We start from the raw sequence: 56,689 nt of genomic DNA, 5'->3' as shown, positions 1-56,689 counted from the left end.
CGCGGCAGCGCCCAATTCAGACGGGTGCGCGGCAGCGCCCAATTCAGACGGGTGCGCGGCAGCGCCCAATTCAGACGGGTGCGCGGCAGCGCCCAATTCAGACGGGTGCGCGGCAGCGCCCAATTCAGACGGGTGCGCGGCAGCGCCCAATTCAGACGCATGCGCGGCAGCGCCCAATTCGAACAAGTGCGCGGCAGCGCCCAATTCAGACGAGCGCGCGGCTGCGCTCGACGCCAGGCCTGCGTGTCCGTCCCCCCGCGATGCGCCCCGAGGCCCCGCGGGCGCCCCAGCGGCGCCGCGACGGGTTTCGGCCCGCCCCGCTTCGCGGTAAAGGGGGGCGATCACGACCCGGGCCGCCCCTCACCTCGCGCGGCCCTTGCCCCGGGGAAAGCGCCCATGACCCACCATTTCGCGCATCGCCACCTGCTCGGGATCGAGGGGCTGGGCCCGCTCGACGTCACCGCGGTGCTGGACCTCGCGGACGAGTACGTCCTGCAGAACCGCCGCCGGGACAAGAAATCCTCGGTGCTGCGGGGCCTCACCCAGATCAACCTGTTCTTCGAGAACTCGACCCGCACCCAGGCGTCGTTCGAACTGGCGGGCAAGCGGCTCGGCGCCGACGTGATGAACATGTCGGTCAAGACCAGCTCCATCGCCAAGGGCGAGACGCTGCTGGACACGGCCGCGACGCTCAACGCCATGCACCCGGACCTGATCGTGGTGCGCCACCAGCATTCGGGCGCGGTGAAGCTCTTGTCGGAAAAAGTCGACGCCTCGGTCATCAACGCCGGCGACGGGCGGCATGAGCACCCGACGCAGGCGCTCCTCGACGCGCTGACCATCCGCCGCGCCAAGGGGCGGCTGCACCGCCTCACCGTCGCCATCTGCGGCGACGTCGCCCACAGCCGCGTGGCGCGCTCCAACATGATCCTGCTGGGGTTGATGGAGGCGCGGGTGCGCGTCATCGCCCCGCCGACGCTCCTTCCCCCGGACATCGACAAATACGGCGTCGAGGTGTTCCACGACATGGAGGAGGGGCTGAAGGGCGCCGACGTGGTGATGATGCTGCGCCTTCAGCAGGAGCGGATGGACGGCGCGTTCCTTCCCTCCCGCCGCGAGTATTTCCACCGCTTCGGCCTCGACCACCAGAAGCTGGCCCATGCGAAGGACGACGCCATCGTCATGCACCCGGGCCCGATGAACCGGGGGGTGGAGATCGACAGCCTGGTCGCCGACGACCTCGCCCGCTCGGTGATCGCCGAGCAGGTGGAGATGGGCGTCGCCGCCCGCATGGCGGTGATGGACCTGCTGGCGCGCAACATCCCGGCGGAGGACGCGGGGTGAGCGGCGACGGGGTCCCCGCCGCGGCGCGGGAAGCGGGCGATCCCCCGCGCTCGGCCGCCGAGGCGGAGGATCTGCGCCTGTTCCGGGCCTGGACGGCGCCGGGCGAGACGATCCTGTGGACCGGCCGCGCCGCCGAGGGCGCGCCGCTCCGGTCGCCGGTGGTGCTCGGGGCCTGCGTCGCCGGCGGGGCGGTGTGCGCCTTCGGTCTCGCGTCCATGGCCGGGCTGGTCGGCGATGCGCCGGGCGTCGGCGCGCTCCTCGCGCTCGGCGGCGCGACGACCGCCTGGGCCGCCTGGACCGCGGGCCGCGCCGCGCTGGCCGCGGCCCGCTATGCGGTGACCGACCGGCAGGCGCTGGCCTGGAACGGGCGCGCGCTGCGCGGCTGGCCGCTGCGCCCGGGCCTTATCCGCCGCGTGCGGCCCGACGCGGTGGTCTTCGCGCCCCATCCCGACGCGGCGCGCTTCGAGGGGGGCGACCGGATCCTGGACCTGCACGCGCTTCCGGGCTTCGTCGGCCTCGCCGATCCCTCCGCCGTTCTCTCCATCCTGGCGCAGGCGGGCGTGCGGCCCCCCGGCCCGCCCGCCGCGCCCGCCGCCCCTGACCATGCCGAACTTGCCGGAGACCGGACATGAGCCTTCTGCTGAAAAACGCCCTGCTGGTCGACCCCGAGGCGGGGACCGAGACCCTCGGGGACCTGCGCGTCGAAAACGGCCTCATCGCCGACCCGGACGGCCCGGCGGCGCAGGTGATCGACTGCGGCGGCAAGGCGCTCGCCCCCGGCATCATCGACATGAACGTCTTCATCGGCGAGCCGGGCTTCCGCCACCGCGAAAGCTACCGCACCGGCGGGCTGGCCGCCGCGGCAGGCGGCGTCACCACGATCATCGCCCAGCCGATGACCGACCCGGTGATCGACGACCCGGCGGTGGTGGAATCCATCCGCCGCCGCGCGGATGAAATCTGCCCCGTCAATGTCCGCGTCATGGGCGCCCTCACCGGCGGCCTCGAAGGCAAGACCATGTCCGAGATGGGCTTCCTGCAGGACGCCGGCGCGGTCGCCTTCACCGACGGGCCGACCCCGGTCGCCAACCCCGTGGTGTTCCGCCGCTGCCTGTCCTACGCCGCCTCCATCGGCGCGCTGGTGGTGCATCACCCGCAGGAGCCGACCCTGTCGAAGGCCGGCTGCGCCACGGAAGGCTTCTTCGCCACCAAGCTCGGCCTGCCCGGCGTGCCCCCGGCGGCGGAGCGGATCATGCTGGAGCGCGACCTCGCCCTCGTGGAGATCACCGGCGCCCGCTACCATGCCGACCAGGTCTCCACCGCCGAAGGCGTCGAGCGCATCCGCGCCGCCAAGGCGCGCGGCCTGAAGGTCTCCGCCTCCGCCTCGATTCACCACCTGACGCTCAACGAATTCGACATCGGGGAGTGGCGGACCTTCTTCAAGTTCGACCCGCCGCTCCGCTCGGAAGACGACCGCATGGCGCTGGTCGAGGGCGTGGCCGAGGGGGTGATCGACGTGATCACCTCGGCCCACATGCCGCAGGACGAGGAAACCAAGCGCGTCCCGTTCGAGATCGCCGCCCGCGGCGCCATCGGGCTGGAGACGCTGCTCTCGGCCGCGATGCAGCTGCGCGCCGCGGGGGCGCTGGACCTCGCGGCGCTGTTCGCGCGCCTCTCGCTCGCGCCCGCGCGGCTGCTGGGGCTGCCCGGCGGGCGGCTGTCCGTCGGCGCCCCCGCGGACCTGGTGCTGTTCGACCCGAACGCGCCCTTCGTGATGGACCGGTTCGGGCTCGAATCCCGCTCCAAGAACACCCCCTATGACGGGCGGCGGATGGAGGGCCGGGTGCTGCGCACCTTCGTGGCGGGGCGCGAGGTCTACGCCCGCGAAGGGGCCCCGGCATGATGCCCGAATGGCTCCGCGCCCTGATGGGCGAGACCGCCGCGCCGGGGCTGGACGAGGCCGCGCCCTGGCTGATCGGCGCCTGCCTGCTGGGTTACCTCCTGGGCTCGATCCCCTTCGGCGTGCTGGTCACGCGGCTGGCGGGGCTGGGGGACCTGCGGTCCATCGGCTCGGGCAATATCGGCGCGACCAACGTGCTGCGGACGGGGTCCAAGAAGGCGGCGGCGGCGGTGTTGCTGCTCGACGGGCTGAAGGGCGTCGCGGCGGTGCTGATCGCGGGCGCGCTGGCGGGCCGCGACGCGGCGGCGCTGGCGGCGCTGTTCGCGGTGCTGGGGCATTGCTTCCCGGTCTGGCTGCGGTTCCGCGGCGGCAAGGGGGTCGCCACCGCGCTCGGCGTGCTGCTGGCGCTGGCGCCGCTGGCGGGGGTCGGCGCGTGCCTGCTGTGGCTCGCCATGGCCTTCGCCTTCCGCATCTCGTCGCTCTCGGCCCTCGTCGCCATCGCGCTGACCCCGGCGCTGGTCTACGCCGTCGGCCGCCCCGAGGCGGTCATTCCCATCGCCATCGCCGCCGCGGTGGTCTTCGCCCGCCACCATGCCAATATCGCGCGCCTGCTGGCGGGGACCGAGCCGAAGATCGGCAAGAAGGGCTGAGCGGCGCCCATGCAAGGGAATGGGGTCTCTTTAACCCCTGTTTAACCCCGCTGGGGGCAGATGGAGGTCGGTTAACCAATTCGGGGCCCGGCCGCCATGCAGATGACCCTCGACATTCACGCCCGATCCGTCGAACCCGCGCCCGTCACGGCGCTGGAGGCGCTCGACTATGTGCGCCTGGCGCGCAGCCGCAATGTCGGACCGGCGAGCTTCCGGCGCCTGCTGGCCCGGTTCGGCACGCCTGCCAAGGCGCTCGAGGCGCTGCCGCGCCTCGCCGCCGGGGGCGGGCTGAAGAATTACCGCCTGTGCTCGGAAGAAGACGCGGCGCTGGAGGTCGAGGCGGCGCTGAACGTGGGCGCGGCGATGCTGGCGCAGGGCAGGGCGGGCTACCCGGCCGCGCTCTCTCACATCCCCGACGCGCCGCCCTTCATCTGGGCCCGCGGGCGCACGGAGCTGGCGGCCAAGTCCGGCGTCGCGGTGATCGGCGGGCGCAACGCCTCGGCCCTCGGGCTGCGCATGGCGCGGGAAATGGCCCATGGCCTCGGCGACGCGGGCTGGGTCACGGTCTCGGGCCTTGCGCGCGGGGTGGACGCGGCGGCGCATGAAGGCGCGCTCGACGCCCAAGCGGGCACCATCGCCGTGGTGGCGGGCGGCGTCGACATCGCCTACCCGCCCGAGAACGCCGACCTGATGGCGCGCATCGGCGAGGAAGGCCTTATCCTCTCCGAGGCGCCGATGGGCCTGCACCCGCAGGGACGCCATTTCCCGCGGCGCAATCGAATCGTCTCCGGCCTCTCGCGCGCCGTGGTGGTGATCGAGGCGGCCGAGCGCTCCGGCTCCCTCATCACCGCCAGTTTCGCGCTCGAGCAGGGGCGCGAGGTGATGGCCGTGCCCGGCGCCCCGATGGACCCGCGCGCGGCGGGCGGCAACGCCCTGATCCGCGAGGGGGCGCCCCTGGTGCGCGGGCATGAGGACGTGATCGAGGCGCTGGAGCAGGGGCTGCGCCCGGCCCGCTCGGTCGGAACCGGGCGGCCCGACGGGATGGCCGAGGCGGCGGCGCTGTTCCGCCCCCGGGCGGGTGGCGCGGATGCGGCCCTGCGCCGCGACGTGGCCGAACTCCTGGGCCTCGCCCCGGTCGAGGAGGACGAGCTCGCGCGCCTCACCGGCGCCGATCTCGCGGCCCTCTCGGACGCGCTGCTGGAACTCGAACTCGCCGGGCGGCTCGACCGCCGCCCCGGGGGGATGCTGGCGCTGCGGCCCGGGGACTGAGGCGGCGGCGTGCCGTCCTCCTCCCATCCGGCCCCGCCGCCGCGCCGTCTGCAGGTTTCGGCGCGGCGGCGGGCTCCGGGCGGCCCGTGCCCTGCGCAAGGCCGGATCCGCGCGCCCGTCCCGCGCCCCCGGGCCGCCCTCCGACTTTCGTCCCACGGCGCGGGCGCGGGCGGCGGAGCGGGGGCCCCGCGCCCCCCGACGCCGCCCGCTCCTCCGGGGGCGCCGACCGGTCGCAACCCCGCCCCCCGCGCCGCCGCCCGAAGGCTCGGATGTCTGGCCCGAAACCGTCGCGGCCATGCGGTCCGCGCGTTGCGCCACGCGGTCCGATCCACCCCGCGCCCCTTGCCTTGTCCGCTCACGCCCTACAAAAGAGGGGACGGCGCAGCGGCCCGGCCGCCCCTCCGTCCCGGGGCCCGACCGCGCGCCCCGGTCCGATTGACAGGCCGCTTGCGCCCCGCGCATAAGCCCGGGCTGACAGGTCCAAGAACTCTCACGGAGGTCCGCGCACATGGCGGTCGTCGTCGTCGAATCCCCGGCCAAGGCCAAGACCATCAACGCCTACCTGGGGAAGGACTACACCGTTCTGGCCAGCTACGGGCATGTTCGGGACCTCAAGGGCAAGGACGGCTCGGTCGATCCCGACCATGACTGGGAAATGCAGTGGGAGGTCGACCCCAAGGCCTCCAAGCGCGTCTCGGACATCGCCAACGCCCTGCGCGCCGACGACGCGGACGAACTGATCCTCGCCACCGACCCGGACCGCGAGGGCGAGGCGATCTCCTGGCACCTGATGGAGGCGCTCAAGAAGCGCCGCGCCATCCGCAAGACCACCACCGTGCGCCGCGTCGCCTTCAACGCCATCACCAAGACCGCGGTCAAACAGGCCATCGCCAACCCGCGCGAGATCGACATGGAGCTGGTCGAGGCCTATCTCGCCCGCCGCGCGCTCGACTATCTCGTGGGCTTCCGCCTCTCTCCGGTCCTGTGGCGCAAGCTGCCCGGCGCCAAGTCGGCAGGCCGCGTGCAGTCCGTCTGCCTGCGCCTGATCGTCGAGCGGGAGATGGAGATCGAGGCCTTCCGCGCGACCGAGTACTGGTCCGTGCGCGCCATGCTCGCCAATGCCGCCGACGCCCGGTACGAGGCGCGTCTCACGCATCTGAAGGGTGAGAAGCTCGACCGCTACGACCTCGGGAACCATGATAAGGCTGCCGCCGCCGCCGCCGCCGTGGCCCGCTCGGACCTGCGGGTAACCTCGGTCGAAGCCCGGCCCGGCACGCGCAACCCCAGCCCGCCCTTCATGACCTCGACCCTCCAGCAGGAGGCGTCGCGCAAGTTCGGCATGGGCGCCAAGGCGGCCATGGCCGCGGCCCAACGCCTCTATGAAGCCGGGCACATCACCTATATGCGGACCGACGGCATCGACATGGCCCCCGAGGCCGTGGAGGCCGCCCGCGGCGCCATCAAGGACCGCTACGGCGACGCCTATGTCCCGGACAAGCCGCGGATCTACAAGAACAAGGCCAAGAACGCCCAGGAAGCGCATGAGTGCATCCGGCCCACCGACATGGCCCGCAGCGCCGATGATCTCGGGTCGCTGGAACCCGAGCAGCGCAAGCTCTACGACCTGATCTGGAAGCGCACCCTCGCCTCGCAGATGGAGGCCGCGCGGCTCGAACGCACCACGGTGATCATCGAGGATCGCGGCGGCGCCTGCACCCTGCGCGCCACCGGCCAGGTGGTGAAGTTCGACGGCTTCATGAAGGTCTATACCGAGGGGCGCGACGACGACGCCGCCGGGGGCGATGACGAGGACGGCGCCCGCCTTCCCGCGATCTCCGAGGGCGAGGCCCCGAAGCTCGTCTCGGGCGCCTACGCCGCCGAGGCGCAGCGCCTGCAGGCCGCCGCCGTGGAAGCCGACGCCAAGGCCGGCCCCGCCGCGGTGGCCGAGGGGCAGGGCGGCGTCCTCGCCCAGCAGCACCACACCCAGCCCCCGCCGCGCTACACCGAGGCGACGCTGGTGAAACGGATGGAGGAGCTCGGCATCGGGCGCCCCTCCACCTACGCCTCGATCGTCACCACGATCCAGGACCGCGGCTATGTCGTGAAGGACCGCAACCGCCTGGTCCCCGAGGACAAGGGGCGGCTGGTGACCATTTTCCTGTCCAACTACTTCTCGCGCTACGTCTCCTATGACTTCACCGCGAAGCTGGAGGAAGAGCTCGACGACGTCTCCGGCGGGCGGATCGACTGGAAGAAGGTGCTCGACCACTTCTGGCGCGACTTCAAGGCGGCGCTGGACGACACGGCCGAGCTGCGGATCTCCGACGTCATCGACAAGATCGACGAGGCGCTCGGGCCCCACCTGTTCCCCGATCCGGGCGACGGGACCGATCCGCGGGTCTGCCCGGTCTGCGGCCAGGGGCGGCTGGGGCTGAAGACGGCGCGCTCCGGCGGCGCCTTCATCGGCTGCAACCGCTACCCCGAGTGCCGCTACACCCGGCCGCTGAACGCGGATGAGCAGGACGCCGAGGCCGCGGCCCTCGACGGCAAGATCCTGGGGCGCAACGACGGGGGCGACCCGGTGATCCTGCGCATGGGCCGGTTCGGCCCCTACGTGCAGCTCGGCGAGGAAGACCCCGAGAGCAAGCAGAAGCCCAAGCGCTCGTCCCTGCCCAAGGGCGTCTCGGCCGAGGAGCTGACGCTGGAAAAGGCGCTCGAGCTGCTGAGCCTGCCGCGCGAGGTGGGCGAGCACCCGGATGGCGGGATGCTGTCCACCAATTTCGGCCGCTTCGGGCCTTACGTGATGTGGGCCAAGCCCAAGGGCCCCGAGGACAAGACCAAGCCCAAGCCGGTCTACGCCTCGATCCAGGCCGATGACGTGATGACGCTGGGCCTGAATCGCGCCGTGGACCTGATCGCGCAGAAGCTGGCGGGCCGCGGCGGGCGCGGGGCCGCGGCGGCGCCGATCGCCGAGCTTGGCGATCACCCCGAGGCCGGGGAGCCGGTGACGGTGCATTCGGGCCGCTACGGGCCGTATGTGAAATGCGGCAAGATCAACGCGACCCTGCCCAAGGGGACCGAGCCGGACCAGCTGACCATGGACGAGGCGGTCAAGCTGATCGCCGCGAAGATGGAGAAGGACGGCAAGACCATCTCGGGCAAGAAGGCCCCGGCGAAAAAGGCGGCGGCGAAGAAGAAGCCCGCCGCGAAGAAGCCCGCGGCGAAAAAGCCCGCCGCGAAGAAGGCCGCGGCCGGGGCCGCCGATGACGGCGACGCGGGCGACGTGCTCGACGACTGAGCCGGGCCGCCCGCCCTCGGGCCAGGACGATGAAGGCCGGGACCGCCGCGCGCGGGTCCCGGCCTTTTTCATCTGCGTCCACGGCCCGCGGCGCGCGGCGCGGGCGGGCGCGCGGGGGCTTCATGCCCCCCAAGCCCGCCCGCACCCGCCGGGCGCATCGCGCGGGGGGCCTTGCGTCCGCGCGGAGAGGGGCTGCGCCCCCCGCGCGCGCCCGCAGCCGCCGCTTGGCGGCGGCGCGCCCCGCCTCAAGCCCCGCTTCAAGCCCGGCCCGGACGCCCCAACCCTCAGGCCGAGGCGGCGCGGGCGTCCGCCACCTCGTCCTGCATCCGCGCGATCACCCGCGTGCGCTCATACTTCACGCCCTGCGCGTCGCCGCGCAGCAGCACGTGCCCCGCAACGATCGCCCATTGCAGGCCGAACACGGCCTCGAGCACCGGGTGGCTTTCATCCTGCAGCGTCTTGACCGACCGCGGCCCCCATTTCAGGCTCGACCCCTTCCAGCCGTATTTGACCGAGCCGTACTTGACCTTGTGGGACATCCCGTCGCCGACGACCTTGGTCATCGACAGGTCCTGGAACGTCGCCTTGCCGGCCCCGCCGCCGGTGCCATGCTTGCCCGCCGAAGCGCCGCCGCCGCCCCGCGCCCAGTCGGCCTGCAGCGCCTCGAGATCCTTCTCCAGCTGCTGCAGCGGCGCCGAGGAGGCCCGCGACCGCTCCACGAACTGCGCGAAACGCCGGTGCAGCCCGCCCGCATCCATCTTCCACGCCCCGCGGACCTCGGCGGACTGGAGCGGCGCCTGCGCCAGCACCTGCTGCGCCCGGCGCAGCGCCATCTCCGCGCCCTTGCCTCCGCCCTCGCCTGCGCCGCCGCGCATCACCATCGACAGGACCGTCGCCACCTGGTCGGCGGCCGCCCTGAGCTGCTTGTTGGCCATATCGGCCTCCCGTCTCTCGAATTGATCTGTTCAATCACTGTGCATCGGGGCCGCAAAACGCCGTCCCCGCTCGACGCTGGCACGAAACCGCCCCCGCGTCACCCATGCGGCGTCTCGCCAGACCGCGCGGCCCGTGCTAGGGGGCGGAGATGAGCAGGAAACCCGCCCCCTTCCCGACGCGCGACGAAATCCTCGACTGGGTCCGCCGCAATCCGCAGAGCGCCACCAAGCGCGACATCGCCAAGGCGTTCGGCATCAAGGGCGCGGAGCGGGTCGAGCTCAAGCGCGTGCTGCGCGAGATGGCCGAGGACGGGCTGATCGACACCCGCCGCCGCCGCGCGTCGATCAAGGGCGCGCTGCCGCCCGTCGCGGTGCTGATCGCCGGCGCCCCCGACGCCGATGGCGACGTCTTCGCGACCCCCGAGCACTGGGAGGGCGAGGACGCCGCGCCGCGCATCATCATCCGCTCGGCCCGCCAGGGGGAGAGCTTCGGCGAGGGCGACCGGATCCTCTGCAAGCTCGAGGAAACGCCCGAGGCCGAGGACCATGCCTTCGCGGCCAAGGTCATCAAGAAGATCGGCTCGGGCCCCAAGCGCATCATGGGCGTCTACCGCGCCGACCAGCGCGGCGGGCGGGTGGTCCCCGTCTCGAAGGGCGAGGCCAAGGACTGGCTGGTCCCCGAGGGCAAGCAGGGGGACGCGCAGGACGGCGAGCTGGTCGAGGCCGAGCTGCTGCCGAAATCGCGCCATTCCTACGGGCCTCCGCGGGTGCAGGTGGTCAAGGTGCTGGGCGACCCGATGGCCCCGCGCGCCGTCTCGCTGATCGCCATTGAAGAACACGGCATCCCGACCGACTGGCCGCAGGACGCGCTGGACGAGGCCGAGGCCGCCGCCCCGGTGGAGCTGGGCGAGCGCGAGGACCTGCGCGGCATCCCCCTTCTGACCATCGACCCGGCGGATGCGCGCGACCATGACGACGCGGTCTGCGCGCTGCCGGATGAGGACCCCGAGAACGAGGGCGGCTGGATCGTCTGGGTCGCCATCGCCGATGTCGCCCATTACGTGCGTCCCGGCTCTTCCATCGACAAGGAGGCGCGGCGGCGCGGGAATTCGACCTATTTCCCCGACCGCGTGGTGCCGATGCTGCCGGAGGCGCTGTCGGCGGATCTCTGTTCCTTGCATGAAGGCGTCGACCGGGCCTGCATCGCCGTGCGCATGGTGCTGGACGCGGACGGCAAGAAGATCGCCCACCGCTTCACCCGCGGGCTGATGCGCTCGGCCGCCTCGCTGACCTATCAGCAGGCGCAGGCCGCCGATGACGGCAAGCTCGACGCGGATACCGAGGCGCTGGCCGGGCCGCTCGCGGACCTTTATGCCGCCTGGCGCGCCGCGACGGCGCAGAAGGGCCGGCGCCAGCCGCTCGACCTCGACCTGCCGGAGCGCAAGATCGAGCTGTCGGAGGAGGGCGAGGTGCTGAACGTCTCGTTCCGCGACCGGCTCGACGCGCATCGGCTGATCGAGGAGTTCATGATCCTCGCCAATGTCTGCGCGGCCGAGACGCTGAACGGCGCCCGCCGCGCCGCCGTCTACCGCGTGCACGAGGAACCGGGCCCCGAGAAGGTCGACGCGCTGCGCGAGCAGGCCGAGAGCGTCGGGCTGGCGCTGGCGCGCGGGCAGGTGACGACCACGGCGCAGTTCAACCGGCTGCTGGACCAGGCCGCGGGCACCGATTTCGCCGAGTTCATCAATATCAGCGTGCTGCGCGCCCAGACCCAGGCCTATTACGGGACCGAGGCGCTGGGGCATTTCGGCCTGAACCTGCGCCTCTACGCCCATTTCACCTCGCCCATCCGGCGCTATGCCGACCTGATCGTGCACCGCGCGCTGATCGCGGTGCATGAAGGGGACGGCGCCCCCGACGGCCCGCGCCCCGAGGACGAGCAGGAGCTGCGCGAGACCGCGCAGCACATCTCCTTCACCGAGCGGCGCTCGATGAACGCCGAGCGGGACACGAACGACCGTTACCTCTCGGCCTTCCTGCGCGACCGGGTGGGGGCGGAGTTCGAGGGCAAGGTGGCCGGGATCGCCCGGTTCGGGATCTTCGTGAAGCTCGACGAGACGGGCGCGGACGGGCTGGTGCCGATCGGGTCCATCGGCGGCGAGTACTGGCATCACGATGCGGACAGCCAGGTGCTGATCGGCGACCGTTCGGGGACGGTGATCAGCCTTGGCCAGCGCGCGCGGGTGAAGCTGCTGGAGGCGATCCCGGTGACGGGGGGGCTGCTGTTCGAGCTTCTGTCGCTGGAGGGCGGGCCGTCGCCCGCGGGCGGCGGCGGGCGCGGCCCGGATGCGGGGCGCCGCACGCGCCGCGGGCCGGGCAATGCGCCGCGCAAGAAGCTCTCCAAGGGCCGGATCGCCAAGGCCAAGGCCGGCCGCAAGCGCCGCTGAGCGGAGCCGCGCGCCGGGCCTTGCGCACGCGGCCGCCCGGGCGCCCGCGCGGCGATGCCAGCGTTTCGCCCGCGGCAGGCGCGCCCCAGTTCATCGGGGGTTCCCAAGGGGGCGCCGCCCCCTTGGTTGGGGGGACCGGGGGCGGAAGCCCCCGCCTCCTTTGATGACAGCTGTCAACTCAGCGGATCATAGACCTCGGCGACATACCGCTCGGCCATGGCGCGCGGCGAGAACCGCTCCCGCACCCGGTCATGGAGCTTGTCCGCCAGCGCCCGCCGCTCGCCTTCATCATCCAGCAGCGCGGTGATCTTCGCCGCCAGCGCGGCGGGGTCGGACGGGGTCAGGGTCTCGGCCCCCACCTCCTCCAGCACCTCGGCCAGCGGCGGGATGTCATAGCCGCAGACGAGGGCCCGCGACTGCGCCGCCTCGATGGCCACGGTGGGCAGCCCTTCCCAGCGCGAGGTCATCACCAGCAGCCGCGCCCGGCCCATATGCGCCAGCGTCTGCGCGAACGGCAGGCCGTCATGGCGCAGCACGTTGGCGAGGCCCTTTTCGGCGATCAGCCCGTCCACCTCCTCGGCCATTTCCCCGGCGCCGATGATGACCGCGCGGGGGGCGCCTTCGACCTTCGCCAGCGTCTCGATGAAGGCCTGGGGGTGCTTCTGGTAGACCATGCGGCCGACGAAGAGGATGTCGATGTCCTGCGGCGCGTCGGGGGCGACCTCGGGCGCGGCGATGCCGTTCTCGATCACCACCGCGGGGCCGCGATGGCGCAGACCGGCCTCGCGCGCCAGCGCCGCATCGGCGTGGGAGACGAAGACGGTGGCGTCCATGCGCCGGGCCAGCAGGCGTTCGAGCCGCACGCGGGCCTGGAAGGGCCCCGGCTGTGCCAGCCCGTGGAAGCCGTGCACGGTGTAGGCGGTGCGGAACCCGCCGCCGAGGGGCCGCGCGATCATCGCCGCCAGCGCCGCGCGGGTGCCTTGCCCGTGGACCACGTCGCCCTTGCCGGCGCCGAGCCCGAGGATCGCCTTCGCGATCTTCCAGGGCGCGCCGCGGCCGGGATAGGGGGCGATGCGGTGGGGCAGGTCCTCGAACACCGCGCGCATCGGGGGGGTCGCGTTCTCGGGCAGGACGGCCACGTGGTCGTCGCCGCGCCCGAGCGCGAGGATCGAGCGGATCAGCGCCGCGGTGACGGTGACGCCGCCGCCGAGGTCATGATCGGGAAGGATGTGGTAGACGGTCATGGGGCGGGGTCGGCTCGTTCTGAAATGCGTGCGGCGCGCGAGGGGCGCGCCCTGGAAGAATGGCGAGGGCCAGCAGACAGGCCGCGCCGGGCGAAGTCCATGGGGCGGAGCGGCGCCGCGACACCATGCGCCCCGCCCGCGCCCGTGCTAGAACCCCTTGGCGTGCAGGGCCCCGGCCCGTGCGGCGGCGTTCGAATCGCGAAGGATCGGGGCGCCGGGGCGGCATTCAGGCCGCCTGCCGCGCACGCCTATTTCAGCGGGCGACCGGGCGCCGCCGGGGCCCGAGCGGGACATTGATCGGCGAAGGGGCCGCATGACCACCACCGACGCAAACATCGCCGCCGCGCCGCGCAGGGCGCGCAGCGACAGCAGGACGGGGCCGAATTTCCTCGTCTTCTTCATGTTCTTCACCCTGTGCCTGCCGTCCTTCATGATCTCGATCCCCGGGATGCCGGACGTGGCGCGCACCACCGATTTCGTCGGGCTGATGGCGCTGCTCTGCTATGCGTGGCTCGGCGGCAAGGCGGGCAAGGGCGAGCGGTACCTGCTGCTGTTCCTCGGGGGGATGTTCGCGGTCTCGGTCGTCGCGCTGCTGGTGCTGCTGGCGCTGCCGCAATGGGCCCCGAGCCTTCAGACCCGCAACATGCTCTATGCCGTGCGCACGGTGTTCCTGTTCGCGCCCGCGCTGCTGGCCTTCAGGATGAGCGCGTCGCCCTACGTGATGTCGAAATGGGGCCTGCGCTTCGCCCTGGCGGGGGCGGCGTTCACGATCTTCATGTGCCTCGCCTATGCCGCAGGGTCGACGGCGTTCAACGCGCACCAGACGCTGGCCACGGCGTCGGACAAGGGCGAGTTCGAGCTGCTGGTCAACCGCCTCGGCGGCATCGTGGGCGAGACGGGGGCCTTCGGCTTCCACGCCAACCTGGTGTTCCAGATGGCGATCCTGTTCGCCTTCCTCGGGGGGCGGCGGCGGCTTGCTTACGTGCTGCTGGCGCTGTTCGTGCCTTACATGCTGTTCGCCTTCAACTACTCGCAGACCCGGATCTCCATCGCCAATGGCGGCATCTTCATGATCGTCGCGCTGCTGTCGCGGGACCTGATGCGGCGGATCCCGGCGGTGGTGCTGATCCTGGCCGGGCTCGCGCTCGGCATCGTCGCGATCTGGGAGCTGGTGTTCTCCGGCCTCAGGATCGCCAGCCTCGGGCAGCTCGACAGCAACCTGCTGCTGCGCTTCCAGGGGGTGCTGTCGGGCGACGCCGGCTCGGCCGTCAACACCTCGGGGCGGTTCGAGCACTGGAGCAACGTGGTCGGCATGATCGCGGTGAATCCGATCTTCGGCTACGGGGTGCGCACCACCTCGACCATGCTCGACCACGCGATCGAGAATTTCTTCCTGCAGGGGCTGGCCGATTACGGGATCGTGGTCTTCGCCATGTTCATCGCCTTCGCGCGCTGGGTCTGGCTGCAGCTGCGCGCCGAGGGGGTGCTGCGCGAGCCGCGCTACCTGCCGGAACGCCAGGCCGCGGCGATCCTGCGCGCGATCCTGGTGGCGAGCTTCATCCAGTGGCAGTTCAACGACATCAACACCTATTTCCAGGCCTTCCCGATGCTCTGCCTCGTGACCCTGCTGGTGATCCGGCGGCTCGAGGACGTGCGCGCGGCGCATGGGGCGCAGCGGCCCATCGACTGGTGAGCGGGGGCGGCGCGGGGGCGACGGTCCTTTCGCCGCATCGGAGAACGGGCGCGATGCGGCTAGCCCGGAGAGGTGGTCGCCGCAGTGCGGCATGATCCGGGGCCGCGCCGCCGCGCGCGGCGGCCGGATGAGGGGCTGAGCGGGGGCCTGGGTTTGGTGAAACGCATATTCGACAGGATCGCGTCGGACGCGCTGCTCTCGCGGCTTGCGCGCGGGGGGCTGTGGTCGATGGCGATCAAGGTGGGGGGCGCGGGCCTCTCCATCGCCATGACCGCGGCGCTGGCGCAGGCGATGGATGCGGACGCGTTCGGGCGGTTCTCCTTCGCCTTCGCGCTGGCGATGACGGCGTCCATCGTGGCGGGGCTGGGGCTTCAGACCGGGATCCTGCGCTGGCGCCCCGAGCACGAGGTGGACGGGGAGCCGCATCTCGCCGCCGCCGCCGAGCGCTGGGGGATGACGCTGACGCTGATGGCCGGGGCCGCGGTTCTGCTGGCGGGCGCAGGGTTCTGGATCCCGCGGGCGCTGGGGCTGGAGGCGTTCGGCCCCGGCGCGCGTTTCGATGCGGCGGCGATGACCGGCGCGGGGGCGCTGGCGATGGCGCTGGCGGTGTCGGAGTATATCGCGAGCGCGCTGCGCGCCCGCGGCTCGACCGTGCTGGCGCTGGCGCCGCGGGACGTGGCCTGGCGCGCGGCGCTGTCCGGCGCCACGGTGGCCATCGGCGCGGCGGGCCTGTCGCTGAGCGCGGCCGAGGCGCTGTGGCTGGCGGCGGGGCTGCTGGCGGGTTTCGCGCTGGCGCAGGCGCTCTGGGCCGGGTTCCACCGGATGCACCTTGAATTCGACTTCGGCGGCGACCCGATGGCGGCCGAGCGCGCGCGGGCGCGGCTGCGCCAGGCGCGCCCGATGTGGGGCGCGACGGTGCTGGGCGCGGTGTCGCGATACCTCGACGTGCTGGTGCTGGGCCTGTTCGTGGCGCCGGCGCTCACCGGGGCGTATTTCGCGGCGGCGAGCATCGCGCAGGCGCTGATGCTGCTGCTGGTCTCGGCCAACATGGTCGCGGCGCCGCTGATCGCGCGGATGCACCGGGCGGGGGACGCGGCGGGGATGCAGCGTATGATGAAGCTGATCATGGCGGGCATGGCCCCGGCGATCCTGGTCGGCTACGGGCTGATGGCGCTGCTGGGCCCGCAGCTTCTGGCGATCTTCGATCCGTCCTATGCCGCCTATTCCGACGTGCTGCTGATCGTGGCGGCGGGGGCGGCGTTCAACGCGCTCGGCGGGCCGACGGGCTACACGATGCAGCTCGCGGGGCAGGAGCACGCGTTCCTGAAGGTGATGCTGCGGGTCTATGTCGTGGTGGCGGCAGCGCAATTCGCGCTGGTGCCGGTGCTGGGGATCTACGGCGCGGCGGTGATCGGGGCGGCGGGGCACCTTGGCTGGAACCTCTGGGCAAGGGCGATCTGCCGGGCCCGCATCGGCGTCGACCCGACGGTGCTGATGTTCTTCACCCCCGCCGCGCGCGCCCCCCGGGGCGCCCCGGCGGAATGATTTCGATGCAAGGCGGAGAGCGGATTTGAAACCCTCCTATTTCATTCTCGGCGCGCCGAAATGCGGCACCTCGGCCATCGCGCAATGGCTGGGCGAGCACCCGCAGGGCTTCTTCTGCGACCCGAAGGAGCCGCAGTTCTGGTGCACGGATTTCCCGGCGCTGAAGGAAGAATTCGGCCTGACGGACGCGGCGTCGTATCTCGCGCTGTTCGAGGGCGCCGAGGGGCGCGTGGCGGGCGAGGGCTCGACCATCTACCTGCGCAGCCACGCGGCGGCGGCCGAGATCCTGGCCTTCCAGCCGGACGCCCGCTTCATCGTCATGCTGCGCGACCCGGTCGAGGTGGCGCACGCGCTGCACATGGAGCGCCTCTATGGCGCGCGCGAGGACATCGAGGATTTCGAGGAGGCCTGGGCGGCGCAGGAGGACCGCGCCGCGGGCCGCCGCATCCCGCGCGGCTGCCCGGACCCGGTGCTGCTGGACTATCGCGGCACGGCGATGTTCGGCGAGCAGCTGAGCCGCCTTTTCGACGTGGTCCCGCGCGAGCGGGTGCTGGTGCTGTTCCAGTCCGAGCTGAAGGAGGACGCCGCCGCCGTCTATGCCCGCGCCCGCGAACATGTCGGGCTGCCGGATGACGGGCGCACCGCGTTCGGGCGGGTGAACGCGGCCCATGGGCGGCGCTTCAAGGCGCTGTCGAACTTCATCCTCTCGCCGCCGCCGCCGCTGGACAAGCCGATCATGGCGCTGCGGCAGTTCCTGATCCGGCATCGGTTCGGGCCGGTGGAATGGCTCAAGTCCAAGTTCAACAAACCCCAGGAGCGCGAGGAAATGTCAGAGGAATTCCGCGTCAGGCTGCGCGCGGAATTCGCCGATGACACCGAGCGCCTCGCCGCCCTGCTGGGCCGCCGCCCGCCCTGGGCGGACTAGGGACCGGGCCGCCCCCGGAAGGGGCGGCCCGCCGCGGTCAGCTCGCGATGTCGATCGGGTAATTGACCGAGAAGTGGATCTGCCCGCCCGCCGGAAGGTCGTTCAGCGTCAGCCGCTGGCCGGTCACGTCCGTCAGCACGATGTAATCCGTGCCCGGCGCGATATAGCCCTGGACCACGCCGCTCCAGCCCACGGTGGAGATGGCCGCCGCGTGGCGGATGTTCTCGGCCGGGGGGAAGCCGTCGGGCAGGGCGATCCGCAGCTCCTGCGGCCCGCCGGTGGTGGCGCTCCACTGGAACCAGCCGGTGAAATGCGCCTCGCCGTCCGAAAGCGAGACCGAGGCCTGGCGCACGTCGAGGGTCAGGACCGCGGTGGTGCTCACCCCGCTGAGCTCGGGCTGGAAGGGCAGCTTGGAGCGCGAGAACAGGATCCGGTTCGGCGCGGTGGAGATCACCGGCGGCACCGTCAGCCCGTCCGACTGCCGCCGGCAGGAGCGCAGCCGCGTCTCCTGGCACTCGCCCGAGAAGCGCGCGAAGACCTGTTGCCCGGCCGAGTCGCCCCAGGTGATCCGCTCGATGTTCACGCCGTAGAGGGCGTTGATGTCGAAGCAGGTGTCGACATGGTCCGACGGCATGTACATGTCGTGGATGTTGATCATCTTGGCGGTGTTGGGGGTCGAGGTGATGTTGGCCCCGGTGCCGTCCCAGTTGAAGGTGTTGGGCAGGTCCTTGCCGATCAGCACCACGGTGTCGGCATTGCCGCCCGAGCTGGCCGAGTTGTTGTAGGAATAGCCCGTCGAGATGTCGATCGCCTCGGCCGTGTCCGGGGACCCGTTGGTCCCCGAGGTGATGGCGAGCGAGATGGCGCCGTCCACGTGCTCGAAATCGCCCTTGATGCGCGCGCCCTTCGGGTTGCAGATGATGGCGTTGTAGAAGCGGCCGTGGTCGCAGATCTGCGGCTCGAACACGAGGCTCGTCTGGTCCTCGGCCCGGCCGATGCGGATGGCGCAGTCGCCGCCGCGGAAGCCCCCGGTGACCGACAGCCCGAACCCGTATTCACGCCCGAGATAGACCGCGTAACGCGCCCGGGCCGCGCCGCGGCCGCCGTCGAAATTGCAGGTCTCGTCGATCACCGAGAAGGCGGAGTTCGGGATCTCCAGCATCGCGCCGGAATAGTCGGAGGTCCCGATGAACACCATCTCCACCGCCGTCAGGTGGAAGCGGTTGCGCGGCAGGGTGCCGGTGGTCCCGAGCTGCAGCGTGCAGCGGTCCGAGAGGATCTTCATGTTGTGCAGGTGCACGCCCTCGGGGATCGTGACGTTGCCCGAGAGGGTGAACACCGCGCCGCGCCCGTCGACGATGTCGGGCGAGACGGCGAAGCCCGAGCGCCAGCCGCCCTCGATGATTTCGCCCGTCGCCTCGGCCGCCTTGCTGCGGGCATGTTCCGAGGAGATGTACTGCGCCATCAGCGCCCAGGACACCTGGTCGAAGCCCGAGGCGAACATCTGCGGCGCGATCGGCCGGGTGGTCAGCCGCCAGAACGCGCCGTCCTGGGTCTTGAAATAGCCCGGCGCCTCCACCCCGTCCGGGTCGCGCACCCAGTCGGCGCCGCCGCCGTCGCCCGGCGTCTCGTTGCCATGGGTGCGGATCGCGTTGACCGAGGCGGGGATATGCGCGTTCGCCGCCGAGACGCGGGTGTTGAAGGTCAGCGCGTCGCGCACGCCGTCGACCATGTCGCGCACCTGCGCCGCCGAGAGCGCCGAGGGCGCGCCGGTCCCCGCGCCCGCCGCGCGGCCGATCAGGGTGGATTCCGCCTGGGTTTCCAGCCGGTCGGGCGTGATCGCCCCCGGCTCGATTTCATGCGCCGTCACGGCGGATTTGCCGAGCGTGCCGTAGGTGCCGTCCGCGGGCGCGCGGACGGGGGCGAAGACGGCGAGGGCGGGCAGGGCGGCGATGCGATGGAGCATGTCGGACCTCGAAATGCGCGGCCCGTCCTGTCCCGAGCCGGACGCGCCGCGGGGCGCGTTCCGCGGATCCGGGTCCGCAGAAGACTCAGGGGTCGCGTCCGGGCGCGGCGATTCCGCCCCCCGACCGATCCAAGGGATAATTCGAAAGATTGGTTTAAATACCGTGAAGAAGCGGGAAAGAAGCGGCGGCATCGGGCGGTTTCGTCCTTCGCGTGGGGACGCGCGCGGCGCCTCGGCGCTTCTTCACATGGGGCGCGGCGGGGGCGGCGTCATCCCGGCCCCGCCGCGCGCGCTGTCGCAGGCGCCGCGCGGGCGCGTCAGACCCAGTCCTGCAGGATCGGGATCAGGGGGATGTCCGCGGGCGGCATCGGGTAGTCGCGCAGCCGCATCGGCTGCACCCATTTCAGCGCCTGGTTCTCTCGCGACTGGGGCGTGCCGTTCCACTTGCGGCAGGCGTAAAGCGGCATGAGCAGGTGGAAATCGTCATAGCCGTGGGAGGCGAAGGCGAGGGGGGCGAGGCAGCTCTCCCAGGTCTCGATCCCCAGCTCCTCGTGCAGCTCGCGCACCAGGCAATCCTCGGGCGTCTCGCCGTCCTCGAGCTTGCCGCCCGGGAATTCCCAGAGGCCCGCCATGGACTTGCCCTCGGGCCGCTGCGCGAGAAGGATCCGCCCGTCGCGGTCGATCAGCGCGCAGGCGGCGACGAGGATGATCCTCTTCGCCGCCTGCTGTTTCGGGGCCTCGGCCATCAGGACCGGTAATCCGCGTTGATCGAGATGTAGCCATGGGTGAGGTCGCAGGTATGCACCACGGCCGACCCCTCGCCCACGCCCACGTCGACATGGATGTCGAGCTCGGGCTGCTTCATGTAGGCGGCGCCGTCGGCCTCCTTGTAGCCCGGAGAGACCCAGCCGCTCTCGGCCACCACGATCTCGCCGAAGCGGATCAGCAGGTTGTCGCGGTCCGCCGCCTCGCCCGACTTGCCGACGGCCATGACGATGCGGCCCCAGTTGGGGTCCTCGCCCGCCACGGCGGTCTTCACGAGGGGGGAATTGGCGATCGAGAGGCCGATGGTCTTGGCGGCGGCGTCGGATTCCGCGCCGGTCACGTGGACATGCACCAGCTTGGTCGCGCCCTCGCCGTCGCGCACGATCTGCAGCGCGAGATCCATCAGCACCGCGTCCACCGCGCCCTTGAGCGCCGCCCAGCGGGGGTCGGAGGCATCGACGATCTGGCTCATCGGCGCCTTGCCGGTGGCGGCCAGCAGCACCGAGTCCGAGGTCGAGGTGTCGCCATCCACGGTGGTGGAGTTGAACGTGGTCTCGGCCGAGGCCGACAGCATCGCCTGCAGCGCGGCGCGGTCGATATGGGCGTCGGTGAACACGAAGCCGAGCATCGTCGCCATGTCGGGCGCGATCATGCCCGAGCCCTTGGCGAAGCCCGAGACCTTGACCGTCACGCCATCGAGGTCGACCTCGGCGCAGGCGCCCTTGGCGAAGGTGTCGGTGGTGCGGATCGCCTCGGCCGCCTCGCGCGCGCGCTCGGGGGCGAGGCCCGCGGCCAGCTCGCCGAGCTTCTCATAGATGCGGTCGGTGGGCAGCGGCTCGCCGATCACGCCGGTGGAGGCGATCCAGACGTTGTCCGCCGGGATGCCCAGCGCCTGGCCGCAGGAATAGGCGCAGAACTCCACCGCTTCCCAGCCGTTGCGGCCGGTGAAGGCGTTGGAATTGCCCGCATTCACCAGGATCGCCTGGGCCTGGTCGGTCCCGGGCCCGGCGCGGCGCGCCTCGCACCACAGCACGGGGGCCGAGCGGGTGGAGGACTTGGTGAACACGCCCGCGACGACCGAGCCCGGCGCCAGTTCTGCCAGCATCACGTCGAGGCGGTTCTTGTAGCGCACCCCGGCCTCGGCCGCGGCGAAGCGCACGCCGTCGATCACCGGCAGCTCCGGGAAGCTCTCGGGCGCCAGCGGCGAGACCGCGAGGCCCTTTTTCTTCGGCGCGGCGGCGGCCGGGGCCGCGGCGGCCTCGAGCGCGGCGAGGCGCGACTCGATCCCGCGCAGGGCCGCGAGGACGGCCTCGTCGGTCTTCTTGCGGGTCTTCTTCTTCTCGTCCTTGTGGGACTTCGGCTTGTCGTGCTTCGACATCGGTTCGGCTCCGGGCAGCGGACCGGCGGGGGCGCGCGGAAGGCGCGGTCCCCGGGGGAGTTTGAAAACGTAAATCGCCGGTCCCGGGACGGGCCCGGAACCGGCGTGGATCATGCGGCGCCGCGGCGGCGGTGGAAAGGGGGCGCGCCCCGATCCGCGCCGCGCGGCGGGCCCTCTCGTCACTCGCGCAGCAGGCCGTCGTCGAGCACCGCCTCGGCGGCGGGGGCGTCCTCGGCCATCTCGACCGTCAGCTCGGCGCGGGCGCCGGCGATCTCGGCCTTGGCGGCGTCATTGGCCAGCTGCTCGGCGATCTGGCCGCGCATCTCCTCGAGCGTCGGCTTGGGCTGCTCGCGCTTGCCGGTCACGTGGATCAGGTGATAGCCGAACTGGGTCTGCACCGGGCCGACCACCGCGCCTTCTTCCGCCTCGAAGGCGGCGTCGGCGAATTCGGGGACCATCATCTCCTTCGCGAACCAGCCGAGATCGCCGCCGCGGTCCTTGGTCCCGTCGGTGCCATGCTCCTTGGCCAGCGCCGCGAACTCGGCCCCGTCCTCGATCTGCTTGAGAAGATCCTTCGCCATCTCCTCTTCCTTCACGAGGATATGGGAGGCGCGAACCTCCTCGACCGCGGGGGCGTCGGTCACCTGTTCCTTGTAGGCGGCGGCGACGGCCTCGTCCGAAGCGGCGCCCTCGATCACCGTGCGCATGTGCGCCTCGGCGAGGCGCGAGCGGCGGTCGAGTTTCGCGCGGATCTCCATCTCGGCGGTCTTGTCGAGGCCGGCGGCCTCGGCGCGGGCGGCGAACTCGGACTCGACCATCACCCGCTGCAGCAGCGCCTCGATCAGCTGCGCCGGGGGATAGGCCTGGTACTGCTCGGGCAGGTCTCCGCGCAGCACGATCAGCTCGCCCAGCGTCACCTCGCGGCCGCCGACGGTGGCGACCACGTCCGTGGCCTTCGGGGCCGGGGCCTCGGCCGACGCGGCGGCCTTGGCCTCGGCCTGGGCGGCCTCGGCGCCCTCGGGGGCCGTGTCCTCGGCGAAGGCGGCGGGCGCGAAGGCGAGCGCGGCGGCGAGCGCGAAGCCCGCGGAACGGCGGGCGGTGCGGTTGGGGGTCATGGAAACTCCTGGAACCTCTTGGTCCTGTCGGTCGGTCCGGTTCGGGTCCGCGCGCGGCCCATGGGGCGCGCGAAGGGCCGTCCGGCCCGGGTTTTCGGTGCGGCGGGGCCCATGCGGTCCGCGGCGCCGCGTTGACAGCCATGGACCCGACGCATACATCTGCGACCGGCCCGGAAACCGATGCGAGAGCACCGGGGGCCGCCCTGAGATAGAGGCTCGGGGCGAGCCGGGCAAGGAGCCTCTCGGCGGCATGATCGGGCGGGACCCCAGGCGGGGTCCGCCGCGGGTCGCGCGCCACGGCCGGGGGGCGCAGGACATCGGGGCGGCGCGTCCGGGCGCGGGGCGACGCCGGGGCGATCGCGCCCGCCGGGCCCGGGAGGGGCCGGTGCGGCGCGGACGCCGGCCCGCCACATGCGCGCCGCCGGTCGCCTGCGCCTTGCGCGGCCCGGCCATTGGACGGGAAGAGCTCGCATGCTGGGTATGGGCGCTGTCGCGCGCAAGGTTTTCGGAACCCCCAACGATCGCCGCATCAAGCGCATGATGAAGGCCGTGGCGCGGATCAACGCGCTCGAGGACGAGATCTCCGCGCTGTCGGACGAGGATCTTCGCGGCAAGACCGACGAATTCCGCGCCCGGATCGAGAAGGGCGAGACGGTCGACGACCTGCTGGTCGAAGCCTTCGCGGTGGCGCGGGAGGGGGCGAAACGGGCCATCGGCCTGCGCCCCTTCGACGTGCAGCTTCTGGGCGGCATGGCGCTTCATGAAGGCGACATCGCCGAGATGAAGACGGGCGAGGGCAAGACGCTGGTCGCCACGCTGCCGACCTACCTCAACGCGCTGACCGGCAAGGGCGTCCACGTCGTCACCGTGAACGACTACCTCGCCCGCCGCGACGCGGAATGGATGGGGCGGGTCTACGGCTTCCTCGGCCTCTCGACCGGCATCGTCGTGCCGGGCGTGTCCGACGAGCAGCGCCGCGCCGCCTATGCCTGCGACGTGACCTACTGCACCAACAACGAGCTCGGGTTCGACTACCTGCGCGACAACATGAAGTTCCGCATCGAGGACATGGTCCAGCGCGGGCACAACTTCGCCATCGTGGACGAAGTCGACTCGATCCTGGTCGACGAGGCCCGCACGCCGCTGATCATCTCCGGCCCCGCCGAGGACAGCGCCGAGCTCTACCGCGCCGTCGACGCGATGATCCCCGAGCTGCAGAAGGGCGAGCATTACGAGCTCGACGAGAAGACCCGCTCGGTGAACTTCACCGAGGAGGGCAACGAGTTCATCGAGCGCCGCCTGCGCGCCGCCGGGATGCTCCCCGAGGGGCAGGACCTCTATGACCCCGAGAGCGTGACCCTGGTCCACCACGTGAACCAGGGCCTGCGCGCCCATGCGCTGTTCCAGAAGGACACGCATTACATCGTCAAGGACGGCGAGGTCGTCATCATCGACGAGTTCACCGGCCGCATGATGCCGGGCCGCCGCTATGGCGACGGCCAGCACCAGGCGCTGGAGGCGAAGGAGGGCGTGAAGATCCAGCCCGAGAACGTCACCCTCGCGTCCATCACCTTCCAGAACTACTTCCGCCTCTACGGCAAGCTCGCGGGCATGACCGGCACCGCGATGACCGAGGCCGAGGAATTCGCCTCGATCTACGGGCTGGAAGTGGTCGAGATCCCGACCAACCGCCCGATCCAGCGCATCGACGACGACGACCTGGTGTTCCGCACGGGCCAGGAGAAGATCCTCGCGATCCTCGAGGCCGTGGCGGATGCGCAGGACCGCGGGCAGCCCGCCCTCGTGGGCACCACCTCGATCGAGAAATCCGAGCAGCTCTCGGCCTATCTCTCCTCGGTGCAGGCGCTGTCCGGCGCCGCCGAGGCGCTGCGCAAGCGCCTCGCGCCGCTCGAGGAGAAGAAGGAGAAGAAGGGCCAGCTGAAGGGCGACGACCTCGCGCGCTATGAAGAAACGCTGCGCGCGGCCGAGGTGCTGGAGGCGGCCGCCCGCAACGGCGGCGTGCGCCACCAGGTGCTGAACGCGCGCCACCACGAATCCGAGGCGATGATCGTCGCCGAGGCGGGCGTGCCCGGCGCGGTGACCATCGCCACCAACATGGCCGGCCGCGGCACCGACATCCAGCTGGGCGGCAACGCCGAGATGCGCGCCGCCCGCCGCGCCGCCGAGCGCGGCATCACCGACCCCGAGCAGATGGCGACGCTGGTCGCCGAGGCCGAGGCCGAGGTGGCCGAGGGCCGCGAGAAGGCGCTCGCCGCCGGGGGCCTGTGGGTGATCTCGGCCGAGCGGCACGAGAGCCGGCGCATCGACAACCAGCTGCGCGGCCGCTCGGGCCGCCAGGGCGATCCGGGCCGCTCCACCTTCTACCTCTCGCTCGAAGACGACCTGATGCGCATCTTCGGGTCCGAGCGGATGGACAAGATGCTCAAGACCCTCGGGCTGCAGGACGGCGAAGCCATCGTCCACCCCTGGGTCAACAAGGCCATCGCCAAGGCGCAGGGCAAGGTCGAGGCGCGCAACTTCGACATCCGCAAGAACCTGCTGAAATACGACGACGTGATGAACGACCAGCGCAAGGCGATCTTCAGCCAGCGCCGGGAGATCATGGAGGCCGACGACCTGTCGGACGTCGTCGAGGACATGCGCCACACCCTGGTCGACGACCTGGTGTCCGAGCACGTCCCCGAGAAGGCCTATGCCGACCAGTGGGACGTCGAAGGCCTCTACGGCGCGCTGCTCGAGACCTTCAACCGCGACATCCCGGTCATGGCCTGGGCGCAGGAAGAGGGCGTCGACGACGAGCACCTGCGCGAGCGGATCAAGGCCGAGGCCGACGCCGCCGCGGCGAAGAAGGTCGCCGATTACGGCCCCGAGGTGATGCGCCAGGTCGAGAAGCAGATCCTGCTGCAGACCATCGACCACCACTGGCGCGAGCACCTGGTGACGCTCGAGCACCTGCGCTCGGTGATCGGCTTCCGCGGCTATGCGCAGCGCGATCCGCTCAACGAGTACAAGTCCGAGGCCTTCGCGCTGTTCGAGGGGCTTCTGGGTCGCCTGCGCCGCGACGTGACCCGCCAGCTCGCCTTCGTGCAGCTGATGCGCCAGGACGAGGCCGAGGAGCGGATGCGCGCCGCGGCCGAGGCGCAGGCGGCGATGGCCGCGGCGGCGAGCGGGGCGCAGGACCTCGGGGCCCCGGCCCAGCCGGTCGCGGGCGACGCGGCCCCGGCCATGGCCGGCGCGCCCGCGCAGCCCGGCGCCGCGGCGGCCGAGCTGCCGCCGCTGCCCGCCGACGTGGACCTGTCCCAGGTCAGCCGCAACGCGCCGTGCCCCTGCGGCTCGGGCCTGAAGTTCAAGCAGTGCCACGGCAAGCTGTGACGCGGGCCGCGCCGCCGCTTCGCGCGCGGCGTTGAGTCCGGCAGATCGAGGGACGGGGGCGATGTAGCATCGCCCCCGTTGCCTTTTGCGCGCGCGCCGCCGCCTTTCCCGTTCGTTCCCGGAGCCTTTCCATGGTCAAGAAATTCGCCAAGCGCGCCCTCCAGGCCGGTCTCGACCGGCTCGGCTACAGCATGACGCTGACGAAGATGCGCGTCGCGTCCGAGCCGCGCACGATCCACTTCCTGCATATCGGCAAGGCCGCGGGCTCGCAGGTCAAGGGCCTCGCGGCGCAGCTCAACGGGCGCGACGGCGACGTGAAGATCCTCAAACACCACCACGACGTCTACCTGCGCGAGCTGCCGAAGGACTGCGAGTACTTCTTCTCGATCCGCAACCCGATCACCCGGTTCAAGTCCGGCTTCTATTCGCGCAAGCGCAAGGGGCAGCCGAAGCTCTATATCGACTGGACCGCGCACGAGGCGCAGGCCTTCGCCGATTTCGAACATGCCAACGACCTGGCCGAGGCGCTGTTCCGCGATGACGCGACCGGCGACCGGGCCTGGATGGCGATGAAGGCGATCCAGCACACCGCCCAGAACCAGTCCGACTGGTTCTACCTGCGCGGCGCGCTGTTCGAGGTGCAGCCCCCGATCTGGATCATCCGGCAGGAGCATTTCGAGGACGACCTGAAGGAGTTCATGGCGCGCGCCGATCTCGGGGTCGATCCGTCGACGCTCCAGATCGCCCGCGACAAGGTCGGCGCCCACGCCAACGACTACACCGACATCCCCGAGCTGTCGGAGCTGGCGCAGGAGAACCTGCGCCGCTGGTACGCCCAGGACGTCGCCTTCTACGCCGCCTGCACCCGCTGGCTCGAGGCGCAGCGCGGCTGAGGGCGCGCCCCCGCGCCGCAGTTGGGCGACGCGGGGGGGTGGCGTTTCGAGACCCAGCCGGTATCGTATCTCACCAAGCGACGATCTCTTCCAAATGGAATCGGGGCGTCCGCCGCGATCTATTTGGAGATCACGCGGTCCGCCCGAGACGGAGGGCGGACCTTGGCGGACAAGACCTTTCTTCTTGGCATCGGTCACCAGAAATGTGGGACCAGCTGGCTGTATTCCTATCTGGAGCAAATGCCGAAATTCAACGGCGGTTTCACCAAGGAATACCACATCTGGGACGCGCTCGACGTCGATGAGCAGAAATGGAACCGTCCGCGCCCGCGGATGAGCCATAATTTCGGGATGTGGCGGGCGTCCCGCCACGGCCGTCGCCGACGGATGATGTGCCGACCGGGTTATTACTTCGACTATTTCAACGGTCTCTACCGGGGCCGTGCGCGGCTCACCGCCGACGTCACGCCGTCCTATAGCGGCCTCGGGGCGGAGCGGCTGGCCTTCATCAAGCGCGGCTTCGCGGCGCGCGGCGTGAAGGTGAAGGCCGTCATCCTGGTGCGCGAGCCGCTGAGCCGGATCAAGAGCGCCGTGCGCTTCAACCTCGACCGCGGCAACCGGGTCGAGGGGGTGCAGTCCGACGACGGCTCCTTCGAAGAGGCGCTTGCGGGCTATTACCGCTCGCCCCATTGCAGCCTGCGCACGCGCTACGACGCCACCATCCGCACCGCGCGCAAGGTGTTCGACGAGGATGATCTCCATATCGGCGTGTACGAGACCATGTTCACGCCGCAAGAGGTCGCCCGCGTCTCGGACGTCCTCGGGGTGACGGCGGCGCCGGATTACGCAGACGTGGTGGTGAACAAGACCCGCAACAGGGTCGAGGACACCGAGCTCGACCGCGAGATCCGCAGCTATTACGCCCCGGTCTACGACTATTGCCGCAAGGTCGTGCCGCAGACCCGCGACGCCTGGGGCTGAGCGCGCCGCGGCGCCGATCTTGCGCCGCCGGGGCAGGGCGGATACGGCTCAAGGGTCTTCCCCCAAGCCGGAGCCTGCCATGACCGCCCCCGATCCCGTCGCCCTCAGCGCCGACCTCATCCGCTGCGCCTCGGTGACCCCGGAAGAGGCCGGGGCGCTGGACGTGATCCGCGCGCCGCTCGAGGCCGCCGGGTTCCGGTGCACCCGGATCGACCGCGGCGGGGTCTCCAACCTCTATGCCCGCTGGGGGAGCGAGGCGCCGGTCTTCGGCTTCAACGGCCATGTCGACGTGGTGCCGGTGGGCGACGAGGCCGCCTGGACGCGCCCGCCCTTCTCGGGCGAGATCGCGGACGGCGTGCTCTGGGGCCGCGGCGCGCAGGACATGAAGACCGGCGTCGCCGCCTTCGTCGCCGCCGCCTGCCGCTTCGTGACCGAGACGCCGCCCAAGGGGTCGGTCGCGCTGTTGATCACCGGGGACGAGGAAGGCCCGGCCGAGGACGGCACCGTCGCGATCCTCGACTGGATGGCGGCGAATGGCGAGCGGGTGGACGCCTGCCTGGTGGGCGAGCCGACCTGTCCGGAGACGATGGGCGAGATGATGAAGATCGGCCGCCGCGGGTCGATCAACGCCTGGATCACCGCGCGCGGGCGGCAGGGCCACGTCGCCTATCCGCACAAGGCCAACAACCCGCTGCCGGCGCTGGTCCACCTGCTCGACCGCCTGTCGCGGCACGAGCTTGACCAGGGCACGGCGCATTTCCAGCCCTCGACCCTCGCCGTCACCTCGATCGATGTCGGCAACCCCGCCAGCAACGTGATCCCGTCCGAGGGGCGCGCGGCGCTGAACATCCGCTTCAACGACGCCCATACCGGCGCCGGGCTCGACGCCTGGCTGCGGTCTGTCGCCGCCGAGGTGGCCGCGTTCAGCGGCGTGGAGCTGGAGGTGAAGACCAGGATTTCGGGGGAAAGCTTCATCACCGAACCGGGCGCGCTGAGCGACGCGGTTTCAGCAGCAGTGAAGTCCGAGCTTGGCATTGCGCCTGATCTGTCGACCAGCGGCGGCACCTCGGATGCGCGCTTCATGCGGGCGATGTGCCCGGTGGTCGAATTCGGCCTGGTCGGCGACGCCATGCACCAGGTGGACGAACGCACGCCCGTCGAACAGGTCGAAACCCTCTGCGCCATCTATGCTCGCGCGTTGGGCGAGTGGTTCCGGAAAGCATGAAGTCAATTGCAGCGGCGACTGGTTACATCGTTGCCGCTGCAATAATAGCAAAATGCGAATTAATATCGGTTTCTTAAACTGACGAAAGCAGCTCCAGCGCCGCTGCATGAAGCGCTGGGGTCGCGGCGGCGATCACGCGGCCGCCATCCAGCGCCGGGCCGCCCGCCCAGGTGGTGACCACGCCGCCGGCGCCCTCGATGATCGGCAGCAGGGGCATGATGTCATAGGCGTTGAGCCCCGCCTCGACCACCAGGTCCACGCAGCCGGCGGCCAGCAGCGCATAGGCGGTGCAGTCGAGCCCGTAGCGCGTCAGCCGGCAGCGGGCGGCGAGGGCGGCGAAGGCCGCGCCCTCGGCCTTGCTGCCAACCTCCGGGAAAGTCGAGCAGATCCGGGCGTCGGCCAGCGCGGTGCAGCCCGAGGCGCGGATCCGGCGCGGCCCGTCAGTCGGGCCGCCCGCCGGGCCGTCCAGCCCCGGCCGCGCGGCCCAGGCGCTGCGCCCGTCGCCCCAGAACCGGTCGCCGGTCCAGGGCTGGTCCATCGCCCCGAGGCGCGCGCGCGGCGCGCCGCCCGTGTCGTCGCGCAGCCCGACCAGCACGCCCCAGGTCGGCGCGCCGATCACGTAGGCGCGGGTGCCGTCGATCGGGTCGATCACCCAGCGCAGCCCGCTGGTCCCCTCGGATGCGCCCCGTTCCTCGCCCAGGATGCCGTCATCGGGCCGCAGCCCGGCCAGGACCGCGCGCATCGCGTCCTCCGTCTCCCGGTCCGCGGCGGTCACGGGGTCGTAACCCGCCGCGTCCTTGTTGTCCGCCGCCAGCTCGGGATTGCGGAAATGGCGCAGCGCCGGCGCGCGGGCGGCGTCGGCGAGGGCGTGGAGCACGGGTTCCAGCGCGTCATCGGTGCAGGCAAGGGGCATGGCGGTCTCGCTCCGGGGCAGGCGGGGGGGCAGGCGGTGAGGCGCGGGCGGGGAGGGGCGCGCGCGGGGTCCGGCGGCGCGGCGTCAAACTCCGGCCTCGGCGCGCCGGTGTCAATGCGCGGGTGCAGCCGCTCGCCCGCCGGTGGCATGTGTTAACACTTTGGAAACGTATTGATCTTCTGTACAGCGCGGGTTCAGCGGCAAGGCGATGGGCGGGCCTGCGGCGCGCCGCCAGGTCGCAGGGCGCGGGTGATTTTCGCGCAATTGGAGAGCCCTGCGCAAACAAGTGTCCAGCCGGCGCGTCGGTCGGGGCGATGACTCCGCGCCTGTCCGGGAAAAGAAACCGCCGCCCGGACGGGGTCCGGGCGGCGTTGTCCTGCATGTTCGACGGGGGAGGGAAATAATGCCCCGGCGGCGATGCTTGGCCTGGATCCCGGCGGTCACGACGCCCTGGATCCGGCCGTTTCGGCGCCGTTTTCGGCGCCTCGGGTTTTCTATTGGCGCGCGGCGCTCAGGCCGCGTCGCTCATGGCGCGGGCCAGCTCGAAGATGCGGCGGCGCTGCTCTTCGGGGATGGAGTAGTAGGAGCGCACCAGCTCCAGCGCTTCCTTGTCGGCGAGAAGATCGCCGCGGGGCGCGGTTTCGGCGGTTTCATAGGCGGCGCCGAGGTCGGATTCTTCGCCGGCGATGCCCTCGAAGAAGAAGTTCACCGGCACGTCCAGGGCCGCGGCGATGTCCCAGAGGCGGGAGGCGCTGACCCGGTTCATCCCGGTTTCGTATTTCTGGATCTGTTGAAACTTGATGCCGACCTTTTCACCGAGCTGCTGCTGGGTCATGCCGACCATCCAGCGCCGCTGGCGAATGCGTTTGCCGACGTGCACGTCCACGGGGTGCTTCATCAGGTGTGCTCCTGCTTGGTTCTCTTCCCTCGGGTAGAACCATGCACGCGGCGTGCCAGTTTGAAAGCGACGTAACGTAAACATCTTCAGGTTGTGTAAAAGGCTACTTTGCCAGCGCTTTTGACTCCCGGGTCAAAAGGCGAACCCCCGGCGGACGGACCACCGGGGGTTGCATAATGCGAAACCGCTGTGTGTTTTGCAAATTGCAAAGAGCGATTTGCAATATGGGACGCGCGAAATGGGACGCGCGCCGCCCTCCTCAGGCCGCGCCGGCCGCCGCCTCGCGCGCCTTGCGCTTGCGCTCATGCGGGTCGAGGAAGCGCTTGCGCAGGCGGATGTTGTTCGGCGTCACCTCGACCAGCTCGTCATCCTCGATCCAGGCGATGGCCTGCTCCAGCGTCGGGCGGCGCGGGGTGGTGAGGCGCACGGCCTCGTCGGTCCCCGAGGCGCGCACGTTGGTCAGCTTCTTGCCCTTGAGCGGGTTGACCTCGAGATCGCCGGAGCGGTTGTTCTCGCCAAGGATCATGCCCTGGTAGACCTGCTCGCCCGAGCCGATGAAGAACACGCCGCGGTCCTCGAGGTTGAAGATCGCGTAGGCCACGGAATCGCCGGTCTCCATCGAGATCAGCGCGCCGTTGCGCCGCCCCGGGATCTGGCCCTTGTAGGGCGCCCAGGAATGGAAGATGCGGTTCATGATGCCGGTGCCGCGGGTGTCGGTCAGGAACTCGCCGTGATAGCCGATCAGCCCGCGCGAGGGGGCGAGGAACACGAGCCGGGTCTTGCCGCCGCCCGAGGGGCGCATCTCGGTCATCTCGGCCTTGCGCAGGGCCATCTTCTCGACCACCGAGCCGGAGAATTCATCGTCGACGTCGACGGTGACCTCCTCGACCGGCTCCATGCGCTGGCCGTCGATGTCTTTCATCAGAACGCGCGGGCGCGAGACGGAGAGCTCGAAGCCCTCGCGGCGCATTGTCTCGATCAGAACGCCCATCTGAAGCTCGCCGCGGCCCGCGACCTCGAAGGCCTCGCCGCCGGCGCTGTCGGTGACGCGGATCGCCACGTTGCGCTCCATCTCCTCCATCAGCCGCTTGCGGATCACGCGGGACTGCACCTTGTCGCCGTCGCGGCCGGCGAGGGGGCTGTCATTGATGCCGAAGGTGACCGAGATGGTCGGCGGATCGATGGGGCGCGAGGGCAGGGGGGCGCTGACGGCGACGTCGCACAGCGTGTCGGCCACGGTCGGCTTGGACATGCCGGCGAGGGCGACGATGTCCCCGGCCTCGGCTTCCTCGATCGGCTGGCGGGCGAGGCCGCGGAAGGCGAGGATCTTGGAGACGCGGAAGCGTTCGATTTCCTTGCCGTCGCGCGACAGCGCCTTGATGGTGGCGCCGGTCTTCAGGGTGCCGCTCTCCACCCGGCCGGTCAGGATGCGGCCGAGGAAGTTGTCGCTCTCGAGCGTGGTGGCGAGCATCGAGAACGGCTCGGAGGCCTTGGCCACCTGCGCGGGCTCGGGCACGTGCTCGCAGATCAGGTCGAGCAGCGCGTCGAGATTCTCGCGCGGGCCGTCGAGGGTCGCGTCGCACCAGCCGTTGCGGCCCGAGGCGTAGAGCATCGGGAAGTCGAGCTGTTCGTCATTGGCGTCGAGCGCGGCGAAGAGGTCGAACACCAGGTCATGGGCGTTGTCCGGGTCGCCGTCGGGCTTGTCGACCTTGTTGATCACCACGATGGGCTTCAGGCCGAGGCCGAGCGCCTTCTGGGTGACGAACTTGGTCTGCGGCATCGGCCCTTCGGCCGCGTCGACCAGCAGCACCACGCCGTCGACCATGCCGAGGATGCGCTCCACCTCGCCGCCGAAATCGGCGTGGCCGGGGGTGTCGACGATGTTGATGCGGTGGCCCTTCCACTCGACCGAGGTCGACTTGGCGAGGATGGTGATGCCGCGCTCGCGCTCGAGATCGTTGCTGTCCATGGCGCGCTCGGCGACGGCCTGGTTTTCGCGGAACGAGCCCGACTGTTTCAGGAGCCCGTCGACGAGGGTGGTCTTCCCGTGGTCGACATGGGCGATGATGGCGATGTTGCGAAGCTTCATTGGTCTCGGTCCTGGGGCGGCGGTCCGCCGGAATGGGTGCGCGTCGGCGGTCGCGCCGCGGCGTCATGCGGGGGCGCGACGCGGGGCGACGCTGTTCGGAGTCTGTGGAACGTGGGCGCTACATGGCCCATGCGCTGCGCTGCGGCAAGGGTTTTGCACCCGGCAAGGCGTCCGACAGGCGGGAATCGTGGTTTTTAGGGCGCCGGGCGGGGCGGGGCCGGGGCGGCGGGGCGTCGGAGGCGCGTTCGGGGCCGGGCGCCCGCGCGGCGCGCGTGTCGCGCGAGGGGCGCCCGCGCGGCGGCTTTGGCGGCGGCGCGCGTTGCGGGAGGTTGGCGACGGCGCCCTGCGTTCGCGGTCGTTCCGGGGAGTGTTCGGGGGCGGGCGCCGGGCCTGGGCGGCGCCTGCCGGCCGGAATAATCCCCCAAATAGAGAACCCATTCGTTAGGCTGGGGGTCCAATGTCCAGCTGGGGTGGACAGCGATGATGGATTTTTCGGTCGAGACGACCGAACTTCTCGGCTTTCTGGCGGCCGGCGCCGTGTTCCTGACCTTCTGCATGCGCACCATGCTGTCGCTGCGGATCGTGGCCGTGATCAGCAACATGGCCTTCCTCGTCTACGCCCTGAAGGCCGATCTGATACCGATCCTGGCGCTGCACGGCACGCTTCTGCCGATGAACCTGTGGCGGCTCCTGCAGTTGCTGCGGCAGGTGCGCGCCGTCGGCGCCGCCGATCCGGCGAGGTCGACGCGGGACGGCTTCGGCTTCCTTGCGCCCTATGGCGACGCGCGGCGGGTGGAGGCCGGCGACGTGCTGTTCCGCAAGGGCGACGCGGCGGGCAGCATGTTCGTGGTGGTCAGGGGAGAGGTGCGGCTGCCGGAGCTGGGCATCGAGCTGGGCCCGGGCGCGCTGCTGGGCGAGATCGGCCTGTTCACGGGCGAGGGCCTGCGCACGGTCAGCGCCGAGGCGGTGGGCCCGGTGGTCCTGTCGGAGGTGACCGAGCGCAATGTGCGGGAACTCTATTTCGACAATCCGGAGTTCGCCTACCGGCTGATCCGCCTGATCGCCAGCCGCCTCGCGGCCGACCTGCGCATCATGGAGGAGCGGATCGCCGATGGCGCGAGTTGATCCGGCGGCGGGGGGAGGGCGGCCCCCCTTTTTCATGCGCCGCCGCCCTCATCCGAAGGGAACAGCCGCCCGGCCTGGGCGCGCGGATGCCCGGCCGAGGGGCGCGGGCGGCGGCCCCCCCGAGCGGGCGCGGCCTCCTGCGGCCCGCGCCCCTTGCGCGCGCGCACGTCCTCCTGCGGGCGCTTCACCTCGTCCGTCGGGCCCGCGGGGTCGATCCGCGGCGCCGCGCGCGCGAGGTCGTCGAGAAGGTGCGACAGGTCCTCGATCCGGTCGGCCAGCAGGTGCACCACCTGGCCCTCGCGCTGGATCCGCCCGGTGACGCGCAAGAGGCGGCCCGAGAGGATCTCGCGCCGGAACCGCTCATAGACCTTCTGCCAGACGATGACGTTGGTGACGCCGGTCTCGTCCTCGAGCGTGATGAACACGACCCCCTTGGCGCTGCCGGGGCGCTGGCGGACGATCACCAGCCCCGCGGCGGCGATGCGCGCGTTCTGCGGCGGCAGGGGAAGCTGCGCGGCGGCCAGGCAGGCGGGCGGGCGCGGCCAGGGGCCGGAAGGGGCGGCGGATAGTATCGTGGGGCCGGGAGCGCCTTGCGGCGCTGCGAGGGAAGGAAGGGGGGATTCCCCCTTCCTTCCCTCGCGCTCCCATCCATCCCCCGGGGTCGGGCGGCGCGTCGCACGACCCTCGGCGCGGTCCCTCAGGGCGTCGCTGCGGGCGGCGCGGGCGAGGCTGGCCGCGCCCGAGAAATGCGCGGCGCCGGCGGAGCCCGCGGGGGCGGGGAAGGCCTCGGCGGGCGTCGTCGCGCGCTCGGTGGACTTGCGCCGGGGTGTCGGCGCGACAGGCGCCCCCGGGGCGCGACCCGCCGCGCCTGCGGCGGCGGCGCGCGGGGGCTCGACGCCCCCAAGCGGCGCAGCGCCCCCCGGCGGCGGCGTCAGGACGGCGCGCAGCAGCTCCACCGGATGCGCGCGAAGCGAGAGGCGCATGGCGACGTAATCCTCCACCACCGCCTCGCCCGGCGTCATCTGCGGCAGCTCCACCGGCGGCTCCTCGATCCCCTCGCCCTCCAGCAGCCCGGCGAAGAGCGGCGGAAGCTCTCCGGGCAGGGCCGCCTTCGCCGCCCACAGCGCCTCGCGCCGCGACAGCCCGAGGTCCGCGAAGGCGTCCGCCTCGGCCAGCCGCTGCACGGTGTCGGGCGAGACCCCGGCCCGGCGCGCAAGATCCTCGGGCGCGCGCCAGCCATTGCCGCGCGCGGCGGCGATCCAGCGCGCCTCCTCCTCCTTCAGCCCCTTGATCTGCCGAAACCCCAGCCGCAGCGCGAAGCCCGAAACCGACCCCGAACACCGCTCCAGCGTGTTGTCCCAGTAGGAGTGGTTCACGCAGGGCGGCCGCACCTCCACGCCATGCTCGCGCGCATCCCGCACGATCTGCGCGGGCGCGTAGAACCCCATCGGCTGCGCATTCAGCAGCGCGCAGGCGAAGGCCGCCGGGTGGTGCCGCTTGATCCAGGCCGAGGCGTAGACCAGCAGCGCGAAAGACGCCGCGTGGCTTTCGGGGAAGCCATACTCGCCGAAGCCCTCGATCTGGCTGAAGCACCGCTCGGCGAAATCCTGGTCGTAGCCGTTGGCGAGCATGCCGCTGACGAACCGCGTGCGGAAATCGTGGATCGTGCCGGACTTGCGGAAGGTGGCCAGCGCCCGGCGCAGGCGGTCGGCCTCGGTGGGCGAGAACCCCGCGCCGATGATGGCGATCTGCATCGCCTGTTCCTGGAACAGCGGCACGCCGAGCGTCTTGCCCAGCACCTCGCCCAGCGCGTCGGACGGAAAGCTCACCGGCTCCTCGCCCCGGCGTCTCCTTATATAGGGGTGCACCATGTCGCCCTGGATCGGGCCTGGGCGGACGATGGCGACCTGGATCACCAGGTCATAGAACCGCCGGGGGCGCATCCGCGGCAGGAAGTTCATCTGCGCCCGGCTTTCGACCTGGAAGACGCCGATGGAATCGGCCTGGCAGAGCATGTCGTAGACGGCCGGGTCCTCGGGCGGCAGCGTCGCCAGCGACCAGCGCTGGCCGCCATGCAGCTCGACCAGGTCGAAGGCCTTGCGGATGCAGGTGAGCATCCCGAGGCTGAGCACATCGACCTTCAGGATCCCCAGCGCGTCGATATCGTCCTTGTCCCATTCGATGACCGTGCGGTCCTCCATCGCCGCGTTCTCGATGGGGACCAGTTCGTCCAGCCGCCCCTCGGTGATGATGAAGCCGCCGACATGCTGGGAGAGGTGCCGCGGAAAGCCGATCAGCTCGGCCGCGATCTCCAGCACCTGGCGCAGGCGGCGGTCGGCGGGGTCGAGCCCGATCTCCGCCAGCCGTTCCGCCGTCGCCTCGGTCTGCGACCAGCCCCAGATCTGGCTGGCGAGCGCGCCGCAGACGTCCTCCGACAGGCCCATCGCCCGCCCGACTTCCCGCAGCGCCCGGCGCGAGCGGTAGTGGATGACGGTGGCGCAGAGCCCGGCGCGGTGGCGGCCATAGCGGGCGTAGATGTGCTGGATCACCTCCTCGCGCCGCTCATGCTCGAAATCGACGTCGATATCAGGGGGCTCGTCGCGGGCCTCGGACACGAAACGCTCGAACACCATCGAGGCGATGTCGGGCCCGACGGCGGTGATCCTGAGCGCGTAGCAGGTGATGGAATTGGCCGCCGAGCCGCGGCCCTGGCAGAGGATCCCGCGGGATTCCGCGAAGGCGACGATGTCCCGGACGGTCAGGAAATAGGGCGCGTAGTTCAGCTTGCCGATCAGCGCCAGCTCCTTGTCCGCCAGCGCGCGGACCTTGGCGGGGATGCCGTCCGGGTAGCGTTCGCGCAGGCCATATTCCGTCAGGCGCACGAGGCGTTCCTGCGCCGTCTCCTCGCCCGCCTCGGACGGGTATTCATAGCGCAGCTGGTCGAGGTCGAAGCGGCAGCGGGCGGCGATTTCGGCGGTGCGGTGGACGGCGTCTTCGTGGCCTTCGAACAGGCGCAGCATCTCTTCGGGGGCGCGCAGGCGGCGCTCGGCATTGGGCTGGGCGGCGCGGCCGAGCCGGTCGATGGGGCGCGAGAGGCGGATGCAGGAGAGCACGTCGGCGATGCGCCGCCGCCTTCCGTGATGCATCAGCGGCTCGGCCGAGGCGGCGAGGGGGGCGCCGGCGTCCCGCGCGGCGGCGGCGAGCAGCGGCAGCCGCGCCCGGTCCGCCCCGTCATAGCGCGGGGCGGCGAGCAGGAACACGTCGCCCGGAAAGCGCGCCGCGAAGGGGCGGGCGGCGGCGGCGGGGTCATGGCCTTGCAGCGGGTCTTGAAGCGGGTCTGGCGCGTGGACCAGCAGGATGATCCCCGCGGCGTGCGCGAGGATATCGGCTTCGTGCAGGATGCAGCCGCCTTTCTCGGCCCGCCGCTTGCCGAGCGACAGCAGCCGCGTCAGCCGTCCCCAAGCGGCGCGGTCCATGGGCAGGGCGGTGAGGTCCGGCCCGTCGACCAGCCGCAGCCGCGCGGCGGGGATCAGCCGGGGCAGGGTGCGGATCGGCGTCTCGGGCGCGCCCCCGAGCCGGGGCGAGGCGGGGTCGGGCGTGGCCTGCGCCGCGGGCGGGGGCTGCTCCGTCTCGCCCGCCGCGCGCCCCGCGCCCGCGGCCCTGCGCCGTGCGGCGAGCCGCTTGGCCCGCGCCTCCAGCTCCGCCTCGCGCGGCGCGTCGCGCTCCCGCACCGCGGCCTCGCGCCCGCGCGCGAGCTCTTTCAACGCCTGGTGCGCACGCACCACCCCGGCGACCGAGTTGACGTCGGCGACGGCGATCGCGTCCAGCCCCAGCTCGGCGGCGCGCCGGGCCATCTCCTCGGGGTGGCTGGCCCCGGTGAGGAAGGTGAAGTTCGACAGGGCGGAAAGCTCGGCGCAGCGCATGGCTCGCATGATATTCTCCTTTTGTTCCGCTTTCCAGTGCGCGTAGTGAAACGCGGGTTGCACTGCGGGCATTTGCCCGGCATTAGAGACACGCGCCCGCTTGGCGGAATTGGTAGACGCAGGGGACTTAAACTCCCCAGCCTACAGGCGTGCCGGTTCGAGTCCGGCAGCGGGCACCACCAGCTCGAAACTTGAGCTGTTCTTGAAAATCGCCTGTACTCGCGTCCGCATCACGGACAGGCGCGCGCGGCGTGCGTCCCGCGCCGCGGGCCGAGAGCAAGGGTGATTTCCCCGCAAGCGCGATCCCGGACAAGGTGGTCCTGCGCGGCGAAGTCCTTGACCGCGCTTCACTTCCGGAGATCACCCGCATGAATTTTCCCCTCCGCCGCACGGCCCTCGCGGCCGGGCTGGCGCTGTCGGGCGCGCCCGCGCTCGCCGTGCCGCTTGAAGTCGCCGTCACCAATCATTCCGCCGCCGACGGGCTGTTCCTGACGCCGCTGCTCGCCGTGTTCCACGATGGCGGCTACGCCCCGTTCGAACGCGGCGCCGAGGCGAGCCCGGGGCTCGAGCTGCTGGCCGAGCAGGGCGACCCCTCGGGCCAGCTCGCGGGCGACGCCGCGGGGTTCCAGGCCGCGGTGATCACGGCGCCGGGCGGCTTCGCCGGGGCCCCGGTGCTCGACCCCGGCGAGACCGCGCGGCTGGTGGTCGACGTGGACCCGGCGACCGCGCTCTATTTCTCGTTCCTGTCGATGGTGATCCCGTCCACGGACAGCTTCATCGGCAATGGCGACCCGTTCGCGATCCCGCTCTTCGACGCGGCGGGCGCGTTCCTGTCGCCGGCGCGATTCGAGGTGTACGGCGGCGACGTCTGGGACGCGGGGACCGAGCTCGACCAGCCCGGCGGCGTCGGCGCGGCCTTCTCCACCGCCGGGGGCGAAGCGCCGGACGAGGGCGGGACGGTGCAGCGCGAGTCGAGCCTCGACATCCTGCTCGGGGTGCAGACCGCGGCGGGGACCACGATCGGCTCGGTCCCGGGCCTGGGCGACCTGTTCGTGAGCATCGAGATAACGCAACTCTCCGACGTGCCGGTCCCGGCGGCGCTGCCGCTGGCGGCGGCGGCGCTCGGGGCGCTCGGGCTGGTCGGCGCGCGCCGCCGGGGCTGACGCCGCGGGCGTGTCCAGGCCCGGGATCCGAATCGAAGACCGCGCCGCAAGCATCTGCTGCGGCGCGGTCTTCATGCATTCTCGGCTGAGAAGTCCTGCCCGGTGGAAAACCTTCGACCCGAGGAGGGGAAGGTGGAGGCGACGACCGGAATCGAACCGGTGTACACGGATTTGCAATCCGCTGCGTAACCACTCCGCCACGTCGCCGCCGGTGCAGTGGCGCATTCTCTAGCAGCGTGTCCGGGACGTGTCCAGCGGCCTTCTGACCCGCCGCGCAGGCCCCGGCGCAGCCCCGCGGCGTCCGGGCGCGGCGGGGTGGAACCGGCGCTTAACCTGCGCGGGCATAGGGTGCGGGGCCGGTCGCCGCGAGGGGGCGTTTCCCGCGCCCCGCGCGCGCCCGGCGACCAGCGATCCGCGCCGGCGCGCGCGGGGGACGGAAGAATACGAATGGATCGCGGCGCCGGCCGCGGCGACGGCGCGACCGCGCCGAGGAGGGTGAATGGCCGAGGCCTGGGACATCGTCGTGATCGGGGCAGGGCCCTCGGGCGCGGCGGCGGCGGCGCGGCTGGCCGAGGAGACGCGGGCGAGCATCTGCGTGCTGGAAGCGGGCGAGCCCGCCGACAGCTGGCGCGCGCGCCTGCCCGCCTGGCAGGGCGACGCGGAACACGGGCTGGACTGGGGCCGCAGCGCCCCGCCGCAGGACCTGCTCGGCGGGCGGCGGCCCGCGCTGCCCTCGGGGCGCGGGGTCGGCGGATCCGAGCTGCTCGCCCCGCCGCTGTGGATGCGCGCCGCCCCCGAGGATTTCGACGCCTGGAACCTGCCGGGCTGGGACTGGGGCGCGCTCGGCCCCTCCTGGGCCGAGGTGGAGCGCCGCCTCGCCCCCCGTCCGCCCGCGCGCCCCGAGCCGGTCTCGGCCGCGCTGGCGGGGACCGAGGGCGTGCCGGCGGCGCCGCCCGAGCCCGCCCATACCGGCTTCGGCCTGCTGCCGGGCACCGCGCCGAGGGGCGCGCGGCGCACCACCTGGGACGCGCTCGCCGCGCCGCTCGCCGACAGGGGGCGGATCGAGCTTCTGACCGGCCGCCGGGTCGCGCGGGTGCTGTTCCGCCAGTGGCGCGCGGTGGCGGTGGAGCTGACGGATGGCAGGCGCATCACCGCCCGCGGCGGCGTGATCCTCTGCGCCGGGGCGCTGGAGACGCCGACCATCCTGATGCGCTCCGGCATCGGGCCGTCGGGGCGGATCGGCGCGCTCGGCCTGCCGGTCGCGGTCCATGTCGGGGGGGTGGGCGAGCATCTTTGCGTGCGCCCGCTGATCCGCCTCGTCCATGACGGCGGCGGGCGCGGCGGCGACTGGAAGAACGCCGCGCGCTGGCTGGTCGCCGCGGCGGGCTGGACCGGGGCCGAGAAGGGCGGGCCGCTCGGCCGCTGTCTTTATGAAGCGGGCGGCTTCCTGCGCGCGGGCCACGGCGCGGGGCCGACGGATATCGAGGCGCGGTTGCGCCTCGCGCGCCCGGACTGGCCGGTGAAGGACCGATTCGCCCCGCCGGGCCTGACGCTCGAGGCGCGGATCTGCCGCCCCGTCTCGCGCGGGCGGGTCAGCCTTGCAGGCGCCGATCCGCGGCTTGCGCCCCGGGTCGACCCGGGGCTGCTGTCGCGCGACGCCGACCGGGCGCTGATGCGGGTGGCGCTGCGCCGCCTGCGCGCGATCATCGACCGGGAGGAGTTCGAGGGCCTGGTCGGCCCCGAGGCGGCGCCGGGCCGCAAGGTCGAGGACGAGAGCGCGCTCGACGCCCTGGTGCGCCGCACGGTGATCTCGGGCGGCGAGATGGCCGGGACCTGCGCGATGGGCGCGCGCGAGGAATCGCCGCTCGACCCGCAGATGCGGGTGCGCGGGGTCGACGGGCTCTGGGTCTGCGACACCTCGGCCTTCCCGGCGCTGCCCTCGGCCGGCACCCGCGCGGCGGCGGCCGCGGCGGGCTGGCATGGCGGGGGGATGATCGCCCGCGCGCTGGCCACGGACATCCGCGATGTGGCCTGAGATGAAGCGCGCTGAGAGGATGCGGCCCGGGATGACATGCCCCGAGATGCGGCCTGCGCGGCGCGCGCCCGCGGGCCGCGCCGCCGCCGATCCCGTCGCCGATCCCGCCGCCCCCTGTTCCCAAGCGTCGCATTGCCTGCGCCCGCCGCCTGTGGCAGGAAGCCGACATTCGCCAGACCGTACGCCGGAGCCCCGCCGATGATCGACTACGAAGCCGCCCGCATCGCCATGGTTGACTGCCAGGTCCGCCCGTCCGACGTGACCAGCTTCCCCATCATCCAGGCCATGCTCTCGGTCCCGCGCGAACGCTTCGTGCCCGCCGCGCTGCGCCCGGTCTGCCATGCCGGCGGCGACCTCGCGATCGGCGGCGGCCGCACGCTGCTCGACCCGCGGGTCTTCGCAAAGATGCTCGACGCCGCCGATATCGGCCCGGACGACCTCGTCCTCGATATCGCCTGCGGCCTCGGCTACTCCTCGGCCGTGCTCGCCCGCCTCGCCGCCGCCGTGGTCGCGGTCGAGAGCGACGAGGGCCTGGCGCGCCACGCCGCCCAGACCCTGTCGGACATCGAGGCCGACACCGCGATGGTCGAGAACCGGCCCCTCGCCGAGGGCGCGCCGGAGCAGGCCCCCTACAACGTGATCTTCATCAATGGCGGGCTCGAGACGGTTCCCGCCGCCATCGCCGACCAGCTGCGCGAGGGCGGCCGCATGGTCGCCGTGGACATGTCCGACGGCGTCGGCCGGGTCTGCGTCTGGACCCGCGGCCCCGGCGGGCTGGCCCGCCGCCGCGCCTTCGACGCCACCGCGCCGGTGCTCGACGGGTTCCGGAAGAAGGCCGAGTTCGTCTTCTGATCCGCGCCCGCGCCCCCGCGGCGCAGGACCGATGCAAGGGCCCCCGTCCGCCGCGCGCGGCCGGGGGCCTTTTCATGTCCCCGAGTCATGACCCCAAAGCGGTCCGCGCCCCCGCGGCGCGGCGCCGCCGCGCCTTGCCCGCGCGCGGCGGCATGGCCACATGAACCGGGCGCGGGGCCCGCTTGACCCGGCGAAATCCGCCTTCACGCTTGGCGCGGCCCGCGCCGCTCGGGTAGGGTCGCGCCGGAACGGACAAGAAAACCCAACGAGGGCGACCAGATGAACAAGGCTCAACTCGGGGCGCGCCTGCTCCTCTCCGGCGTCGCGGCGCTGGCGTGCCAGGCCGCCGGGGCCGAAACCCTCGCCGACGCCATGGCCAAGGCGGTCACCAACCACCCCGCCATGGCATCGTCCCGCGCGGCCCTGCGCCAGGCCGATGAAGGCGTGGTCCAGGAACGGGCCGCCGGTCTCGGGACCATCAGCGGCAGCCTCGAGCTCGGCGCCTCCACCGCCGGCGGCGTGAACCAGGGTCGCGGCATGGCCCTCTCGAACCGGCTCAACGGCGCCTCGGCCGAGCTCGGCCTCATCGGCCGGCTGCCGATCTATTCCGGCGGCCAGGTCCGCTACGGCATCGCCGGGGCCGAGCAGGGCGTCGACGCCGCCCGCGCCTCGCTGGGCGAGACCGAGCAGGCGATCCTGCTCGACGCCGTCACCGCCTATGAAGACGTGCGCCGCGACATCTCCTCGGTCCAGCTGGCGCGCAACAACGTGCGCGTGATCAACGAACAGGTCCGCGCCGCGCGCGACCGTTTCGAGGTCGGCGAGGTGACCCGCACCGATGTCAGCCAGGCCGAGGCCCGCCTCGCCGCCGCGCGCTCGAACCTCGCCAACGCGGTCGGCGCGCTGGCCGCGTCGCGCCAGGCTTACCTGGCGGTGGTGGGCGAGCTGCCCGACGGGCTGACCAATCCGCCGCCGATCCCGCCGCTGCCCGAGACGCTGGACGCCGCCATCGCGCTGGCGCTGGCCGAGCACCCGGTGATGATCCGCACCCGCGCCCAGGCCCGGGCGGCGGAATACGCGGTCAAATCCGCCGTCGGCGCCGGGCTGCCCTCGGTCGAGCTCGAGGGCCGCGTCCGCTATTCCAACAGCGGGCTGCTCGGCGGCGGCTCCACCGCGGGCGAGAGCAACTCCGCCTCGGTCACCCTGACCACCACGGTCCCGCTCTGGACCGGCGGCGCGGTGGCCAGCGGCGTGCGCGAGGCGCAGGCCGCCCTCGCCGCCAGCACCGCGAACATCCACGCGGCCGCCCGGTCGATCCGCCAGCAGACCGCGCTCAGCTGGGCGCAGCTCGATGTCGCGCGCGCCTCGATCCGGGCCGCCAACCAGCAGATCCGCGCCGCGCAGATCGCCTTCGACGGCGTGCGCGAGGAAGCGACCCTCGGGGCGCGCACCACGCTCGACGTGCTCGACGCCGAGGCGGAGCTGCTCTCGGCCCGCGTCGATCTCGTGCGCTCGCGCCGGGATGAATACGTGGCCGCCTACACGCTGCTCTCGGCCATCGGCAAGCTGACGGTGCGGCACCTCGGCCTCAACGTCCCGGGCTTCGACCCCGAATCCTACATGGCGGGCGTGGATGAGAACCCGTATGAATGGGCGCAGGACGCCAGCGCCGAGCCGGAAGGCGAGTGGTCGCTGTTCGACATGCGTCCCTGAGGCCCACCCCTCCCCCCGCGTCCCAGCGTAAGGCGGCGCGCATGGTTCCCCCCCGGGGCGGCGCCGCGAAGGAGACCGAGACCATGACCCAGACCGGCGGCGATCGCCCGAATGACGAGACGGACATCCTCTCCGCGATCCGGCGGATCGTGAACGAGGAGAACGGCGGCGAACCCACCGCGCAGCCGGCCGCGCCCGCGTCCCGGGGCGGGGCCGCCGAGCCGCGCCCCGCGCTGGTGCTGACCCCGACCATGCGGGTCAATTCCTCGGATATCGACAGCGACGACCCCGCGCCGCTGGTGCTGACCCGGCGCGTCGACACGGCGCGCGAGACGCCGGCCGCGCCCGACCCCGACCAGGCCCGCGACCTGCGCGCCGCCTTCGGGCGGGAGCCGGAGCCGGAGGAGGCGCCCGCGCCGACCCTGCGCCTGCGCCCGTCGGACCGGGTGGACGAGGAGGCGCCCGCCGCCGCGCCCGAGCCGATGGCGGAGCAGGAGGCGATCCCCGAAACCGCGCCCGAGCCCGCCTGGGCGCCGGAGCCGAACCAGGCCTTCACCCCGCCCCCCGCGCCCGAAAGGCTGGCCGAGCCGCAGCCGGAGCCGGAGCCCGAGTTCTCCATCGCCGCCGAGCCCGCGGCCCCGGCGGGGCTTGGCGATCTCGCCACCATGTCGCGCGAGGAGCTGGAGACCATCGTCACCGAGCAGCTGCGCCGCGACCTGAGCGGCGAGCTCGGGGCCCGCATCTCGGCCAATATCCGCGCGCTGGTGCAGCGCGAGGTCGAGCGCGCGGTGCAGGAGGCGATGGCCGGGCGCTGAGCCCGCCTTCCGCCGGGCCCCTTCCACCGGGCGCGAAGAAAGAGGGGCGCCTCCCGGCCGGGAGGCGCCCCTTCTGCGTCCATCGCCCCCCGCGCCGCGGATCAGGCGGCCAGGAATTCCACCAGCTCGGTGCGCCGGGGCCCGTAGCCGTTGAAGGCGGTCACCGTGGCGCCGCCATAGGCGCCGAGGCCCTGGAACACCACGAAATCCCCCTCGCGGATCGCCGCGGGCAGCAGCGGCTCGCCCGGCAGCCGGTCGACCGAGTCGCAGGTCGGGCCGAACACCACCCGGCCGCGGCGCGCTCCGCGGCGCGGCTCGCCATTGCCGTCGAAGACCTCGGCGCGGGTGGCCGAGCCGAGCACCGGCGCCTCGGCCAGCCCGCCATAGACGCCGTCATTGAGGAACACCGCCCCGTCCTCGCGCACCAGCTTCACGCGGGTGACGAGGGCCATGCAGTCGCCGACCATCGCGCGGCCCGGCTCGCAGACCAGCGCGGGGCGGGCGTCGCCGAAGGTCCGCTGCGCCGCCTCGTCGATCGCGGCGAAGAAGGTCTCGAGCGGCGCCGGGGCCGCCTGGCGGTGCGCCGGGAAGCCGCCGCCGACATTGAGGCGGGCGATCGTCACGCCCGCGGCGGCGGCGATCCGGCCCGCGGCCTCGATATAGCGCACGAAGGCGTCGGGGGACTCGCACTGCGTGCCCGGATGGAAGGAGAGCGACGGGACGTAGCCGCGCCGCGCGGCTTCGGCCAGCAGCTCGGCGGCCTTGTCTTCCGAGGCGCCGAACTTGGCGCCGAAATCATAGACCCCGCCCTTCACCGGCAGGCGGAAGCGGATCGACAGCTCGACCCCGCCCTCCACCGCGTCGGGGGCCACGGTCTCGGCGATCTTCGCCAGCTCCGCCGCGCTGTCGACGGCATAGGCGCGGACCCCGTGCGCGACGGCGAAGGCCAGCTCGGCGCGCGACTTGATCGGGTTGTGATAGTGCAGAGCCGCCTCGGGGCAGAGGCGGCGGATCATCTCGATCTCGGCCGGGGAGGCGACGTCGAAGCCGCGCAGGCCCGCGCCGATCAGCGCCAGCAGCACCTGCGGCGCGGGGTTCGATTTCACAGCGTAGGTCACCAGCCCCGGGAAGCCGTCCAGGAACCGTTCCGCCGTCGCCGTCGCCGCGGACGGGGCGTAGAGGAACGCGGGCTCGTCGGGGGTTTCAGCGGCGATGAAGGCCTGGGGGCAGGTCCAGACGGGGGCGGTGATGGACATGGCGCGTCGAGGGCTCCGATCCTGGGGGTGCAAGGGGGATGCGCGCGCCCGGGGTTCGGGGCGGCGTCTCGGGGATGATCAACTCTCGGGGTCGTCGGGAGGGAAGGGGCGGGGCGCGGACGCCCCGTGGCGCTGGGGAGTATATGAAGGCGATACCGTTCGAATGAAAGTGGCGGACTGATGCGTTGATATGACAATATGCCCAAAGCATCGTCTTTTTGTCAGATCGGAGCCGGGGCCCATGGCCGTCACCCTTGATGATACCGACCGCGCGCTGCTCGCCGCGCTGGCGCGCAACGCCCGGATGCCGGCGACCGAGCTGGCCCGCAAGCTCGGCGTCGCGCGCACCACGGTGCAGGCGCGAATCGACCGGCTGGAGACGGCGGGCGTGATCCGGGGCTACACCGTGAAGACCGCGATCGGCCCGGGCGCGATGATCCGCGCCTACGTGCTGATCCAGGTGGAGCCGCGCCGCACCGCCGCCGTCGCCGCCGCGCTGCAACGGATCGCGGAGCTCGAGAGCCTGCACACCACCTCCGGCCGCTTCGACCTCGCCGCGCAGATCGGCGCGCCGGACACGCAGCTTCTCGACGATGCGCTCGACCGCATCGGGCTGATCGAGGGCGTCGTGGGGATGGAGACGCTGGTTCAGCTCGCCACCAAGGTCGACCGGCGCTGGTGAGCGCGCGGCGCGAAGAGGGCGGAGCCGGGGGCGCGGATCCAGGTCGCCCCGAGCGGGCGCGGCGCGGCGCCCGAGCCGAGCTTGAACCGCGCGAGGTCGGGGTGCGTTTCGGTGTCCACCGGCCCGAGGTCGAGCGTGGTGCAGCCCTGGTCCGCCAGCCACTCCGCCGCGCGCCAGAGCAGCAGGTTATGGGCGTTGCGCGCCCGCCCCTCCGGCCCCGACCAGCCGAGGAACCAGGTGGCGCCCGGCGCGTGCAGCAGGAACAGCATGTGGGCGACGGGCGCGCCCCTGTGCAGCGCCTCGAACAGCATCGCGCCGCCCGGGTTGGCGCTGGCGAAAGCGGCGGCGAAGCGGGGCGGCAAGCCCTTGTAGCCGCGGGCGCGGCGCTGCAGCGCCTCCTCGATCAGCGCCGGGTGGGCGGGGTCCGGGGGCAGGGCGCGGCGGCGGATCTTCAGCGGCTCGGCCTCGGCCTTGCGCAGCCGGTTGCGCCATTTCTGCGCGGCGGCGGCGCGGCGGAGGAGCTCAGGCCGCGCCAGGTCCAGCTCCGCCAGGTGCAGCGGCGTGCGCACGGGGGCGAATCCCGCGGCCCCGAGCTCCTGCGCCGTGTCGGGCGTCGCGATCAGCGCCCGGAGCGGCCCGAAGGGCAGGGCGCGGTGCAGCGCCGCCATCTCCTCGGCGGCGATGTCCGCGCGGGAGGTCAGCGCCGCGCCCCCCAGCCGCCCCAGGGGCCGCTGGAGGGTCAGCGCCCGCGCGCCCGAGGGGAACAGGGCCACGCGCGCCTCGCGCCCCAGCGCGGCGAGGGCGGCGGCATAGGCCGGGTGCTGCTGCAGCGCCGCCCCGCCCGGGGCCGCGGCGCCGGGACGCCAGGTGATTTTCATGAGCGCCAGCAGACCCGCCCCGGGTTAACCTCGCGCTAACCGCGGGCGGCGGAGCATGGCGCCATGAAACCCGTCCTCGGCCACCTGATCCCCGCCCCGCGCGTCACGCCCGCCGCCGCGGGGCTGCTCGCGCTCTGGCTCTGCACCCCCTTCGCGCTGCTCGCGGCGCTGGAATTCGCCCTTCGCGCCCTGTTCTGACCCCTCGCGGCCCCTCGCCCCCTTTCCCCGGACCGCGCAGAGGGGTAAACCCCGCGGCAGAACAGGAATGCATGGGATGCGGGACGAACCATGAGCATGGACAAGAGCTTCGACCTCGCCTCGGAGCGGGACATCTACCAGCGCTGGGAATCCGAGGGCCGTTTCAAGGCCGGCGCCGGCGCGAAACCGGGCGCCGAGAGCTTCTGCATCGTGATCCCGCCGCCCAATGTCACGGGCTCCCTGCACATGGGCCACGCGCTCAACAACACGCTCCAGGACATCCTGGTGCGCTGGAAACGGATGCAGGGCTTCGACACCCTCTGGCAGCCGGGGCAGGACCATGCGGGCATCGCCACCCAGATGGTGGTCGAGCGCAAGCTGGCCGCCGAGGGCCAGCCGTCCCGCCGCGAGATGGGCCGCGACGCCTTCACCGCCAAGGTGTGGGAGTGGAAGCAGGAATCCGGCGACACGATCATGAACCAGCTGAAGCGCCTCGGCGCCTCCTGCGACTGGTCGCGCAACGCCTTCACCATGTCCGGCGCCCCGGGCGCGCCCAAGGGCGAGGGCGGCAATTTCCACGACGCCGTTTTGAAAGTGTTCGTGGGGCTTTACAAGGACGGGCTCATCTACCGTGACAAGCGGCTGGTGAACTGGGATCCGCATTTCGAGACGGCGATCTCCGATCTCGAGGTCGAGCAGGTCGAGCAGAACGGCAACCTCTGGCGCTTCCGCTACACCCTAGCCGACGGGGTCACCTACAAGCACCCGATCGTCACCGAGGGCGAGGGCGAGGAGGCCGTCACCCGCAACTGGACCGAGGAAGACGGCGCCCCGACCGCGTGGGAGGAGCGCGACTACCTCGTCGTCGCCACCACCCGCCCCGAGACGATGCTGGGCGATACCGGCGTCGCGGTGAACCCCGAGGATCCGCGCTACAAGGACCTCGTGGGCAAGGACGTCGTGCTGCCGCTGGTCGGCCGCCGCATCCCCATCGTGGCGGACGACTACGCCGACCCGACCAAGGGCACCGGCGCGGTGAAGATCACGCCCGCCCATGATTTCAACGACTTCGAGGTCGGCAAGCGCACGGGCCTGCGCGTCATCAACGTGATGGACAGCAAGGCGCACATGTTGCTCGGCTCGAATGTCGACTTCCTCGAGGGCTGCGATCCGACCCCCGACGCGATGGCGCTGCACGGCATGGACCGTCACGCCGCCCGCAAGCAGGTGATCGCGCTGGCCGAGGAGCAGGGCTGGCTCGACGGCATCGACGCCGAGAAGCACATGGTTCCGCATGGCGACCGCTCGAAGGTCGTGATCGAGCCCTGGCTGACCGACCAGTGGTTCGTCGACGCCAAGACGCTGGCGCAGCCGGCGCTCGAGGCCGTGCGCTCGGGCGAGACCGTCTTCGCGCCGAAGAACTGGGAGAAGACCTACTTCCAGTGGCTTGAAAACATCGAGCCCTGGTGCGTGTCGCGCCAGCTGTGGTGGGGTCACCAGATCCCGGTCTGGTATGCGCCCGACGGCACCCCGTTCTGCGAGGCCTCCGAGGAAGAGGCGCTGGCCGCCGCCGAGGCGCATTTCGGCGAGAAGGTCGAGCTGACCCGCGACCCCGACGTGCTCGACACCTGGTTCTCCTCCGGCCTCTGGCCCTTCGGCACCCTGGGCTGGCCCGAGAAGACCTCGGAGCTGGAGCGGTTCTACCAGACCGACGTGCTGATCACCGGCTTCGACATCATCTTCTTCTGGGTCGCCCGGATGATGATGATGGGCATGCACTTCATGAAGGACGACGCGGGCAAGCCGATCCCGCCCTTCCACACGGTCTATGTCCACGCCCTCGTCCGCGACGAGAAGGGCAAGAAGATGTCGAAGTCCGTGGGCAACGTCATCGACCCGCTGGACCTGATCGACGAATACGGCGCGGATGCCGTGCGCTTCACGCTGACCTCGATGGCCGCCATGGGGCGGGACATCAAGCTGGCCGTGAGCCGCGTCGCGGGCTACCGCAACTTCGTCACCAAGATCTGGAACGCCGCCCGCTTCGCGGAGATGAACGAAGCCAAGCCGGTTCCGGGCTTCGACCCCGCCTCGGTGAAGCTGCCGCTCAACCGCTGGATCGTGGGCGAAACCGCCCGCGCCCGCGTCGCGCTGGACGAGGCGCTGACCGCGTATCGCTATAACGACGCCGCCAACGGGCTTTACGCCCATGTCTGGGGCGTGGTCTGCGACTGGTACGTGGAATTCGCCAAGCCGCTACTGATGGGCGAGGACGAGGCGGCCAAGGCCGAGACCCGGGCCACGCTTGCATGGGCCATCGACCAGTGCCTGGTGCTGCTGCACCCGATCATGCCCTTCGTGACCGAGGCGCTCTGGGACCAGATCGCCGAGCGCGACGCGCCGCTGATCCACACCGCCTGGCCGACCTATGGGGCGGAACTGGCGGATGCGGAGGCCGACGCCGCCACCGCCTGGACCATCAAGCTGATCGAGGAGATCCGCTCGGTCCGCGCCGAGATGAACGTGCCCGCGGGGGCCAAGCTGCCGCTGGTCGCGGTCGAGGCGGATGCGGCCGCCGAGGCGCGCCTCGCGCAGGACCTGCCGCTGATCCAGCGCCTGGCGCGGGTCGAGGAGATCCAGCGCGCGGACGCCGCGCCCAGGGGCTCGGCCGCGCTGTCGGTGGCGGGGGCCACGCTGTGCCTGCCGCTGGCCGGGGTCATCGACGGGGCGGCCGAGAAGGCGCGCCTCGACAAGGCCGTGGCCAAGCTGAAGAAGGAGATCGGCGGGCTGAAGGGCAAGCTCTCGAACGAGAAGTTCCTCGCCAAGGCCCCGGAAGAGGTGGTGGAGGAGAACCGCGAGCGTCTCGCCGCCGCCGAGGCCGAGTGCGCCAAGCTCGAAGCCGCCGCGGCCCGGGCGGCCGAGCTGGTCTGACCCCGCGATCCTTGAAGCGTGAAGGGCCGCCCCCGACCGGGGCGGCCCTTTTCATTTGCCCTCGGCGTGATGGCGCAGGGAGCGGATGAAGCCGTCGATCTCCCGCGCCAGGTCCGACACCCCGAAGCCGTCCACCCCGGGCAGCGCGCCGGGGGCGAGGGCGGCGAGGGCGTGGCGCCGCGCCGCCTCCTCGGCCTCCAAGAGCGGCAGCCGGGCGGCGGCGACCAACAGCTCCACCCGCGCCTGCACCGCGCGCATCCCCGCGAAAGCGTCGATCATGGGGGCGAGGAGCGCGGGGTCGTCGCGCCAGGATGTTCCGGCGAACAGCTCCTGGACCACGCGCTGCCCGGCGCCGCCGCACCCGTAAGCGGCGCAGCCGGAAAACCCCTCATGCTCAAGGCGTTCGTGAATGGAGCAAAGGTGGCGTGAGAGGTTGGGGCAGGGCGTTCCCGCTGGCTTGTCGAAGCCGAAGCGTTCGCCCTTGTCGAAGGCCAGCGCCACGCAGCACAGCGCCGCGCAGGCGCTGCAATCGGGGACCAGCGAAGCGGCGGCGTCCCATGCCGCCTCCGGTCCCGCCGCCGATGCGCCGCTCGTCATCCTCGCCCCTTTCGAAAACCCTCTCCGGTCCCGTCTAGCGCGGCGCGGCCGGGCGCGAAAGGGCCGGACGCAAGGGGCCCGAGGCGAGGGCTCGCATCAGCGCCCCGCCTCCTGCCGCCACAGCGCGGGCAGCGCCAGCGCGAAGCCCGCCAGCGACAGGCCGAGCCGCAGGTGGTTGAGCCAGGTCCAGCGCGCGAGGAACGCGGCGACGTCCACCGGCGGCGCGGCGGGGTCCCAGAGGGCCATCTCCCGGTTCATCGGCACGTTGCCCAGCGCCGTCACCGCGAAGGCCCCGAGGTAAAGCGCCAGCGCCGCCGCCAGCCAGGGCCGGGCCGCGCGGCCGCCCGCCGCCACGGCCAGCGCCCCGAGGGGGATCGCGCCGAAGAAGGCGGCGCCGAACCAGGCGTTGCGGACCGCCTCGTTGATCGCCTGCATCGCCTCGACATAGACCGCCGCCGGCACGCGGGCGAGGCCGTTGGCGCCCGAGAAGCTCCAGGCGAAGAAGAACCCGGCCATCAGGCCCAGCGACAGGATGAAGGGAAAGACGAGGGCGCGGCGAAGGGCGGGCGTCATGGGAAAAAACTCCGGGCATGAAAAAAGGAAGCGGGTCGAACCCGCTTCCTTCTACACGTCCCGGCGCGGCGCGCCCGTCGCGATTTCGTCTCAGCCCGCGGCGGCGTCCTTGGCGGCCTTGGCGGCCGCCTTGCCCTTCGCCATCGCCGCGCCCAGCGCCGGGCGGGCGCGCACGCGGTCGAAATAGTCCTTCGCCTTGCCCGCCGGGATCTCGTACTTGCAGCCGTACTCCATCCAGTTCGCCAGGTGCCCGGCGATGATGTCCGGGACGGTGAAGGTCGCTCCCATCAGGTACGGGCCCTCGCCCAGCAGCTTCTCAAGCGCCGCCACCGCGCGCATCGCCTGCGCCTCGCACTGGGGCAGGATCGCGGGGATGCGCTGGTCCTCGGGCAGCACCATGCGGTTCTTGAAATCGGTCCAGAGCGCGCCCTCGATGTCGTCGAGCAGGAAGAACGTCGCCCGATCCTGCGCCGCGCGCTCGGGGCTGCCGGCGGGGAAGGTCAGCGCGCCGTGCTTGTCGGCGAGGTAGTGCAGGATCGCGCTGCTGTCGGCGACCGAGACGTCGCCGTCGCCCAGCGCCGGGTTCTTGCCCAGCGGGTTGTGGCGGTAGATCTCCTCCGAATGCGGACCGCAGGGGATGATCTCGTAATCCTGCCCGAGCTCCTCGAGCATCCACAGCACGCGGGCGGTGCGGTTCAGCGGGCTTCCGTAGACTTTGTACATGGGGGCCTCCCGGGGGGGCGCGCCCGCTGCGGGGCGCTTGTCGGTTCGAAAAGGGAACGCGCCTAGCATGGGGGGCGCCGGGGGCGCGGTCAAGCGCCCCGCGCCCGCTGCGCGCGCTTGCATCGCGGCGCGGCTTGGGCCACCTGTGAACAGGCCCGCCCCGGACCGCCGTCCGCGGCGCGGCCCTGCATTGGCGCATACGGGTTTTCCAGGACGGAGCGGTTGAACATGACCATGAGCGTGGGCGAACAGGTGCGGTGGTGGAGCGTGGGCTTCGCCGTGTTCATCGCCTTCCTGTGGGTGTTCTCCAACGTGCTGACCCCGTTCCTGGCCGGGGCGGCGATGGCCTATTTCCTCGACCCGCTGGCCGACCGGCTGGAGGCGAAGGGGCTGAGCCGCGCGCTCGCCACCGTCATCATCTCCACCGTCGCCTTCGGCGGCGTCTCGGCGCTGCTGATCATGATCGTGCCCGAGGCCTTCGCCCAGCTGCGCGACCTGATCGAGGCGCTGCCGGGCTATGCGCAGGCGGTGCGGGAATTCGTGTTCGAGCGGTATCCGCACCTGTTCGAGGAGGGCAGCGCCTTCGACACCGCCGCCCAGGCGATCAAGGAGAACATCTCGCAGTGGTCCTCGACCCTGCTGGAGCGGGCGTGGTCGAGCGGCCTCGCGATCATCGACTTCCTGTCGCTGCTGGTGATCACGCCGGTGGTGGCGTTCTACCTGCTGCTGGACTGGGACCACCTGGTCGCGCGGGTGGACCAGTGGGCGCCGCGCGACCACCTGCCTGTGGTGCGCAAGCTGGCGCGGGACATCGACAGCGTGCTGGCGGGCTTCGTGCGCGGACAGCTGTCGGTCTGCGCCATCCTCGGGCTGTTCTACGCCGCGGCGCTGATGCTGATCGGGCTGGATTTCGGGCTGCTGGTCGGCCTTTTCGCGGGCTTGCTGTCCTTCATCCCCTTCGTCGGCGCGCTGATGGGCGGGGCCGCCTCGATCGGCCTCGCCATCGCGCAGTTCTGGGGCGAATGGGGGATGATCGCCGCGGTGGCGGTGGTCTTCGGCATCGGCCAGGTGGCGGAGGGCAATTACCTGACGCCCAAACTGGTGGGCGGATCCGTGGGCCTGCACCCGGTGGCGCTGATGTTCGCGCTCTCGGCCTTCGGGGCGCTGCTGGGCTTCACCGGCCTGCTGATCGCCGTCCCGGCCGCGGCCTGCATCGGCGTGCTGGGGCGCTTCGCGCTGGATCAGTACACCTCCGGGCGGCTCTATCGCGGGTATTCCGCGCCCGAGGACGACGCGGATGGCGGCCCGGTCGACCGCGACGCGCCGCCGCCGCCCTCGGACCGCAGGTTCGGCGCATGAGGGGCGCGTCCCAGATCCCCATCCCGCTCCATCTCGGGGCCGCGCGCGGGCGCGACAGCTTCCAGGTGTCTTCGTGCAACGAGGACGCGCTGGAGGTCGTCGACAACTGGCGCGAATGGCCCCGGCTGCGCATGGCGCTGAGCGGCCCGCCCGGGTCGGGCAAGTCGCATCTGCTGGAGATCTGGGCCTCCGAGACCGGGGCGGCGCGGCTGCGCGGGCGCGACCTCGCGGCCGCCGACCTTCCGGCGCTCGCCTCCATCGGCGCGGTGGCGGTGGACGACGCCGACGCGGTCGTGGCCGAGGGGCCGGAGGCTGAAACGGCCCTCTTCCACCTCTACAACCTGATGGAGCAGGAGGGCGGCGCGCTGCTTCTGGCCGCGCGCGAGGCGCCGGCGCGCTGGGGCGCCAGGCTGCCCGACCTCGCCTCGCGCCTCGCCGCCATGCCGCTCGCGCGGCTCGAGCGCCCGGACGAGGCGCTGATCCGCTGGGCCTCGCTCAAGCTCTTCGCCGACCGGCAATTGTCGGCGCCCCCCGCCGCGGTGCTGGCGCTGGCCGAACTCGCCGGCGCCGACCTCGCGGCGCTGGAACGCGCGGTGGCCCGCATCGACGCCGCCGCCCTCGCCTCGCGCCGCAAGGTCTCGGCCGCGCTGGTGCGCGAGGTTTTGTCCGACCCGGCCGCCGAGCGCGACGAAACCGTCACAGGAATGAAGTAACACCCCGCCATGCGAGCAGATTTCCTCCACCACGCCTGCGGTCCCGCCTCCGCCCACCCGGCCCCCGAATTCGACCATTCGGGGCCCGAGCGCTTCTTCAACCGCGAGCTGTCCTGGCTCGCCTTCAACTGGCGCGTCCTGGAAGAGGCGACGAACCGCGACCACCCGCTGCTGGAGCGGCTGCGGTTCCTGTCGATCTCGGGCTCGAACCTCGACGAGTTCTACACCGTGCGCGTCGCGGGCCTGCGCGGCCTGCGCCGGGCGGGGGTGGAGACGGCCTCCGCCGACGGCATGACGCCGGCGCAGCAGCTCGAGAAGATCGACGAGGACGCCCGCGCCCTGATGGCCAGCCAGCAGGAGGCCTGGCGGTCCCTGAGGGGCGAGATGGCCGAGGAGCGGATCCAGGTCATCGACCGCAAGGACCTGACCCAGGCCGACATCGCGCGGCTGGAGCGCTACTTCCTCGACCAGGTGTTCCCGGTGCTGACGCCGCTGGCCATCGACCCGGCGCACCCGTTCCCCTTCATCCCCAACATGGGCTTCGCCCTGGCGCTGCAGCTGCGCCGGGAGATGGATGACGAACCGCTCGAGGCGCTGCTGCCGGTGCCCGCGCAGGTGAAACGCTTCGTGCAGGTGGAAGGGGGCCGCCCCGACGTGCTGCGCTTCCTGCCGCTCGAGGAGCTGCTGCAGGTGTTCCTCTCGGCCCTGTTCCCCGGCTACCGCATGGTCGGCCACGCCGCCTTCCGGGTGCTGCGCGACAGCGATCTGGAGGTCGAGGAAGAGGCCGAGGACCTGGTGCGGGAATTCGAGATCGCCCTGAAGCGCCGCCGCCGCGGCGAGGTGATCCGCCTGACCATCGCCGCGGGCGCGCCGCGGGACCTCAAGGAAATGATCGCGGACGAGCTGCACGTGCAGCGCGACGAGGTGATCGAGGTCGACGGCCTCGTCGGCATCAAGGACCTGTCGGAGCTGGTGATCAAGGACCGCCCCGAATTCCTGTTCACCCCCTACACCCCGCGGATGCCCGAGCGGGTGAAGGACCATGGCGGCGACATCTTCAGCGCGATCCGCCAGAAGGACATGCTGCTGCACCACCCCTACGAGAGCTTTTCCATCGTGGTGAAGTTCCTCGAACAGGCGGCGCGGGACCCGGACGTGGTGGCGATCAAGCAGACGCTCTATCGCACCTCCTCCAACTCTCCCATCGTCTCGGCGCTGTGCGAGGCGGCCGAGGACGGCAAGTCGGTCACCGCCCTCGTGGAGCTCAAGGCCCGCTTCGACGAGGCCGCCAATATCCGCCAGTCCCGGATGCTGGAGCGCGCGGGCGCGCAGGTCGTCTACGGCTTCATCGACTGGAAGGTGCACGCCAAGTGCTCGATGGTCGTGCGGCGCGAGGGGGGCGAGCTGGTGACCTACACCCATTGGGGCACCGGCAACTACCATCCCATCACGGCCAACATCTACACCGACCTGTCGCTGTTCACCTGCGACCCGGATCTTGGCCGCGACGCCGCGCGGCTCTTCAACTTCACCACCGGCTATGCCGAGCCGATGGGGCTCGAGGCCCTGCGGATGTCGCCGAAGACGCTGAAATCCACGCTGCTCGAAGGGCTCGAGCGCGAGGCCGCCCATGCCGCCGCGGGCCGCCCGGCGCGGGTCTGGGTCAAGGTCAACTCGCTGATCGAGCCGGTGGTGGTCGACGCGCTCTACAAGGCGTCGCAGGCCGGGGTGAAGATCGACCTGTGCGTGCGCGGCATCTGCGGCGTGCGCCCCGGGGTGCCGGGCCTGTCCGAGAACATCCGGGTGAAATCCATCGTCGGGCGGTTCCTTGAGCATTCGCGCATCGTCTGCTTCGGCAATGGCGGCGAGCTGCCGGGCCCGAAGGCCGAGGTCTGGATCTCCTCCGCCGACTGGATGGGGCGGAACCTCAACCGGCGGGTCGAGACGCTGGTCCCGGTGCGCAACGACACGGTCAAGCGGCAGATCCTGGGCCAGGTGATGGCGGCCAATTTCCGCGACGAGGCGCAGAGCTGGGTGCTCCAGCCCGACGGCGTCTGGATCCGCGCGGAGGTCCCGCAGGACGAGGAGTCGTTCAGCGCCCATGCCTTCTTCATGAAGCACCCGTCGCTGTCGGGCCGCGGCCGCGCCGGGATCGAGGACGCCCCCGAGCTGGTCAAGCCGGAGGCCGAGCGCGAGGCCTGAGGGCAGGGGGGGGGGGGGGGGGGGGGGGGGAGGAAACAACTAACCCAGGACGAAAAAAAAAAGAAAAAAAAACCAAACACCCAAC

Annotated in this window: 41 protein-coding genes and 2 tRNA genes; 27 read left to right on the top strand and 16 right to left on the bottom strand. The window is 71.8% G+C overall.

Going from position 1 to position 56,689, the window contains the following annotated elements; genetic code table 11:
- Positions 1-396: 396 nt before the first annotated feature.
- The 6 genes from ACQ5SO_RS13960 to topA all read left to right on the top strand — a co-directional run bounded on the left by ACQ5SO_RS13960 (position 397) and on the right by topA (position 8,461).
- Positions 397-1,344: an aspartate carbamoyltransferase catalytic subunit gene (locus ACQ5SO_RS13960; protein WP_430942224.1), complete on the top strand. Its 948-nt coding sequence runs from the start codon at positions 397-399 to the stop codon at positions 1,342-1,344.
- Entirely contained in the window at positions 1,341-1,976 is a 636-nt protein-coding gene (locus ACQ5SO_RS13955) for a hypothetical protein (RefSeq protein WP_430942223.1), read from the top strand. The genes ACQ5SO_RS13960 and ACQ5SO_RS13955 overlap by 4 nt, the downstream gene beginning before the upstream one ends.
- A complete protein-coding gene (gene pyrC, locus ACQ5SO_RS13950; RefSeq protein ID WP_430942222.1) occupies positions 1,973-3,247 on the top strand; it encodes a dihydroorotase in 1,275 nt (424 codons plus the stop codon). The genes ACQ5SO_RS13955 and pyrC overlap by 4 nt, the downstream gene beginning before the upstream one ends.
- On the top strand, positions 3,247-3,894 hold the full coding sequence (gene plsY, locus ACQ5SO_RS13945; protein ID WP_430942221.1) for a glycerol-3-phosphate 1-O-acyltransferase PlsY: 648 nt from the start codon (positions 3,247-3,249) through the stop codon (positions 3,892-3,894). Before pyrC ends, plsY begins: the two co-directional genes overlap by 1 nt.
- Positions 3,895-3,996: 102 nt before the next feature.
- Positions 3,997-5,163 (top strand): DNA-processing protein DprA, encoded by a 1,167-nt coding sequence (dprA, locus tag ACQ5SO_RS13940; RefSeq protein ID WP_430942226.1) that lies wholly within the window; start codon positions 3,997-3,999, stop codon positions 5,161-5,163.
- A gap of 508 nt (positions 5,164-5,671) precedes the next feature.
- Positions 5,672-8,461 carry a type I DNA topoisomerase gene (topA, locus tag ACQ5SO_RS13935; protein WP_430942220.1) on the top strand — a complete coding sequence of 930 codons (2,790 nt, stop codon included), beginning with the start codon at positions 5,672-5,674 and terminating at the stop codon, positions 8,459-8,461.
- A gap of 284 nt (positions 8,462-8,745) precedes the next feature.
- Here topA and ACQ5SO_RS13930 read toward each other — a convergent pair whose 3' ends face one another.
- Complete coding sequence (locus ACQ5SO_RS13930; protein ID WP_430942219.1) at positions 8,746-9,396, bottom strand: hypothetical protein; 651 nt, start codon at positions 9,394-9,396, stop codon at positions 8,746-8,748.
- Between the two features lie 149 nt (positions 9,397-9,545).
- Between ACQ5SO_RS13930 and rnr the strand changes: the two genes are divergently transcribed.
- Complete coding sequence (gene rnr, locus ACQ5SO_RS13925; protein WP_430942218.1) at positions 9,546-11,843, top strand: ribonuclease R; 2,298 nt, start codon at positions 9,546-9,548, stop codon at positions 11,841-11,843.
- A 173-nt stretch (positions 11,844-12,016) separates the two neighbouring features.
- Here rnr and ACQ5SO_RS13920 read toward each other — a convergent pair whose 3' ends face one another.
- Entirely contained in the window at positions 12,017-13,087 is a 1,071-nt protein-coding gene (locus tag ACQ5SO_RS13920; protein WP_430942217.1) for a glycosyltransferase family 4 protein, read from the bottom strand.
- A 313-nt stretch (positions 13,088-13,400) separates the two neighbouring features.
- Between ACQ5SO_RS13920 and ACQ5SO_RS13915 the strand changes: the two genes are divergently transcribed.
- From ACQ5SO_RS13915 to ACQ5SO_RS13905, 3 genes are all read left to right on the top strand, one after another.
- A complete protein-coding gene (locus tag ACQ5SO_RS13915; RefSeq protein ID WP_430942216.1) occupies positions 13,401-14,780 on the top strand; it encodes an O-antigen ligase family protein in 1,380 nt (459 codons plus the stop codon).
- Positions 14,781-14,936: 156 nt separating this feature from the next.
- Entirely contained in the window at positions 14,937-16,325 is a 1,389-nt protein-coding gene (locus ACQ5SO_RS13910; RefSeq protein ID WP_430942215.1) for a lipopolysaccharide biosynthesis protein, read from the top strand.
- Positions 16,326-16,350: 25 nt separating this feature from the next.
- Complete coding sequence (locus ACQ5SO_RS13905; RefSeq protein WP_430942214.1) at positions 16,351-17,250, top strand: hypothetical protein; 900 nt, start codon at positions 16,351-16,353, stop codon at positions 17,248-17,250.
- A gap of 37 nt (positions 17,251-17,287) precedes the next feature.
- On the opposite strand, the gene ACQ5SO_RS13900 is transcribed toward ACQ5SO_RS13905, so the two are convergent.
- The 4 genes from ACQ5SO_RS13900 to ACQ5SO_RS13885 form a co-directional block, all read right to left on the bottom strand.
- Positions 17,288-19,216: a hypothetical protein gene (locus ACQ5SO_RS13900; protein ID WP_430942213.1), complete on the bottom strand. Its 1,929-nt coding sequence runs from the start codon at positions 19,214-19,216 to the stop codon at positions 17,288-17,290.
- A 317-nt stretch (positions 19,217-19,533) separates the two neighbouring features.
- Positions 19,534-19,962, bottom strand: coding sequence for an 8-oxo-dGTP diphosphatase MutT (mutT, locus tag ACQ5SO_RS13895; RefSeq protein ID WP_430942212.1), 429 nt, complete (start codon positions 19,960-19,962; stop codon positions 19,534-19,536).
- Positions 19,962-21,359: a bifunctional glutamate N-acetyltransferase/amino-acid acetyltransferase ArgJ gene (gene argJ, locus ACQ5SO_RS13890; RefSeq protein ID WP_430942211.1), complete on the bottom strand. Its 1,398-nt coding sequence runs from the start codon at positions 21,357-21,359 to the stop codon at positions 19,962-19,964. The genes mutT and argJ overlap by 1 nt, the downstream gene beginning before the upstream one ends.
- Positions 21,360-21,538: 179 nt before the next feature.
- A complete protein-coding gene (locus ACQ5SO_RS13885; RefSeq protein ID WP_430942210.1) occupies positions 21,539-22,474 on the bottom strand; it encodes a peptidylprolyl isomerase in 936 nt (311 codons plus the stop codon).
- A gap of 471 nt (positions 22,475-22,945) precedes the next feature.
- Here ACQ5SO_RS13885 and secA point away from each other — a divergent pair, with 471 nt between their 5' ends.
- The 4 genes from secA (at position 22,946) to dapE (ending at position 28,966) form a co-directional block, all read left to right on the top strand.
- Complete coding sequence (gene secA / locus ACQ5SO_RS13880; protein ID WP_430942209.1) at positions 22,946-25,867, top strand: preprotein translocase subunit SecA; 2,922 nt, start codon at positions 22,946-22,948, stop codon at positions 25,865-25,867.
- Positions 25,868-25,998: 131 nt separating this feature from the next.
- A complete protein-coding gene (locus ACQ5SO_RS13875) occupies positions 25,999-26,760 on the top strand; it encodes a hypothetical protein (protein ID WP_430942208.1) in 762 nt (253 codons plus the stop codon).
- A gap of 162 nt (positions 26,761-26,922) precedes the next feature.
- Entirely contained in the window at positions 26,923-27,741 is an 819-nt protein-coding gene (locus ACQ5SO_RS13870; protein WP_430942207.1) for a hypothetical protein, read from the top strand.
- A 79-nt stretch (positions 27,742-27,820) separates the two neighbouring features.
- A complete protein-coding gene (gene dapE / locus ACQ5SO_RS13865; protein WP_430942206.1) occupies positions 27,821-28,966 on the top strand; it encodes a succinyl-diaminopimelate desuccinylase in 1,146 nt (381 codons plus the stop codon).
- A gap of 73 nt (positions 28,967-29,039) precedes the next feature.
- On the opposite strand, the gene ACQ5SO_RS13860 is transcribed toward dapE, so the two are convergent.
- The 3 genes from ACQ5SO_RS13860 to typA all read right to left on the bottom strand — a co-directional run bounded on the left by ACQ5SO_RS13860 (position 29,040) and on the right by typA (position 32,866).
- A complete protein-coding gene (locus ACQ5SO_RS13860) occupies positions 29,040-29,879 on the bottom strand; it encodes an inositol monophosphatase family protein (RefSeq protein ID WP_430942205.1) in 840 nt (279 codons plus the stop codon).
- 511 nt (positions 29,880-30,390) lie between these two features.
- A complete protein-coding gene (locus ACQ5SO_RS13855; RefSeq protein ID WP_430942204.1) occupies positions 30,391-30,777 on the bottom strand; it encodes a helix-turn-helix domain-containing protein in 387 nt (128 codons plus the stop codon).
- A gap of 259 nt (positions 30,778-31,036) precedes the next feature.
- On the bottom strand, positions 31,037-32,866 hold the full coding sequence (typA, locus tag ACQ5SO_RS13850) for a translational GTPase TypA (protein WP_430942203.1): 1,830 nt from the start codon (positions 32,864-32,866) through the stop codon (positions 31,037-31,039).
- A 480-nt stretch (positions 32,867-33,346) separates the two neighbouring features.
- Here typA and ACQ5SO_RS13845 point away from each other — a divergent pair, with 480 nt between their 5' ends.
- Positions 33,347-33,991, top strand: coding sequence for a Crp/Fnr family transcriptional regulator (locus ACQ5SO_RS13845; protein WP_430942202.1), 645 nt, complete (start codon positions 33,347-33,349; stop codon positions 33,989-33,991).
- Between the two features lie 32 nt (positions 33,992-34,023).
- Here the strand turns inward: ACQ5SO_RS13845 and ACQ5SO_RS13840 are convergent, their stop codons facing one another.
- Positions 34,024-37,914 carry an error-prone DNA polymerase gene (locus ACQ5SO_RS13840; RefSeq protein ID WP_430942225.1) on the bottom strand — a complete coding sequence of 1,297 codons (3,891 nt, stop codon included), beginning with the start codon at positions 37,912-37,914 and terminating at the stop codon, positions 34,024-34,026.
- Between the two features lie 94 nt (positions 37,915-38,008).
- Here ACQ5SO_RS13840 and ACQ5SO_RS13835 point away from each other — a divergent pair.
- Positions 38,009-38,093 (top strand) — tRNA-Leu (locus ACQ5SO_RS13835).
- A gap of 189 nt (positions 38,094-38,282) precedes the next feature.
- Positions 38,283-39,077, top strand: a complete 795-nt coding sequence (locus ACQ5SO_RS13830; RefSeq protein WP_430942201.1) for a spondin domain-containing protein — start codon at positions 38,283-38,285, stop codon at positions 39,075-39,077.
- A gap of 133 nt (positions 39,078-39,210) precedes the next feature.
- On the opposite strand, the gene ACQ5SO_RS13825 is transcribed toward ACQ5SO_RS13830, so the two are convergent.
- Positions 39,211-39,284 (bottom strand) — tRNA-Cys (locus ACQ5SO_RS13825).
- A 292-nt stretch (positions 39,285-39,576) separates the two neighbouring features.
- Between ACQ5SO_RS13825 and ACQ5SO_RS13820 the strand changes: the two genes are divergently transcribed.
- The 4 genes from ACQ5SO_RS13820 (at position 39,577) to ACQ5SO_RS13805 (ending at position 44,492) form a co-directional block, all read left to right on the top strand.
- The gene (locus tag ACQ5SO_RS13820) at positions 39,577-41,112 is read left to right on the top strand and encodes a GMC family oxidoreductase (RefSeq protein WP_430942200.1); all 1,536 of its coding nucleotides are present in this window, start codon (positions 39,577-39,579) and stop codon (positions 41,110-41,112) included.
- A 198-nt stretch (positions 41,113-41,310) separates the two neighbouring features.
- The gene (locus ACQ5SO_RS13815) at positions 41,311-41,964 is read left to right on the top strand and encodes a protein-L-isoaspartate O-methyltransferase family protein (protein WP_430942199.1); all 654 of its coding nucleotides are present in this window, start codon (positions 41,311-41,313) and stop codon (positions 41,962-41,964) included.
- Positions 41,965-42,243: 279 nt separating this feature from the next.
- Entirely contained in the window at positions 42,244-43,677 is a 1,434-nt protein-coding gene (locus tag ACQ5SO_RS13810; RefSeq protein WP_430942198.1) for a TolC family outer membrane protein, read from the top strand.
- An 83-nt stretch (positions 43,678-43,760) separates the two neighbouring features.
- Positions 43,761-44,492: a hypothetical protein gene (locus tag ACQ5SO_RS13805; protein ID WP_430942197.1), complete on the top strand. Its 732-nt coding sequence runs from the start codon at positions 43,761-43,763 to the stop codon at positions 44,490-44,492.
- A gap of 101 nt (positions 44,493-44,593) precedes the next feature.
- Here ACQ5SO_RS13805 and ACQ5SO_RS13800 read toward each other — a convergent pair whose 3' ends face one another.
- Positions 44,594-45,748 (bottom strand): type III PLP-dependent enzyme, encoded by a 1,155-nt coding sequence (locus ACQ5SO_RS13800; protein WP_430942196.1) that lies wholly within the window; start codon positions 45,746-45,748, stop codon positions 44,594-44,596.
- Positions 45,749-45,989: 241 nt separating this feature from the next.
- On the opposite strand from ACQ5SO_RS13800, the gene ACQ5SO_RS13795 reads away from it, so the two are divergent.
- Entirely contained in the window at positions 45,990-46,430 is a 441-nt protein-coding gene (locus ACQ5SO_RS13795) for an Lrp/AsnC family transcriptional regulator (protein WP_430942195.1), read from the top strand.
- Here the strand turns inward: ACQ5SO_RS13795 and ACQ5SO_RS13790 are convergent.
- A complete protein-coding gene (locus ACQ5SO_RS13790; RefSeq protein WP_430942194.1) occupies positions 46,397-47,308 on the bottom strand; it encodes a GNAT family N-acetyltransferase in 912 nt (303 codons plus the stop codon). The genes ACQ5SO_RS13795 and ACQ5SO_RS13790 overlap by 34 nt on opposite strands.
- Positions 47,309-47,371: 63 nt before the next feature.
- Between ACQ5SO_RS13790 and ACQ5SO_RS13785 the strand changes: the two genes are divergently transcribed.
- Entirely contained in the window at positions 47,372-47,506 is a 135-nt protein-coding gene (locus ACQ5SO_RS13785) for a hypothetical protein (protein WP_430942193.1), read from the top strand.
- A 90-nt stretch (positions 47,507-47,596) separates the two neighbouring features.
- A complete protein-coding gene (locus tag ACQ5SO_RS13780; protein WP_430942192.1) occupies positions 47,597-50,437 on the top strand; it encodes a valine--tRNA ligase in 2,841 nt (946 codons plus the stop codon).
- A gap of 51 nt (positions 50,438-50,488) precedes the next feature.
- Here the strand turns inward: ACQ5SO_RS13780 and ACQ5SO_RS13775 are convergent, their stop codons facing one another.
- The 3 genes from ACQ5SO_RS13775 to ACQ5SO_RS13765 form a co-directional block, all read right to left on the bottom strand.
- On the bottom strand, positions 50,489-51,034 hold the full coding sequence (locus tag ACQ5SO_RS13775; protein ID WP_430942191.1) for a hypothetical protein: 546 nt from the start codon (positions 51,032-51,034) through the stop codon (positions 50,489-50,491).
- 96 nt (positions 51,035-51,130) lie between these two features.
- Complete coding sequence (locus ACQ5SO_RS13770; RefSeq protein WP_430942190.1) at positions 51,131-51,607, bottom strand: anthrone oxygenase family protein; 477 nt, start codon at positions 51,605-51,607, stop codon at positions 51,131-51,133.
- 90 nt (positions 51,608-51,697) lie between these two features.
- Positions 51,698-52,330 carry a glutathione S-transferase family protein gene (locus tag ACQ5SO_RS13765; protein WP_430942189.1) on the bottom strand — a complete coding sequence of 211 codons (633 nt, stop codon included), beginning with the start codon at positions 52,328-52,330 and terminating at the stop codon, positions 51,698-51,700.
- Positions 52,331-52,558: 228 nt separating this feature from the next.
- Between ACQ5SO_RS13765 and ACQ5SO_RS13760 the strand changes: the two genes are divergently transcribed.
- From ACQ5SO_RS13760 to ACQ5SO_RS13750, 3 genes are read left to right on the top strand one after another with little or no spacing between them, the layout of a single operon-like run.
- The gene (locus ACQ5SO_RS13760) at positions 52,559-53,689 is read left to right on the top strand and encodes an AI-2E family transporter (protein WP_430942188.1); all 1,131 of its coding nucleotides are present in this window, start codon (positions 52,559-52,561) and stop codon (positions 53,687-53,689) included.
- Positions 53,686-54,402, top strand: a complete 717-nt coding sequence (locus ACQ5SO_RS13755; protein ID WP_430942187.1) for a chromosomal replication initiator DnaA — start codon at positions 53,686-53,688, stop codon at positions 54,400-54,402. The genes ACQ5SO_RS13760 and ACQ5SO_RS13755 overlap by 4 nt, the downstream gene beginning before the upstream one ends.
- Before the next feature lie 9 nt (positions 54,403-54,411).
- Complete coding sequence (locus tag ACQ5SO_RS13750; protein ID WP_430942186.1) at positions 54,412-56,604, top strand: RNA degradosome polyphosphate kinase; 2,193 nt, start codon at positions 54,412-54,414, stop codon at positions 56,602-56,604.
- Positions 56,605-56,689 lie beyond the last annotated feature (85 nt).

The organism is Rhodovulum sp. DZ06 (assembly GCF_050586345.1).
Lineage (GTDB): Bacteria > Pseudomonadota > Alphaproteobacteria > Rhodobacterales > Rhodobacteraceae > JBOCEF01.
The sequence above is the reverse complement of the archived record's forward strand: the minus strand, read 5'-3'. Positions and strand labels throughout refer to the sequence as shown.

Excerpts from the sequence above, each read along its gene's own strand:
- ACQ5SO_RS13755 (WP_430942187.1), top strand. The coding sequence starts at position 53,686 with ATGAGGGGCGCGTCCCAGATCCCCATCCCGCTCCATCTCGGGGCCGCG.
- ACQ5SO_RS13855 (WP_430942204.1), bottom strand. The coding sequence starts at position 30,777 with ATGAAGCACCCCGTGGACGTGCACGTCGGCAAACGCATTCGCCAGCGG.
- ACQ5SO_RS13750 (WP_430942186.1), top strand. The coding sequence starts at position 54,412 with ATGCGAGCAGATTTCCTCCACCACGCCTGCGGTCCCGCCTCCGCCCAC.
- ACQ5SO_RS13840 (WP_430942225.1), bottom strand. The coding sequence starts at position 37,914 with ATGCGCTGCGCCGAGCTTTCCGCCCTGTCGAACTTCACCTTCCTCACC.
- ACQ5SO_RS13775 (WP_430942191.1), bottom strand. The coding sequence starts at position 51,034 with ATGACGAGCGGCGCATCGGCGGCGGGACCGGAGGCGGCATGGGACGCC.
- ACQ5SO_RS13795 (WP_430942195.1), top strand. The coding sequence starts at position 45,990 with ATGGCCGTCACCCTTGATGATACCGACCGCGCGCTGCTCGCCGCGCTG.
- topA (WP_430942220.1), top strand. The coding sequence starts at position 5,672 with ATGGCGGTCGTCGTCGTCGAATCCCCGGCCAAGGCCAAGACCATCAAC.
- rnr (WP_430942218.1), top strand. The coding sequence starts at position 9,546 with ATGAGCAGGAAACCCGCCCCCTTCCCGACGCGCGACGAAATCCTCGAC.
- pyrC (WP_430942222.1), top strand. The coding sequence starts at position 1,973 with ATGAGCCTTCTGCTGAAAAACGCCCTGCTGGTCGACCCCGAGGCGGGG.
- typA (WP_430942203.1), bottom strand. The coding sequence starts at position 32,866 with ATGAAGCTTCGCAACATCGCCATCATCGCCCATGTCGACCACGGGAAG.
- ACQ5SO_RS13820 (WP_430942200.1), top strand. The coding sequence starts at position 39,577 with ATGGCCGAGGCCTGGGACATCGTCGTGATCGGGGCAGGGCCCTCGGGC.
- ACQ5SO_RS13785 (WP_430942193.1), top strand. The coding sequence starts at position 47,372 with ATGAAACCCGTCCTCGGCCACCTGATCCCCGCCCCGCGCGTCACGCCC.
- ACQ5SO_RS13920 (WP_430942217.1), bottom strand. The coding sequence starts at position 13,087 with ATGACCGTCTACCACATCCTTCCCGATCATGACCTCGGCGGCGGCGTC.
- ACQ5SO_RS13960 (WP_430942224.1), top strand. The coding sequence starts at position 397 with ATGACCCACCATTTCGCGCATCGCCACCTGCTCGGGATCGAGGGGCTG.
- ACQ5SO_RS13800 (WP_430942196.1), bottom strand. The coding sequence starts at position 45,748 with ATGTCCATCACCGCCCCCGTCTGGACCTGCCCCCAGGCCTTCATCGCC.
- ACQ5SO_RS13860 (WP_430942205.1), bottom strand. The coding sequence starts at position 29,879 with ATGCCCCTTGCCTGCACCGATGACGCGCTGGAACCCGTGCTCCACGCC.
- ACQ5SO_RS13760 (WP_430942188.1), top strand. The coding sequence starts at position 52,559 with ATGACCATGAGCGTGGGCGAACAGGTGCGGTGGTGGAGCGTGGGCTTC.
- ACQ5SO_RS13830 (WP_430942201.1), top strand. The coding sequence starts at position 38,283 with ATGAATTTTCCCCTCCGCCGCACGGCCCTCGCGGCCGGGCTGGCGCTG.
- ACQ5SO_RS13805 (WP_430942197.1), top strand. The coding sequence starts at position 43,761 with ATGACCCAGACCGGCGGCGATCGCCCGAATGACGAGACGGACATCCTC.
- ACQ5SO_RS13885 (WP_430942210.1), bottom strand. The coding sequence starts at position 22,474 with ATGACCCCCAACCGCACCGCCCGCCGTTCCGCGGGCTTCGCGCTCGCC.
- ACQ5SO_RS13845 (WP_430942202.1), top strand. The coding sequence starts at position 33,347 with ATGATGGATTTTTCGGTCGAGACGACCGAACTTCTCGGCTTTCTGGCG.
- ACQ5SO_RS13770 (WP_430942190.1), bottom strand. The coding sequence starts at position 51,607 with ATGACGCCCGCCCTTCGCCGCGCCCTCGTCTTTCCCTTCATCCTGTCG.
- ACQ5SO_RS13815 (WP_430942199.1), top strand. The coding sequence starts at position 41,311 with ATGATCGACTACGAAGCCGCCCGCATCGCCATGGTTGACTGCCAGGTC.
- dprA (WP_430942226.1), top strand. The coding sequence starts at position 3,997 with ATGACCCTCGACATTCACGCCCGATCCGTCGAACCCGCGCCCGTCACG.
- ACQ5SO_RS13875 (WP_430942208.1), top strand. The coding sequence starts at position 25,999 with ATGGTCAAGAAATTCGCCAAGCGCGCCCTCCAGGCCGGTCTCGACCGG.
- argJ (WP_430942211.1), bottom strand. The coding sequence starts at position 21,359 with ATGTCGAAGCACGACAAGCCGAAGTCCCACAAGGACGAGAAGAAGAAG.
- ACQ5SO_RS13780 (WP_430942192.1), top strand. The coding sequence starts at position 47,597 with ATGAGCATGGACAAGAGCTTCGACCTCGCCTCGGAGCGGGACATCTAC.
- ACQ5SO_RS13915 (WP_430942216.1), top strand. The coding sequence starts at position 13,401 with ATGACCACCACCGACGCAAACATCGCCGCCGCGCCGCGCAGGGCGCGC.
- ACQ5SO_RS13900 (WP_430942213.1), bottom strand. The coding sequence starts at position 19,216 with ATGCTCCATCGCATCGCCGCCCTGCCCGCCCTCGCCGTCTTCGCCCCC.
- ACQ5SO_RS13790 (WP_430942194.1), bottom strand. The coding sequence starts at position 47,308 with ATGAAAATCACCTGGCGTCCCGGCGCCGCGGCCCCGGGCGGGGCGGCG.
- mutT (WP_430942212.1), bottom strand. The coding sequence starts at position 19,962 with ATGGCCGAGGCCCCGAAACAGCAGGCGGCGAAGAGGATCATCCTCGTC.
- secA (WP_430942209.1), top strand. The coding sequence starts at position 22,946 with ATGCTGGGTATGGGCGCTGTCGCGCGCAAGGTTTTCGGAACCCCCAAC.
- dapE (WP_430942206.1), top strand. The coding sequence starts at position 27,821 with ATGACCGCCCCCGATCCCGTCGCCCTCAGCGCCGACCTCATCCGCTGC.
- ACQ5SO_RS13765 (WP_430942189.1), bottom strand. The coding sequence starts at position 52,330 with ATGTACAAAGTCTACGGAAGCCCGCTGAACCGCACCGCCCGCGTGCTG.
- ACQ5SO_RS13810 (WP_430942198.1), top strand. The coding sequence starts at position 42,244 with ATGAACAAGGCTCAACTCGGGGCGCGCCTGCTCCTCTCCGGCGTCGCG.
- plsY (WP_430942221.1), top strand. The coding sequence starts at position 3,247 with ATGCCCGAATGGCTCCGCGCCCTGATGGGCGAGACCGCCGCGCCGGGG.
- ACQ5SO_RS13930 (WP_430942219.1), bottom strand. The coding sequence starts at position 9,396 with ATGGCCAACAAGCAGCTCAGGGCGGCCGCCGACCAGGTGGCGACGGTC.